The organism is Achromobacter spanius, from assembly GCF_039673305.1.
Taxonomy (GTDB): domain Bacteria; phylum Pseudomonadota; class Gammaproteobacteria; order Burkholderiales; family Burkholderiaceae_B; genus Achromobacter; species Achromobacter spanius_F.
In genome coordinates, this window is sequence record NZ_JBDJLJ010000040.1 from 1 (window position 1) to 49,092 (window position 49,092).

Genomic DNA, 49,092 nt, shown 5'->3' on the forward strand with positions numbered 1-49,092 from the left:
GGCTGATACGCGGGAGATCTGTCGCGTATCAGCCCGGCGCGGCTGGTCTTACCACTGCGATCCGGAGAAGCGCGAGCTGGCGGCGCGTGCCTTGTTCATCGATTCGTTCACTTCGTCGATGAAGGCAAACACGGCGGCTACGGCTGCGGCCACGGATTGTCCGGCCTTCTTCAGGCTGGTCAGCGGGTGGGAATTCGGTTGGTTCTCGAGAGCGCCGCGGAGCAGGTCACGCTCCAGCGCGTCGGTCAGGCGGGCAGTGTTGTTCAGGGTCAGTTCGCTCATGGTTTGCTCCAGTCCGTTTCGTCTTGGGGTAAACCATTATAGGGATAACCCTAGATCAAAAGCAACGGCCTTTTTAGGGAAAACCCTAGTATGTTGTAAAAATGTTTACGCGGCGGGGACTTAGCGGCCATTTCGCAGTCCTCGCGCGGCATCCGCGAGTTCTCCGGCGGTCAGGCCGATGGGGCCGATCCCCTGGGCGGCCAGGGCGTCGGCCGCGGCGCCGTGGAGCCAGACGGCGCCATGGAGGGCCTGGTCCAGCGGCAGTTTTTGGGCGATCAGCGAGCCCAGCATGCCCGCCAATACGTCCCCCGTTCCCGCCGTTGCCAGGCCGGGATTGCCGCTGGTGTTGACGTGCAGGCCGCCGTCGGGCGCGCAGACAAGGGTGCCCGCGCCCTTGAGCACGATCCAGCACTGGTAGCGCCGGGCCAGCTCCCGGGCGGCGGCGGGGCGGTCGCGCTGGACCGCGTCCGTGCCGATGTTCAACAGCCGGCCGGCCTCGGCGGGATGCGGCGTCAGCACCACCGGGCCGGGGCCCCAGTTCGGCCGGACTTCTTGCCGGGCCAGCAGGTTCAGCCCGTCGGCGTCCAGGACGAGGGGGGCTTCGCGCCGCAGCACGAACAGTTCAGAGAGCGCGTTCGCGGCCAGCGCGCTGGTGCCGATTCCGCAGCCGGCGATCCAGGCGGTGACGCCCCAGTCCTCTTCGAGCAGCGAGCGGAAGTCGCGCAGCATCAGCTCGGGCTGCAGCGGGTCGCAGGGCAGGGGCTGGGCGTCCTGGACGAAGCCGACCAGCACCTTGCCGGCCCCGGTCTTCAGGGCGGCTCGGGCGGCAAGCAGGGCGGCGCCCGTCATGCCGGGGCCGCCGCCCACCACCCCCACGGTGCCGAAACTGCCCTTGTGGGAGTCCTGGGCGCGGGGGGCGAACAGGGCGGGCACGGCGGCGCGGTCGATCGGGGCGACGGCGGACGGGGCGGGGGTGTTCATTGGCTGAGGCTCCTGGGGGAATCGTCATGGCGAGGGCGGGCGTATCCACTATAGTGCGCAAAAATGCGCCGGCCTTCGGCCAGCCCCGCCTATAACTAATAGACCCCTCGGAGCAGACAATGACTGACATCACGCTGGAACACTATTCGGCCTATGAATCCCTGAAGCTGCGCCGCCATCCCGGCGGCGTGCTCGAGCTGGTCATGGGGGCCAAGGGCGGCCAGCCGGGCAAGCTGTCCACGGCCGACGACCGGATGCACCGCGAGCTCGCCGACATCTGGCGCGACATCGACACCGACCCGGATACGCGGGTGGTGGTGATCCGCGGCGAGGGCAAGGGCTTTTCCGGGGGCGGCGACCTGGACCTGGTGCAGCAGATGGCCGACGATTTCGATGTGCGCACCCGCGTCTGGCGCGAGGCCCGCGACCTGGTCTACAACATCATCAATTGCAGCAAGCCCATTGTGTCGGCCATGCACGGCGCGGCGGTGGGGGCGGGGCTGGTGGCGGGCCTGCTGGCCGACATCTCGATCGCGGCGCGCGATGCGCGGATCATCGACGGCCATACCCGGCTGGGCGTCACGGCGGGCGACCATGCCGCCATCGTCTGGCCGCTGTTGTGCGGCATGGCCAAGGCCAAGTACTACCTGATGCTGTGCGAGTCGGTGTCGGGCGAAGAAGCCGAGCGCATCGGCCTGGTGTCCCTGTGCGTGGACGAAGCCGAGCTGATTTCCAAGGCGTTCGAGGTGGCCAACAAGCTGGCGGCCGGCTCGCAGACCGCCATCCGCTGGACCAAGTATTCGCTGAACAACTGGCTGCGCATGGCGGGCCCGACCTTCGATACGTCGCTGGCGCTGGAATTCATGGGTTTTGGCGGCCCGGACGTGCGCGAAGGGATCCAGTCCCTGCGCGAACGCCGGGCGCCGAACTTCCGGCCCGACTCGCCGTTCTGAGGCGCTACTTCTTGAAGAACTTCGCGAACGCCGCCTGCGCCTCTTCGGTCTGCAGGCGGGCGCGGAACTGCTGGGCTTCGTAGTCCAGCGTTTCCTGGATGGCCTGGCGGTCGGCCCGCTTCATCATGGCCTTGGTCAGGCGCAGCGCGGCGGGCGGCTGGTTCGCGAGGTCCGCGGCGGTGGCCTGGGCCGCGGCAAGCGCCTGGCCCTTGGGAGCGACCGACGTGGCCAGCCCGGCCTCGTGCGCGTCCGCGGCGGAAAACGCCTTGCCCTGCAGCAGCCATTGCGCCGCCCGGCGCCCCGCCAGGCGCGGCATCAGCAGGCTGGACGCGCCTTCCGGGCACAGGCCCAGCGCGACAAAGGGCATGCGCAGGGTGGCGCCTTCTCCGATGTGGACGAAATCGCAATGCTGGAGCAGCGTGACGCCGATCCCGATGGCATAGCCTTCCACGGCCGCGATGACGGGCACGTCGGCGGTGGTCAGCGCCCGCAGGAAGGTCAGGCCGGCGCTGTCGCCCGCGCCGCGTTCGGCCTGGAAGTCGCGCAGGTCGTTGCCCGCCGTGAAATGTTCGCCGGCGCCGGTCAGGATGACGGCGCAAACCGCCTGGTCGGCGCTGGCCAGCGAGAGCTGTTCAGTCAGTGCGGCGTAGGTGGCGGTGTCCAGGGCATTGCGGCGGTCCGGGCGGTTGATGGTCAGCGTCAGGACCGCGCCGTCCCGGGAAACCTTCAGGCCCGCGCTCATGCGTGGGGGCCCGCGGCCAGGCGGGCCTTGGCTTCGGCGTATTCGCGCCGCAGCGTGTCGACAATCTGGCGGGTCGGTTCCACGCTGGCGATGCCGCCCACGCCCTGGCCCGCGCCCCAGATGTCCTTCCAGGGCTTGACGCGCGTCGAGCCGAAATTGGACGCGCCGCTGTCGGGCGCCGGCAGGTTGGCCGGATCCAGGCCGGCGGCCGCGATGCTGGCCTTCAGGTAGTTGCCCGGGATGCCGGTGAAGAAGGGCGTGTACAGGATGTCCGACGCGCTGGCCTGGACGATGGCGGACTTGTAATCGTCGCTGGCGTTGGCTTCCTCGCTGGCGATGAAGCGCGTGCCCATGTAGGCGAAGTCGGCGCCCATGGCCTGGGCCGCCAGGACGTGGGCGCCCGAGGTGATGGCTCCGGACAGGATCAGCGGGCCGTCATAGAAGCGGCGCACCTCGGAGATCAGCGCGAACGGGCTGAGGGTGCCGGCATGGCCGCCCGCGCCCGCGCAGACCAGGATCAGCCCGTCCACGCCCGCTTCCAGCGCCTTTTCCGCGTGGCGGATGGTGGTCACGTCGTGGAAGACCTTGCCGCCCCAGTCGTGCACGCCCTTGACCAGGTCGCCGGGCGCCCGCAGGCTGGTGATGATCAGCGGCACCCGGTGGCTGGCGCACACCGCCAGGTCCTGCTCCAGGCGGTCGTTGGACTGGTGGATGATCTGGTTGACGGCGAACGGCGCGACGGTGGCGCCCGGATTGGCCTCGCGGTGCGAGGCGAGGCCGGCCTGGACCTCGTCCAGCCAGTCGGCGAGCAGCGTCTGCGGACGCGCATTCAGGGCGGGAAACGATCCCACGATGCCGCTCGTGCACTGGGCAATTACCAGCTTCGGATTGGAGACGATGAACATCGGGGCGCTGATGACCGGCAGGGTCATCTGGCCATACAAATCGGTCACGAGGGAATGGGGCATGTCGTCGTCTCGTTGTTGGTGTTTTGGGGTATATTAATTACCTACCGACCGTCCGGTAATTAATTAATCTTTATTTAACGGCATGCGCGGAACGGCTGTCAATGGAGGTTCGCCAGAACTCCGCCAGCGTCCCGCGCGGCCTCACGCAAAGGCTGTCATGGCGACCTCCGCCCCTCCCGTCCAGAAACGCGCCCGCGCCGGGCGGCCGCCCACCCTGGCCGCGCCGCGCGAACGCATCCTGGAAGAAGCCGCCAAGCTCTTTGCCCGCAGCGGCTACGACGGCAGCTCGGTCTCGGACCTGGCCGCGGCCATCGGCGCGTCCAAGGCGGCCATCTATCACTACTACCCCACCAAGCAGGACATCTACGACGCGATCATCCTCGAGGTGCTGAACGGCCTGACGCAGGCGGTCGGCCGCGAGGTCGCCGCCGCCGAGGGCGGCGTCGACCGGCTGCGCGCGTTCATGGTGGGGCATGCCCGCTATTTCGAGCAGCATCACGCCGAATTCGTGACCATGCTGATCGGCTATTCCGGCATGGCGCTGTCCGAACGCGAAGACGCCGCCCGGCTGCGCGACGGCTACGAGAAGCGCCTGCGCGAGGTCATCGCCCAAGGCGTGGCCGAGGGCGCGTTCCGCGCGCTGGACGTGGCCGCCACGGGCCGCGCAGTGCTGTCGATGCTGAACTGGATGGTGCGCTGGTACAAGCCGGGCCAGGGCGACAGCGCGCAAGCCATCGCCGCAGGCTATTTCGATTTGCTGGTGGGCGGCATGCGCCCCTGAACACGCGGTTCTTCCGAATCCTTTTCCGTATCTGCATAGTGAGACTCCGATCATGGCCCTCGACACCGAAACCCTGAACCTGCTGCTGGACGCCGTGCGCCGCTTCGTGCATGAACGCCTGATCCCCGCCGAGGACGAACTGGCCGCCAGCGGCCAGGTGCCGCCCGGCATCGTCAATGAAATGCGCGACCTGGGCCTGTTCGGCCTGTCGATCTCGCCCGATTTCGGCGGCCTGGGGCTGACGATGGAAGAAGAGGTCCGCGTCGTGTTCGAACTGGGCCAGACCTCGCCCGCGTTCCGCTCGCTGGCCGGCACCAACATCGGCATCGGCTCGCAGGCCATCGTCCTGGCCGGCACCGACGAGCAGCGCTCCAACTACCTGCCCAAGCTGGCCAGCGGCGAACTCATCGGCTCCTTCGCGCTGACCGAGCCCGACGCCGGCTCCGACGCCATGGCGCTGCGCCTGTCCGCGGTGCGCGACGGCGACAGCTACGTGCTGAACGGCACCAAGCGCTACATCACCAACGCGCCGATCGCCGGCCTGTTCTCGGTCATGGCGCGCACCGCGCCGGAGCGCCGGGCCAATTCCATCTCGTGCTTCCTGGTGGAAGCGGGCACGCCCGGCCTGACGATCGGCAAGCCGGACAAGAAGATGGGCCAGGCCGGCGCGCTGACCAGCGACGTCGTGTTCGACAACTGCCGCGTGCCGGCCAGCGCCCTGCTGGGCGGCGAAGAAGGCAACGGCTTCCGCACATCCATGAGGGTGCTGGACAAGGGCCGCCTGCATATTTCGGCGCTGTGCGTGGGCATCGCCGAACGCCTCCTGAGCGACGCGGTGAAGTACGCGACGGAGCGCAAGCAGTTCGGCCAGCCCATCGCCGAGTTCCAGCTCATCCAGGCCATGATCGCCGACAGCCAGGCCGAACTCTATGCGGCCCGCTGCATGGTGCTGGACGCCGCCCGCATGCGCGACCGCGGTGAAAACACCACCATGCAGGCCGCCTGCTGCAAGCTCTTCTCCACCGAAATGGTGGGCCGCGTCGCCGACCGCGCGGTCCAGATCCACGGCGGCGCGGGCTACATGTCCGAGTATGCGGTGGAGCGCTTCTACCGCGACGTGCGCCTGTTCCGCATCTTCGAAGGCACCTCGCAGATCCAGCAGCTGGTGATCGCGCGCGAGACCATCAAGGCATATTCCTGATATTGCCGGGCCGGGAAGCCGGCCAGGGCGTTCGAAAGGCTAATATCCAGTCTGACGAATGCAGATCGGGAGGCGGCCCGCAGGGGCCGCCTCGTGGCATGACGGAATTCCAGGCCGGCCCGCGCGCCGCCGCGGGCCGGAAGTTCTCATTTCCCTTCTAGCGAAAAGATTACAGATGTCGCAACGTCCCGCTCCCCTCACCGGCATACGCGTGCTGGACCTGACCCGCGTGCTGGCGGGCCCCTGGTGCACCCAGAACCTGGCCGACCTCGGCGCCGAGGTGATCAAGATCGAACGGCCCGGCGCGGGCGACGACACGCGCGCCTGGGGTCCCCCCTACCTGAAGGACGAAGCAGGCCACGACACCACCGAGGCCGCCTACTACCTGTCGGCCAACCGCAACAAGATGTCGGTGGCGCTGGACATCGCATCGCCGCGCGGCGCCCAACTGGTGCGCGAGCTGGCGCTGCAAAGCGACATCCTGGTGGAAAACTTCAAGGTCGGCGGGCTCTCCAAGTACGGCCTGGACTACGACAGCCTGAAGGAACTCAATCCGCGCCTGATCTATTGCTCGATCACCGGTTTCGGCCAGACGGGCCCGTACGCCAGCCGCCCCGGCTACGATTTCATGATCCAGGGCATGGGCGGCCTGATGAGCATCACCGGCGAACGCGACGACCTGCCCGGCGGCGGTCCGCAGAAGGCGGGCGTGGCCGTGGCCGACCTGATGACCGGCATGTATTCCACCGTCGGCATCCTGGCCGCGCTGCACGAACGCGCGCGCAGCGGCCAGGGCCAGCACATCGACATGGCGCTGCTGGACTGCCAGGTCGCCATGCTGGCCAACCAGAACCTGAACTTCATGACTTCCGGCACGGCGCCGCGCCGCGCCGGCAACGCGCACCAGAACCTGGTGCCGTACCAGGTGTTCGCGGCCAGCGACGGCCACCTGATCGTCGCGGTGGGCAACGACAGCCAGTTCCGCAACTATTGCGGCGCGATCGGCCTGCCCGAACTGTCGGCCGATCCGCGCTTTTCGACCAACCCGCAGCGCGTGAAGAACCGCGAGGAACTGGTGCCGCTGCTGGCCGAGCGCATGGCCACCGGCGAGCGCGACCACTGGCTGGCCGCGCTGGAAGGCGTGGGCGTGCCGGCGGGCCCGATCAACACGCTGGACCAGGTCTACGAAGATCCGCACGTGCTGGCCCGCGGCATGAAGCGCGAACTGCCGCATCCGGCGGCCGGCACCGTGCCCATGGCGGCCAGCCCGCTGAAGTTCTCCGGCAGCCCGGTCGAGTACCGCCGTCCGCCGCCCATGCTGGGCGAGCACACCGAACAGGTCCTGTCCGAAAAGCTGGGGCTGTCGGCCGAAGAAATCCAGGCGCTGGCGCAAAGCCGGGGCTGAGTCCAATTCCAATACAGGCAGGAGATAGTTGATGACGGAGATTCAAACCATCGGCGTCGTGGGCGCCGGGGCAATGGGGCGCGGCATCGCGCAGATCGCGGCGCAGGCCGGCCTGCGGGTGCGCCTGTACGACACCAGCGCCGACGCCGTGGCGGCCGCGCGCGAGTCGCTGCGCCAGACCTGGGAAAAGCTGGCCCAGAAGGGCAAGCTGACCGCCGCCGACGCGCAGGCCGCGCTGGCGCGCGTCGAATCAGCCACCGCGCTGACCGACATGTCGAACTGCCAGTTGGTGGTCGAAGCCATCGTCGAGCGGCTGGACGTCAAGCGCGACCTGTTCGCGGCGCTGGAAGGCGTGGTCTCGGAAGACTGCATCCTGGCGTCCAATACGTCGTCGCTGTCCATCACCGCCATCGCGGCCGCCTGCAAGCGCCCGCAGCGCGTGGCCGGCTACCACTTCTTCAATCCGGTTGCGCTGATGAAGGTGGTCGAGGTCATCGACGGCCTGCGCAGCGCGCCGGAAGTCGGCGACGCGCTGGCCGAACTGGCCCGCCGCATGGGCCACACGCCCGTGCGCGCCAAGGACATGCCCGGCTTCATCGTCAACCATGCCGGCCGCGGCATGAATACCGAAGGCCTGCGCGTGGCGCAGGAGGCCGTGGCCACCTTCGCCCAGGTCGACGCCGTCATGCGCGAGCAGGCGGGTTTCCGCATGGGCCCGTTCGAACTGCTGGACCTGACCGCGCTGGACGTCTCGCACCCGGTGATGGAATCCATCTACCGCCAGTTCTTCGACGAACCGCGTTTCCGCCCGTCGCCCATCACGACAGTGCGCCTGGCCGGCGGGCTGATCGGCCGCAAGGCCGGTGAAGGCTTCTACGTCTATGCCGACGGCCAGAAGCAGGTGCCGGCCGAAGCGCCAGTGCCGGCATTGCCCGCAGGCCTGAAGGTCTGGGTCAGCCCCAAGCATGGCGAAGGCTACGCGCGCGCATCCGCCCTGATCGAAAAACTGGGCGGCACGCTGGTCACGGGTTCGACGCCCGACGCCGACGCGCTGATCCTCGTCACGCCGTTCGGCGAAGACGTGTCCACCACGGTGTCCGCGCAGGGCCTGAACGCGGCCCGCACGGTGGGCCTGGACACGCTCCACGCGTTCGACAGCGCCAAGCGCCGCACCATCATGGTCTCGCCCGCCACCGAAGCCAAGTGGCGCGACGCCGCGCATGCGCTGCTGGCTTCTGACGGCGTGCCGGTGACGGTGGCCGACGATTCGCCGGGCTTCATCGCGCAGCGCATCGTGGCGCACATCGTGAACATCGCCTGCGACATCGCGCAGCAGCAGATCGCCACGCCGGAAGACATCGACCTGGCGGTGACGCTGGGCCTGGGCTATCCGGTGGGTCCGCTGGCCCTGGGCGACAAGCTGGGCGCCGACCGCATCCTGGAAATCCTCAAGAGCATGCAGCGCGTGACGGGAGACACCCGCTATCGTCCCAGCCTGTGGCTGCAGCGCCGCGTGCAGCTGGGCATGTCGCTCTTGAAGTCGACGGCGGACTGAAGCGCCCGCCGCTGCGATGCAAGGCAAAATGCCACAAAAAAGCCCCTTGATGATTCAAGGGGCTTTTTCTTGCCTGCGGCGGGGCGGGCCAGTGCTTACTTGGCGGCGTTCACCATGAATTGCACGGCTGCTCGGATGTCGTCTTCCGAGGCGTTGGCCGCGCCGCCCTTGGGAGGCATCGCTCCCTTGCCGGTCATGGCGACCTTCACCATGGCGTCGATGCCGGTGCTGATGTAGGGATCCCAGGCGGCCTTGTCGCCGAACTTGGGCGCGTTGGCCACGCCCGTGGCGTGGCACGCGAAACAGGCCGTCTTGTAGAGCTGTTCGCCGGCCGGATTGACGGCGGCGGCCTGCGGGGCGGGCGCGGCCGGAGCGGCTGCGGCCGGCGCCGGGGCTGCGGGAGCCGGGGCTGCGGCGGCCGGGGCAGCAGCAGCGGGGGCAGCGGCAGCGGGGGCAGCGGCAGCGGGGGCTGCGGCTTCCTTGTTGGCGCCTTCCGCGGCGGGTTCAGCGGGTTCGGGCAGCGAGCCGCCGGACTTGTTGGCCATGTAGACCACGGCGCGCGCGACTTCAAAGTCGGACAGCGTGGGGTTGCCGCCCTTGGCGGGCATGCCGCCCTTGCCGTGCAGCGCGACATTCAGCATGGCGTCGTAGCCGGCCTTGATGAAGGGCGCCCAGGCCGCGTTGTCGCCCATCTTGGGTGCGCCAGCCACGCCGGCGGTGTGACAGGCCGTACAGACCGAGGCGAAGACCTGTTCACCGGTCTTGAAGACCTTGGGTGCGTTGGCGTCGACCAGTTCGAATCCGGCAACGGGGGCGATGCGCCGGGCGATGGCTTCGCCGGACAGGGCGTCCGAACCGGCGTTGGTCTTGGTGCCGGTGACCACCATGTTCACCAGTAGGATGATGATGGCGATGGGAACCACGAAAGCCAGGACGATCGTGACGATCAGTTGCTTCGGGGTCTTGATGGGGGAGGAGTGCTCTTCTATGTGTTCCTGCTCGTTGCTCATGACCAAATCCTGCTAACGGGTGGGGCGCCTGGCGGCGGCAACAGAAAATCAGTACTGCACAAGTCGGCGGCAAACCATGCCCGCCTGCAAGCAAACGCTGGATTATATAACGGTGTCATGGACGCTCGTCCAATGAGACCGGGCGGGTTTTCGATGAGTTTGCCGGAAGATTTGATCCACTTCATGCAGATCGCGGAAAACTGGGTACAATACCGCCTCCTTGCGCTGCGCCCGTAGTTCAATGGATAGAATGAGAGTTTCCGAAGCTCTTGATACAGGTTCGATTCCTGTCGGGCGCGCCATTGCATCAATGGCTTAGGCGTGGTTTGGCCCCGGCGGCCGATGCCGCGCAACACGCCGCCACATGAGCCCATACCCAGTTTGCCTATGCAGGCCTCCTTGCGCCTGATTTATGGCGCGCCTGCCTTCGGCGCCTCTGGCGCGCATTGCATTTCCCTCCCCCAACGTATCCAATTTGTGCCGCACTGGACGCCAGACGGCGCCTTTCGCATGATCGGCCGCGAAGCGGCGTAAGCCAAAAGAAGGGTTCCCGCGCCGCGCCATTTGCTGTGGAATGGACACGCGCAACGTTGCTTCGCTGGATGCGCTTGGGAAACTGCTTCGTGGCAGAGAAAAATGTGATTTCTCCCGCTGCATTCAGAAGGAGCAACGAGCATGAAATTCTTGATCGGCAAGGCGGCGTTTGTTCTGCTCGTATTTTTGGCGGGAATTACCGGGCCAGTCCACGCGCAAGAGTACACGCTTGAGCAGGTGCGGCAGATTTATGTTGAGAGCCTGACCAAGGATGGATACCGGCCGGAAGTGACAAAAGCCGGGAACATTCTGTTTCGCCGGGAAGGCCGGAACTATATGGTGAGCCTGAGTCCCGACGATCTGAAGTTCTTTCGGATGCGTACCGCTTATCTGGTGGAAGACAAGTCCGGGCCGACGCGGATCAAGCGTCTTGAAGCCATCAATTACGCGAACACGAGTACCAAGGTGTCTAAGGCGTCCATCGACAGCGATGGCGATGTGGAATGCGCCATTGAGATCTACCTTGCCGATCCCAACGATATGGGCAAGCATTTGAATCGCATGCTGGTATCGCTCGGCGTGCTCTACAAGAACTACCAGAAAAAAATGAGCGAGTGATTGCCGGCTGCGCCCGGTATGACCGAATGCACCAGGCTCCCCCCGTTCGAATGAGGGAGAGCAAGGCGTTGCCGAGCAAGCGGGGCTTTTCTTTGCCCCGCCTGATTCAATCGTCCAGCGAAGGCACGGTGCCGATCTGCATCAGGATGCGCGGCGATTCCATGTCGCCGGTTTCCTTGTCGATCATTACTTCATAGGCCGCCACGCCGGCGAACTTGGAGGCCATGGAATTCGCGATCCGGATGGCTCCGAATTCGCTGCTGGCCGGACGGATTTCCCCGGGGGCGACGCCATTGGCGGCGGCGCGGTAGGGAACGACGATGTACTGAACGAGATGAGCAGCTTCTGACACAGGAATTCTCCCCTGGACGACAGTTTTTCGGGCGAGCGCAATGTATCACGTCGCACTGTGTTTTTGTACAGTATTTTCAACTGCACGCCAACAATTTCTTGCCTGGCATCGCCACTGCAGGAAAACCCCTAGCGCCGCGCCATTGCACGCCGTCCACGCCATCTCTTAATATTTTCGAAAATCCTCAGTGTTTTATAAAACCAGGGGCAAGGGATGGAAGCGAACCGCTACGACGCCTACCGCGAGAACACCGCGGGCCGCGCCAATGTGGCCGACTCGCCGGAGCGGGTGGCCTACTACCAGGAACTTGCGCGGCTGGACACGGGCGCGCTGTGGACCGTGGCGAACAAGATCGAGCCCTGGGCGCCCAGGTCCGCGTCGGTGCCCGTGGTCTGGCGCTACCAGGACCTGCGCGGCCATGTGCTGCGCTCGGCCGAACTGGTGTCGCCCGAGGAGGCGGGCCGGCGCGTGATCTACCTGAACAATCCCGGGCGGCGCGATGTGGCGGCGGCGGTGGGCTGGCTGTATTCCGGACTGCAGGTCATGCAGCCGGGCGAGCTGGCCTCGGCGCACGCCCATTCCCATTCCGCGCTGCGCTTCATCATGGAAGGCCGGGGCGCGTACACGGTGGTCGACGGCCACAAGATGACGCTGGGCGCCAATGATTTCGTGCTGACGCCCAACGGCACCTGGCACGAGCACGGGGTGGCCGAAGACGGCACCACCTGCATCTGGCAGGACGGCCTGGATATCCCGCTGGTCAATGCGCTGGAGGCGGGCTTCTACGCCGTGCACCCCGACCTGAACCAGACGGTCACCCATCCGGTGGACGACACCAGCGGCGCCTGGGGCGGCGTGGCGCTGCGGCCGCAGGTGTCGGGCTGGACCAAGCCGTACTCGCCGCTGTTCAAGTACGAATGGGAACCCACCTACGACGCGCTGCGCCGCTACGCGCGCACCACCGCCGGCAGTCCCTACGACGGCGTCCTGCTCGAATACGTCAATCCGGCCACGGGCGGCGCGGTCATGCCCACCATCGGCGCCAGCATGCAATTGCTGCGTCCCGGCGAGCACACCCAGGCGCACCGGCACACCGGCAGCTTCATCTACCAGGTCGCCAAGGGCAGCGGCTTTTCCATCATCGACGGCAGGCGCTACGACTGGACCGAGCGCGACATCTTCTGCGTGCCGTCGTGGGCCATCCACGAGCACGCCAACCTGTCCTCCAACGACGACGCCTGCCTGTTCTGTTTCAACGACCTGCCCGTCATGCGGTCGCTGTCGCTCTACCGCGAGGAAGCGGTGCAAGGCAACGGCGGCCATCAGATCCTGTCCAACCCCTGACTACCTGGAGTTCCGAATGCGCCTGGTGACCTTCCGCGCTCATCCCACCGCCGCCGCCCGCCTGGGCGCGCTGGTCGACGGCTATGTGATCGACCTTTTCCTGCTTGGGCAGGAGGGCGGGGTGGACCTGCCCGGCGACATGCTGGAATTCATCGACCTGGGACCGGTCGCGGTCACACAGGCGACGCGCCTGCTGGATACGTTCCGCGGCAACTGGCCGGTGGGCACGGCCCTGCCGCAGGACAACGTGAAGCTGCTGGCGCCCATCCCGCGTCCGCGCAAGAACATCTTCGGCATCGGCCTGAACTACGTCGAGCACGTCGCGGAATCGAGCCGCACGCTGGACACGTCGGCCGACCTGCCCAAGCAGCCGGTGATCTTCTCCAAGCCGCCCACCACGGTGATCGGGCCAGGCGACGCCATCGAGCACAACGCGAAGATCACGCAGCAACTCGACTGGGAAGTGGAACTGGCCGTGGTCATCGGCCGGCGCGCCTCGCGCGTGGCCGAAGCCGATGCGCTGTCCTACGTGTTCGGCTACAGCGTGATGCTGGACATGAGCGCGCGCGACTGCCGCCGCGCCGGCCAGTGGATCTATTCCAAGGGGCAGGATACGTACGCGCCTTTCGGCCCCTGCATCGTGACCGCCGACGAAATCCCCGATCCGCAGGTGCTGGACCTGTGGCTGACGGTCAACGGCGAAAAGAAGCAGGGCTCGAACACGCGCCACATGCTGTTCAAGGTGCCGTTCCTGATCTCGGACATCAGCGCCGGCATCACGCTGGAGCCGGGCGACATCATCGCCACGGGCACGCCGGAGGGCGTGGGCGCGGGCCGCAAACCGCAGGAATTCCTGTGGCCGGGCGACGTGGTGGTTGCGTGCGTCGAAGGGATCGGCACGCTGCGCCATCCGGTGGTGGCGGTGTAGGAGGGCGGCGCTTGAAACCCAGGATCAAGGCCCCGCGCGAGGACGCGGCCGCGGACGGCGGCCCCGAGGTCGAAGACATCACGCTGTCCGAGCTGATCTACCGGCAGCTGCGGCGCGACATCATGCGCGGCGCCTTCGCGCCCGGGCAGTCGCTGCGCCTGGAGCTGCTCAAGCAGCGCTATGGCGGCAGCTTTTCGCCCATCCGCGAAGCCCTGAACCGGCTGCGCAGCGAACGCATGGTGCTGACCACCACGTCGCGCGGCTTCCGGATTGCGCCGCTGTCCGTGGAAGAGATGCGCGACGCCTGCGAAACCCGCATCCTGATCGACTGCGACGCGCTGCGGCGCTCGCTGGCCAATGCCGACGACGCCTGGGAGGCGCGCGTGGTGGGGGCGTTCCACGCCCTGTCGCTGGCCGCCAGGCGCGCGGACGACGCGCCCGCCCTGGACGAAGACCGCGAGGATGCCCTGGAGGCGCGCCACCAGGACTTCCACCAGGCGCTGATCGGCGCCTGCCGCTCGCCCTGGCTGCTGGACCTGTCCGCGCAGCTGTACGCGCAGACCGAACGCTACCGCCGGCCGGCGCGCGCCCGCGCCCTGGCCTACGGGCCCGAACGCAACGTCGACGACGAGCACCGCCTGCTGCTGGACGCCGCGATTTCGCGCGACGCGGAGCGCGCCACCGCGCTGCTGGCCGCGCACTACCGCAGGACGGCACAGGTGATCGAACGGATCCTGGACGCGTCCGGGGAGCAGGCGGCGGCCTGAACCGCGCGGCGCGCCTGATGCCGTAAGCTTGTCGTCCATGGCTGACCTGAAACTCCTCGAAGACCTGATTGCGCTGGCGCAGACCGGCAGCTTCGTGCGCGCGGCCGAACTGCGCCACGTGACGCACCCCGCCTTCGGGCGGCGTATCCGCGCGCTGGAGGCATGGGCCGGCGTGCCGCTGGTGGAGCGCCAGCGCCTGCCCGTGACGCTGACGCCCGAAGGCGAGGCGCTGCTCAAGACGGCGACGCAGGTGATCGAACAAATGGGCCTGGTGCGCCATCGCATCCGCAGTTCCGGCGCCGGCGGCGAAGCGGTGCTGCGCATCGCCACCGGCCGCAGCCTGGCGCGCACGCTGGTGGCCGACTGGATTGCGCGGCTGCGGCACCGCGCGCCCAAGGTGCTGACCGACGGCACGCAGGTGGAACTGTCCACCGGCAAGGCGCAGGATCTGGTGATCCGGCTGGAGCAGGGCAAGGTGGACCTGCTGTGCTGCTACGAGCATCCGGCCCTGTCCGTGCCCCTCAGTCCCTCGCGCTACCGCTACATGACCCTGGCCACCGACAAGCTGGTGCCGGTCAGCCAGATGGACGCGCGCGGCCGGCCGCGCTATCTGCTGGACGAGGGCGGCGCGGCGGTGCCGCTGATCACCTACACGGGCGGCCTGGCGATGGAGCGCATCGTCGGCGACCGGCTGGAGGCCACGCCGTATGCCCTGACGCCCTTTGTGCGCAGCGACTCGCTGGATGCGGCGCACGGCGCGGTCGCCAAGGGCGTCGGCGTCGCCTGGCTGCCCTGGTCCATGGTGGCCGCGGACTGCCGGCGCGGCGCGCTGGCGGCACTGGGCGGGCGCAGCGATGAGATCGCGTTCGAGGTCCGCCTTTACCGTCCGCGCGCCAGATTGACGGATCTGGCGGAAGCCGCCTGGGAAGCCACCGCCAACCGCAAGGCCTGATTTCAGGGCGCAAAACCCGATAAGCACAGCGATGTGCCGTTTTGGCACGGCCTGCGCCTGGGCGGCGCTCGAAAATACTTCCCGACATTCAAACGAGACGGCTACGCCGTCCATCCACAGCACCCCAAGGAAGAAAACCATGAAGTCCATCCTGCACCCGATGCGCGCAGCGCTCGTTTCGCTCTGTGCCGCCTCGGCCCTTGCCGCCGCGCCCGCCGCCAGCGCGGCCGACTATCCCGCCCGCAGTATTTCGCTGATCGTGGGCTATCCGGCCGGCGGCAGCCTGGACCTGACCGCGCGCCTCTTGGGCGAGGAACTGGGCAAACGCCTGGGCCAGACCGTCGTGGTCGAGAACGTCGGCGGCGCCGGCGGCACGATCGGCGCGCAGCGCGTGGCGCGCGCCGCGCCCGACGGCTACACGATCTTCCTGGGCTCCACCAATGAAATGGTGATCGCCCGCATGATCAACACCGCCGTGAAATACGACAGCGCCAAGGACTTCACGGCGCTGGGCATTGTCGCGTCGCAGCCGATGCTGCTGGCGGCCAGCAAGAACTCGGGCGTGAAGACCGCCGCCGACTATCTGCAGAAGCTCAAGGGCGCCGCGCCCGGCACGTTCAACTACGGTTCGTCGGGCGTGGGCACGACGCTGCACCTGGCCGGCGAAATGATCAACCAGGCCACCGGCACGCGCGCCGAGCACGTGCCTTACCGCGGCGTATCGCCCCTGGTCACCGACCTGATGAGCGGCCAGCTGGACTACGGCATGCTGGTGCTGTCCTCGGGCCTGCCGCAGGTGCGCAGCGGCAACATCGTGGCGCTGGGCCTGACCGAGAACAAGCGCTCGCCCGCCGCGCCCGAGATCGCGCCGCTGGCGGCGACGCCGGGCTTCGAATCCGTCGACATCAACCTGTGGTTCGCGCTCTACGGCCCCGCCGGCCTGCCCGAGCCGGTGGTCGCCAAGCTGCGCGGCGTGCTGGACGAAACGCTGAAGTCCGACCAGTTCCGCGCCAAGATGCAGGACGCCGGCGGCGAAGTGGCCAAGCCGGGCGTCGACCCCGTGGCCTTCCAGGCTGAAGAGACCAAGAAGTACGGCGCGTTGGTCAAGGCCGCCAAGATCGAAGCGCAATAAGGCTGCGCGCGCCGCATCACGACATCGCAAGACCAGGCATCAATCGGACATCACCATGCAATTCAAGCTTCCCGTTCCCGACCTCGCCGCCGAGCGCGCCGGCAATACCGATACACCCGGCGTGTGGCATTTTGATTCGGGCGTGCCGGGGCGGGCGCTCATGGTGTCCGCGCTGGTGCACGGCAACGAGTTGTGCGGCGCGTGGGCGCTGAAGGATCTGCTCGCGTCGGGCCTGCGCCCGCGCCGCGGCAGCCTGACGCTGGCGTTCTGCAACCTGGATGCGTTCGACCGCTTCGACCTGGCGAACCACGATGCCTCGCGTTTCGTGCAGGAAGACATGAACCGTGTCTGGAGCGCCGAGCGCCTGGACAATCCCACGACGCCGGACCGCCAGCGCGGCGCCGCGCTGCGCCCCTGGGTGCGGCGCGCCGACTGGCTGCTGGACCTGCATTCCATGCACGAGCCGGGCGCGCCGCTGCTGCTGACGGGCGTCCTGCCGCGCAACATCGCGCTGGCGCGCCGCCTGAAGGCGCCGCAGCACGTGATCGTGGACGCGGGCCACAAGGACGGCGTGCGCATGCGCGACTTCGAGCATTTCGGCGATCCCGCGCGCGAAGACGCCTGCGCCCTGCTGATCGAATGCGGCTTCCATGGCGACCTGTCCTCGCGCGCCGTCGCGCGCGACATGGTGGCCCGGATGCTGGTGGAGTCCGGCGTGGCGGACGCGTCGGACCTGCCCGACGGCTGGCTGCTGCCCGAGCCGGCCGCGCAGCGCGTGCTGGAAGTGACGGACGCCGTGGTGGCGCCGTCCATGGACGTGCGCTTTGCCGGGGAATGGACGGGGCTGGAGACCTTCGAGAAGGCGGGTTCGGCGATCGGCTGGGCCGACGGGCAGCCCGTGGTGACGCCCTATGACAACTGCACGCTGATCATGCCGTCGCTGCGGCAGTTGAAGCCCGGCGTGACGGTGGTGCGGCTGGCCCGCGACTACGCGGGCTGACGACAGCGCCGCGCGGGCGCGGCGCTGATTACTTCTGCGGCGTGTAGCGCAGCTCGTCGAGCTGGTAGCCCTGCGCCGTGGCGGCGGCCAGCGCCTTGTCGAGTTCTTCCTTGGGCAGTTGCGGCGAGCGCGACAGGATCCACAGGTACTTGCGGTCGGGCGTGCCCACGACGGCCCAGCGGTACTCCGGGTCCAGCCCGATCACCCAATAGTCGCCCTTGAAGGGCTTGGCGAACGAGACTTCGAGCTTGGCGTTGTTGCTGCCTTCGACGACCGTGGCGGTGCCCGACGCCGAATCGATATCCCCATCCTTGGTGCGGCAGCGGTTGTTCACCCCGATCGTGCCGTCCGCGTGCGCGGTGTATTCGGCGGTGGTGTCGCCCACGCAGTTGCGCTGGAAGAACATGGGGAAATTCGCGATTTCGTACCACATCCCTGCATAGCGCTTCAGGTCGACGGATTCGACGGTCTGCATGGGTGGCGGCGCGGCATGGGCAAGGCCCGTCATGCTGGCCGCCAGGGCCAGCAGGATTGTTGCGGTGCGGCGCATGGGAAAAACCTCCTTGTGACTGGTAAGGTCCGCGCCGTCCGGCAGATGGGCCGCGCGAACCGAACCTCAACGATACGCCTTATTTGATCGGGGCTTTCAGCGCCGCGTGGTAGCGGGTCACGTAGGTGTCGAAATCCTCGGTGTCGGACTGCTCCAGGCGCAGCTGTTCGGCGGCCGATTGGCGTGCCGCTTCCTGGTAGGCCGCGGCCGTCGCCGCGGGCAGCGGCTGCGCGCGCAGCGTATCCGCGTGGCGGCGGCTCAGGTCCAGCGAGTAGTCATGGAACGAGAGGCCGCTGTCTTTCAGCGAGGCCAGCAGGCGGGCCGACGGCGTGGAATCCGGCAGGTCGAGCTTGGCGCGCTGCGCGGCCAGCGCTTCGGCGTAGGCGCTGCCGCCCAGGGCGGCGTCGTACAGGGCGGCGTAGGGCGCGATCTGGTCCAGCAGTTCATGGCCCCACTGCGTCAAGCCGATGGCCTGGCCTTCGCGGTCGAGCATCAGGCCCGGCTTGCGGCCTTCTTTCACGACGACCGAGAAATTGTCCGCGCTGCGCTGACAGTAGCCGTTGGCGGGGAAGAACGGGCTGTCGGATGCGGTGCAGAACAGCAGGAAGGCGTCGACGAAGCGCGAGGTGACCGCGTCGATGCCCACGGGCGAGAACGGATCGATGTCCAGGCAGCGCACTTCCACGTACTGCACGCCGCGCTCGGCCAGCGCCGTGATAGGGCGTTCGCAGCGGCCGGTGGCGCGCTTGGGGCGGATGCTCGAGTAGTACTCGTTTTCGATCTGCAGCACGTTGGTGTTGAGCTGGATCCATTCGCCGTTGCGGTGCGTGCCGATCTTCTGGTAATCGGGCCAGGGCTGCGTCACGGCGCCGTACAGGCGGCCCAGGAAGGTGTCCAGGTCGTTGTAGCAAAGCTTGAGCTGCGACTGCGCCTTGTTCTGGTAGCCCAGGTCGCTCATGCGCAGGCTGGTGGCGTAGGGCAGGTAGAGGGTGTGGTCGCCCAGCTTGTCCAGCGCGTGGTCCTGGCCGCGCAGGAAATCGCTGGCCAGCGCGGGGGCCGCGCCGAACAGGTACATCAGCAGCCAGGAATAGCGCGTGAAGTTGCGGATCAGGCCGATGTAGCCGCGCGAACGGCGGTCCTGCGACGTGCCCGGATGCGTATCCAGCACGGACCACAGGTCTTCGGCCAGCGAGAAGTTGTAGTGCACGCCCGCGATGCACTGCATCGTCTTGCCGTAGCGTTCGGCCAGGCCGCGGCGGTACACGTGCTTGAGCATGCCGGTGTTGGACGTGCCGTACCAGGCGATGGGGATGTCCGCCTCGGAAGGCAGCGTGGCGGGCATGGACTGGTTCCAGATCAGCTCGTGGTCCAGCACGCCGTAGACATGGCGGTGGGTGTCGGTGAGCTCGGCCAGCAGCGCGTCCGCGTCGGTATGCGTGCCCGTGATGAGTTCGAGCAGGGATTCGGAGTAGTCGGTGGTGACGTGTTCGTTTGTCAGCGCCGAGCCGAGCCCGGCGGGGTGCGGGGCGCGGGACAGGACGCCTTGTTCGTCCACGCGCAGGCCTTCTTTTTCGATGCCCCGCAAGGTCTGGGTGAGCAGCGAGCGGTTGGCCTCCAGGCGGGAGAGGCGGTTGGCGGCGGTATCAGTCACGGATTCTTCTCGTTTGGGGCTGTCGCCGGATTTTACGGGGTGCCGGCCTCCTGTGCTGAGGGAACCAGTACTGGGGACAGGGACAATGCCTGGGCGGTGCGCGCCAGCCATTCGTCCAGGTCAGCATAGACCGGATCGGCGATAGGCGCGGTTTCGTTGAAAATCTCGTGCCACGCGGTGTCGTACCAGCGCAGGGTCAGCAGTTCGGCCGGGGCCCTTTGGGCGAACTGGCGGCTGCCTTCGGCGGCCACGATGGAGTCGTCGCCGGCCACCATCAGCAGGGTGCGACAGGGCAGCAGGCCGGCTTCGCGCAGCGCCTGGCTGCCGTTTTCGTCCACGAAGCGGGCGAGGCGCCCCGTCATGCGGCGCCGCACCAGGGGATCGGCGCGGTAGGCCTTCACGACCGCCCGGTCGTGGGAGATCCGGGCAGCCGCCAGCCCGTGCGGCACCCGCAGGTCAGGCGCGTGCAGCGACATCCACGACAGGGTGCGGCGCACCCACAGTGGCACATTGACCACAAAGGGCGGGGAACTGAGCACCAGCCCGTCCAGGGCGGACAGGCGGCGCTGGGCGATGCGCACGGCGACCAGGGCGCCCAGGCTGTGGCCCAGCAGGATGGGCGGCCGGCCCTGAGCCTGGGTCCAGTCCCGCAGCCGGTCGACCGCGTCGGTGACCAGGTCTTCCTGGTGCCGCAGGGTGGCGGGGCGTCCGGCCGAGCGGCCATGGCCCCGGTGATCGTGCGCGCCCACGGTCCAGCCGCGCGCGGTCAGCCAGCGCGCCAGCCGGTCGTAGCGCCCGGCATGCTCGCTGAGCCCGTGCAGGAGATAGATGCTGGGGCAGCCCGGGGTGGGGTTGCCCGAGCTGGGACAGCCCATGCTGGGGCGGCCCGTCCCGGCGATCGGCGGGGCCACATTGGGCGCCGCCGGCCAGGAATAATTGGCCAGCAGCGTGCCGTCGGGCGCGGGGGTCATCGAAATCGGCGACAATTTCTGCATTCCTCGAATTGACTAGACCCTGCGGGTCCTCGGGTAATGACGATTTCATCGCTGTTTCGTTTCATGTTCAAGAAAGCCGGCCTTTTTCTGGGGCTGGCGCTGGTATTGGCCGCGTGCTCGCCCAGTTACAACTGGCGCGAAATGGACGTGGCGGACGGCCACGTGCGCGCGGCGTTTCCTGCGCGCGTGTCCACGGAAACCCGCGACCTGAAGCTGGACACCCATACCCTGCATTTCACGCTGGCCACCGCCACCGTGGGCGAAGCGGTCTTTGCCGTGGGTTCGGCGCCGCTGCCGCCGGAGATCGCGGCCAGCCCCGTGGCCCGGCAGGCGCTGGGCGTGGCGCTGATGCGCTCGCTCTACGCCAACATGCAGGCCCCGCCACTGGCGGATTGGCCGCCCTACGGCCAGGAAATCGAAGTGCGCGGCAAGGCGATGGGCAAGCCCGGCTGGCTGCAGGCCAAGGTCTGGATCACCGACACGATGATGATCCAGGCCGTGGCCGCCGGCACCGAGGAAAGCCTGCCGGCCGAACGGGCGCGGGAATTCCTGCGGCAGGTCGTCGTCAAGCCTTGACGGGGTCCAGCAGCCCCAGCCGCAGGGCCGCGATCACCGCGGCGCGCCGGCCGCGCACGCCAAGCCGGGTGCAGGCGTTGCGCAGGTGGAAGTTGACCGTGCTTTCGCTCACGCCCAGGATGCGGGACGTTTCCCAGCTGGTCTTGCCGGCGGCGGACCAATGCAGGCAGGCGGCCTGGCGCTCGGACAGGCGCCGGGCGGACGGCGGTGTTGCGCCGGCCGCGGACAACGGGGCTGGCGAAATGAGCTTGGGCATGGCGGACATGGCGGCGGGGCGGGGCGCCCGTTTGTGGACAATGGCCTCATGCTGCGGTCCGCGCCGTCAGCCAGGCAAGCAATGATGCAGCAAAGCATCAATCTTCTTATCTCGTACGGAATTACCTGATGTTGGCCATCGCGCAGTTTTACCTTTCAGCCATCGTGCTGATGTTGCCCCTGCTTTCCTGCGTGGGAATCGGGCTGTTCTGGGGCAAGCGCGATCTGCCCTTCGGCGGCAGCTTCATCACCACGCTGGTGACGTCGGTGACCACGCCCGCCCTGGTGTTCCACACGTTCGTCACGACCCACCTGGATGACCGCGCGCTGGCCGACGTGGCCGCCGCGACCCTGATCGCCCTGTTGCTGTGCGCGTTGGTGTGCGCGGCGCTGCTCAAGGCCTGGAAGCTGCCCGTGCGCAGCCTGCTGCCCACCGCCTTCCTGCCCAACGCGGGCAATCTCGGGCTGCCGATTTCGCAACTGGCCTTCGGCGATGCCGGCCTGTCCGTGGCCGTGGCGTTCTTCGCCGTCAACTCGTTCGTCATGCACACCATCGCGGTGCGGCTGCTGCCGGGCGTGAACACCAAGGGCAGCTGGAAGAGTCCGATCCTGCTGGCGTCGGTGGTGGCCGTGGCGATGCGCGTGCTGCACATCCCGGTGCCCGACTGGATCATCGAGACGGCGCGCATGCTGGGGGCGGTCACCGTGCCGCTGATGCTGCTGAGCCTGGGCCATGCCCTGGCGCTGATTCCGTCCAATGGCGTGCGCGACGGCGCGAAGGTCGGCGCGATCCGCCTGGTCGTGGGCCTTGCCACGGGGCTGGCCGTGGTGTGGGCGCTGGACCTGGAACCAGTGCTGGCGGGAGCGCTGACCCTGCAGATGGCCATGCCCTGCGCCGTGGTCAGCTACATGTATACGCGGCGCTACACGCCGCTGGGAGACACCGCGGCGGGCGCCGTGCTGGTGTCCACCGTGGTGTTCCTGCTGCTGGCGCCCCTGGCGCTGTGGTTCACCCACGGGCCGTAGGGCGCGCGGGCCGTTTCAGCCTGCACCCGCCATGGCGCGCAGCTGCGCCATCAGCGCGTCGGGCAGGTCCAGTCCGTGCTTGATGGCTTCGTCGCGCAGCTTGCGGCGGCGGTCGCCGGGCAGGCGCACGCCCTCGTCCTCGAGCATGGCTTCCACCAGCGTTTCGACGCGCTCAAGGTAGGCGTCGTTGCCCGCCAGCGCGTTGGGATCGATCGCCATGAACGCCTGGCCCAGCCGCGCCGGGCCGCCTTCGTCCACGAAGAACGACTCCGTTTCGAAGCCGAAGCGCGCGCCGGTCAATGCGCAGGCCAGGAGCTCGACGATGAGCGCCAGCATGGCGCCCTTGACGCCGCCCGCGGGCAGCATGCGGCCCGCCAGCCCGGCCTTCGGGTCGGTGGTGGGCTGGCCGTCGGCGTCCAGCGCCCAGCCCAGCGGGATCGGCTGGTTGTCGCGGGCGGCGATCATGAGCTTGCCCCGCGCCACCTGCGACAGCGACAGGTCGATGACCAGGCGGCCGCCGCCGCGGCGGGGGAAGATCGCGGCGATGGGATTGGTGCCGAAGAGGGGACGCTTGCCGCCCCACGCGGGCATCGCGGCGGGCGAGTTGCTCAGCGCCAGCGCCACCATGCCGGCGTCGGCCAGGGCGTCCAGGTGATAGGCCGCTTCGCCGAAGTGATGGCTGTTCGACACGCCGACGAAAGCGACCCCGTGTTCGCGGGCGCGCGCCGCGGCTTCGCTGGTGGCCAGGGCGCAGGCGGGGAACGCCAGGCCGGAGCCGGCGTCGATCAGGGCCGCGCCGCCGCGCTGGTGCACGATGCGGGGCACGGCCGATCCGATGGCGCGGCCCGTGCGCAGGTGCCCGGCATAGAACGGCACGCGCGACAGGCCATGGGAGCTGAGTCCCTGGCTTTCCGCGTAGACCAGCGCGCGCGCGGTGCTGTCGGCCATGTCGGGGTTGGCGCCGGCGGCGGCCAGGCCGGCCGCGGCCAGGTGTTGAAGTTCGTCCAGATAGATGTGAGCCATATCCTTCCTGTCGTGGGAGGCGCGCCGCGCCTCGTCAGCGTGCGCGGGCGTCAAGCGCTATTGTCACCCCGGCGGCCACCATGTCGGAAACGCGCGTGTTGGCCTCTTGCGTCAGGCCGGCGATGTGCGGGGTGAGGATCAGGTTGGGGGCGTCCGCAAGCGGGCTGCCGGCGGGCAGCGGTTCCTCTTCGAAAACGTCCAGCGCAGCGCCGCGCAGGTGGCCGGCGCGCAAGGCCGCCGCAAGGGCGGCCTCGTCCACGATCCCGCCGCGCGAGGTGTTGATGAGGATGGCGCCCGGGCGCATGCGCGCGATGCGGCCGGCGTCCAGCAGGTGCCGGGTGTCGGCGGTAAGCGGCACGTGCAGCGTCACGACGTCGGCCTGCGCAAGCAGTTCGTCCAGCGCCAGCGGCGCAGCGCCCGTTTCCTGCCAGGCGGGATGGCTGGCGGGCAGCGCCGCGTCGCTGCCCACGACGCGCATGCCCAGTCCTTGCGCAAGCCGCGCCGCCAATCGGCCGATGCCGCCAAAGCCCACCACGCCCAGCGTCCGCCCGTGCGCCTCCAGGCCCTGCGACAGCGCGGTTCGCGGCCACTTTCCCGCCGCGACGTCGGGCGTGGCCGCGTAGGCCCCGCGCAGGAGCGCCAGCATCGTGCCGATGACGTACTCGGCCACCGCCCGCGCATTGGCGCCCGTTGCGGGAATGACCTGGATGCCGCGCGCCTCGCAGCCGGGCAGGTCGATATTGTCCAGCCCCACCCCCAGCCGGCCCACCACGCGCAGGCGCGGGGCGGCCGCCAGCAGTTCGGCGTTCACCTGGCTGCGGTTGCGCACGATCAACGCGTCGGCGTCGCCGGCGGCCTCGAGCAGCGCGCCGCGCTGTTCGACCAGGTCCGGGGCGTAGCGCACGTCGAACCGCTGCCGCAAGGCATCGACGGCGGGCGCGTCCATGAACTCCGAAATCAGTACTCGCATCTGCCGGGCTCCTCTTCGTGGTTGGCAGGGTGGCCGCTTCAGGCGACCTGGATGTTGGCGTCGCGGATGATCTTGGCCCAGCGCTCCACCTCGGATTTCAGGTAGGCGCCGAACTCCTGCGGGCCCCGCGGCTGGGGCACGAAGCCCAGTTGCAGCAGCGCCTGCTGCATGGCGGGCTGAGAGATCTGCTTGACGATGGCGCCGCCGATGCGCTGGACCAGTTCGGGCGGCGTGCCGGCAGGCGCGAGCACGCCGGTGAAGTTCTCGACGATCAGGTCCGGCAGGCCGGCTTCGGCCGTGGTGGGCAGGTCCGGCAGGTCCTTGCTGCGCGCGCGCGTGGTGATGGCCAGGGCGCGCAGCGAGCCATTCTTCACGTGCGCCAGCGATTCGGGATAGTTGGAGAACACTACGTCCAGGTGCCCGCCGATCAGGTCCGTGAGCGACGGCGCGCCGCCCTTGTAGGGCACATGCATCAGCGGCACGCCGGTGAGTTTCTGATAGAGCGCGAGCGTCAGGTGCGGCGGCGTGCCATTGCCGCTGGATCCCGCGGACAGGGCCTTGGCCTTGGCCGCGCGCGCCAGGTCGTCCATGCTTTTGATATTGCTCTTGGCGTTGACCACCACCATGATGGGCGAGGACGCCAGCCCCGCCAGCGGCGTCAGGTCGCGGGTCAGGTCATAGCCCGCCTTGCCCGCGAACAGCGTGGCGTTGGCGGCGTGTGACAGGGTGATGGCCAGCCAGGTGTAGCCGTCCGGCGCGGCGTGCGAAACATGGGCCGCGCCGATGTTGGCGCTGCCGCCCGGCTTGTTCTCCACTACGACGTTCCAGCGTTCGGCGTCGCTCAGCGCCTTGCCCACCTGCCTTGCGGCGACGTCGGTCAGCCCGCCGGGCGGAAATGGCACGACGTAATTGATGGGGCGTTCCGGCCAGGCGCCTTTCTGCGCCAGCGCGCGCTCCCACGGCGCCAGCGCACAGAGGCCGGCGGCGCCCAGCGCGCCGAGCAGGCGCCTGCGTTGCGAGTCCTGCAGGGGGTATTGCGGTTCGCTACTCATCTGTCTTCCTCCTTGGGGTTGCGCCCGGGTAGGAATGCACACGCCTTTGCTGCCGCGGTCTGCGCCCGGGTCTGCTGATTCTTGTCGGTGATGCCGAGATGGTGCTGCGGGAATGGCCGGCGCGGTCTCCTTGCCGCGCCGGCCGGGCGCTATGCGCTTTCGAAGATCCGCGTCAGGACAAATTCACGGTGGCCCAGGGCCTCGGCCGCGGTCCAGCGGCCATTGGCGGTGGCCAGCATGCATTCCAGCAGCTTGTCGCCGGCCTGGTTCAGGTCGATCTCGCGCTGCAGCAGGCCGCTGGTGTCCACGTCGATGTGCTCGGACATGGTGCGCACGGTGCGCGGATTGGCGCAGATCTTGATGACCGGCAGGATCGGGTTGCCGATGACGTTGCCCTGGCCGGTGGGAAAGAAGTGCACTGCATAGCCCGACGCCGCGCACAGGGTCACCATTTCGGCCGCGGCCGAGGACGAGTCCATGAACCACAGCCCGGGGCCGTCGGGGATTTCGGCCTTGTCGATCACGCCGTCCACGCGGCACTTCTTGCCGATCTTCTGGATGTTGCCCAGCGCCTTTTCCTCGATGGTGGTCAGTCCGCCGGCGATGTTGCCCTTGGTCGGCTGGGATTCCGACAGGTCGCTGGTCTTCCAGCGGTCGATCATGGCCTGGTAGCGGTCGAACATGAACATGAATTTTTCGCGCACGGCATCGTTGGCGCAGCGCTCGGCCACGATGTGCTCGCCGCCGGTCAGCTCGGAGGTTTCACCGAACACCAGGGTGGAGCCCAGCGCATAGAGCTTGTCGAAGGCGTTGCCGACGGTGGGATTGGCGCCGCAGCCGGACGTGGTGTCGGATTCGCCGCACTTGGTGGACACCCACAGGTCCGCGATCGGGCATTCGCTGCGCGTGAGCGCCGTGGCGTAGTGCACGTATTCCTTGGCGCAGCGCGAGGCGCGCATGATGGTGTCGTGATCGCCGTGCAGTTCGATGGAAAAGCCCATGACTGGCTTGCCGGTGGCGGCGATGCCGTCCACCACGCGCTTGGTCCAGCCTTCCTCGATGCCGATCACGACAACGGCCGCGACGTTCGGGTTACAGCCCGTGCCGATCAGGGTGCGGAAGTGCAGTTCCAGGTCTTCGCCGAACTGAAGGCGGCCGTAGGGGTGGGGCAGGGCCAGGGTGCCCTTGATGTTGTTGGCGACGGCTTCGGCCGCGGCGTTGGAGATGTCGTCCACGGGCAGGACGATGACGTGGTTGCGCACGCCGACGCGGCCATTGTCGCGGCGGTAGCCTTGGAAGGTGGTCTGGGCAGTGATGATGGACATGGTGGATTCCTGGGCGATGGGGGGACGCTTACCAGCGCTTGGTCTTGATGTTGTGCACATGGGCGTGCTGGCCGGCCTTGATGGGCGCCACCACGCGGCCGATGTCGACGCCATACTTGAAGACCGTGTCGCCGACGTCCATGTCCTTCATCGCCACCTTGTGGCCGATGGGGATGTCCTGGGAGGCGCGCACATGGATGATCTTGTCCTCATCCATGATCCAGGCGTTCAGCTCCGTTCCGGCGGTCAGGCCTTCCACCACGGCGACCGCCACCGTGTCCTTCGCATCGTGCAATACGGCGTGAATCATTGTCTTCCTCTCTTGGTCAGAAGCGCCGCCGGGGTGTTGCACGCGGCGCGGATCACAACGGCCAGGAAATCTTAGGGCGGCCTTTTTCCAAAGTCAACTACATCATATATATGAATTGGATGACTTGAGCGAAAAGCGCGGCCGCCGCTACACTGGGGGTCCGTGAATATTGCGATGCACCCATGAACACCAGCCTGTCACCGACTGTGCCCCTGGGCAGTCCCTTGTATGAACAGGTCAAGCAGGCCGTGCTTGCCGCGCTGGCGCAAGGCGAGTGGAAGCAGGGCGAGGCGATACCGCCGGAAAAGAACCTGGCCGAGCGTTTCGGCGTGTCGATCGGCACCTTGCGCAAGGCCATCGACGACCTGGCCGCCGAGAACATCCTGGTGCGTCACCAGGGGCGCGGCACCTACGTCGCCGTGCACACGCGCAACCACCACTTCTTCAAGTTCTTCCGCATCGTCGGACAGGACGGCAGCAAGTCGTACCCCACCACCGAACTGCAACGCTTTCGCCGCGTCAAGGCGTCGGCGGTGGCGCGCGAGAAGCTCGCCTTGCCTGCCGGCGCCCAGGTGTACGAATTCCTGAACGTGCTGTCGCTCAACGGCGATGTGGTCATGGCGGACGACGTCTGCCTGCCGGAGTCGCGCTTTCCCGGGCTGACCGAAGCGCATCTGCGCGAACGCGCCAGCACGCTGTATGCCCTGTACCAGGACCTGTTCGGCGTGAATGTCATCGCCACCGACGAGCGCCTGCGGACCTGCCTGGCCGAACGCACGCATGCGCGCTGCCTGGGTGTGCCCGAAGGCAGCGCCCTGCTGGAGATCCGCCGCATCGCGTTTTCGTACAACCGCCAGCCGGTGGAATGGCGCGTGTCGCGCGTGAACACCGAGCGCTACGAGTACCTGGGCCAGGAGCCCTGGGAAGCCGGCGCCTGAGACGCCGTCACGGCGCCGGGGCGGGAACGCCCCGCGATGCGCTGCCCGGCCGCGTTGCGGAACGCCGCGGCAAGCAGTGCTAGAATTCCTGCCGCACTATCCAATTTTCGGCGCCGATTTGCCTGATCCGCTTGCGGGCGCCTTCCAATAAATCCAGCTAAAGAGGTCCGTATGACCACTCCTGCCCAGAATTCGGCCGGTGATTCGGCCAGCGGGTTCGTCCCCGCAACCGTCACGACTTCCGCAACCGTTGATCCCGGTTCGGTCGGCCTCGTCGCTCCCACCTTCATCCGTTTCGATGAGCCGCTGCCTTTGCTCAGCGGCCAGTCGCTGGCTTCGTACGAGCTTGCCGTCGAAACCTACGGCACGCTCAATGCCCAGCGCACCAACGCGGTCCTGATCTGTCATGCGCTCAATGCTTCGCACCACGTGGCGGGGCAGGCGGCGGACAACCCCACCGACGTGGGCTGGTGGGACAACATGGTCGGCCCCGGCAAGCCGGTGGACACCAATCTTTTCTTCGTGATCGGCGTCAACAACCTGGGCTCGTGCTTCGGTTCGACCGGACCCGCCAGCATCAATCCCGAGACCGGCACGCCCTGGGGCGCGGCGTTCCCGGTGCTGACGGTCGAGGACTGGGTGCGTGCGCAAGCCCGGGTGGCGGACCATTTCGGCATCGAACGCTTCGCCGCGGTGATGGGCGGATCGCTGGGGGGCATGCAGGCCCTGAGCTGGTCCATCACCTTGCCGGAGCGCGTCGCCAATTGCATCGTGATCGCCAGCACGCCGCGCCTGTCGGCGCAGAACATCGGCTTTAACGAAGTGGCGCGCCGCGCCATCATCACCGATCCGGACTTCCACGGCGGCGACTACTACGCGCAGGACACCGTGCCGCGGCGCGGGCTGTCGGTGGCGCGCATGATCGGCCACATCACCTACCTGTCCGACGACGACATGGCCGAGAAATTCGGCCGCGCGCAGCGCGCGCCCGCCGAGAACGGCGCCTACCACTATGGTTACGACGTCGAGTTCGAGGTCGAATCCTACCTGCGCTACCAGGGCGAGAAGTTCACCCGCTATTTCGACGCCAACACCTACCTGCTGATCACGCGCGCGCTGGACTACTTCGACCCGGCCCGCATGACCGGCGGCGACCTGGCCCGTGCGCTGGCGCCGGCCAAATCCAACTTCCTGCTGGTGTCGTTCTCGACCGACTGGCGCTTCCCGCCGGAGCGATCGCGCGAAATCGTGCGCGCGCTGCTCAAGAACGCCAGCCCCGTCACCTACGCCGAAATCGATGCGCCGCACGGCCACGACGCCTTCCTGCTGGAAGACGCGCGCTACCACGCGGTGGTCCGCGGCTATTACGAGCGCATCGCCCGCGAACTGGGCCTGGTCGACGCCGCCTTGACCGAAGGATCATCCGAATGACCCCCGTTACTCCCCGCTATGCCCACAGCGCGTTGCGGCCAGACCTGGCGCGCATCGCCGGCTGGATCGAACCCGGCAGCCGCGTCCTGGACCTGGGCTGCGGCGACGGCGCCTTGCTGGCCCACCTGCGCGACCATCGCCAGGTCCGGGGCGCCGGCGTCGAGCTCGACGACACCTGCGTGATCGCCTGCGTGCGCCGCGGGGTCGAAGTCATCCAGCAGAACCTGGAGGACGGCCTGGCGCTGTTCGACGACAAGCAGTTCGACACGGTGGTGCTGTCGCAGACCCTGCAGTCCATGCACCGCACCGAACACATCCTGCGCGAGATGGCGCGCGTGGCGCGCTACGGCATCGTGTCGTTTCCCAACTTCGGCTACTGGCCGCACGGCTGGGCGATCCTGCGCGGACGCATGCCGGTGACGGGCCAGATGCCCTACCAGTGGTACAACACGCCCAACATCCACCTCTGCACGCTGCGCGACTTCGAGCAGCTGGCGGACGAGGTGAGCCTGCGCATCCTGGAACGCGCCACCTTCAATGAAGGCAAGGAAGTGCGGCTGTTCCCCAGCTGGCGCAGCACGCTGGCGGTGTACCGCTTCGCGTCGCCCTGACATTCCGACACGCATCCTCCTGACGGGACGGGCGGACAGGCCCTAAAATGCCCAAGCCCGCGGCCGGCGCCTGCCGCGCCGCGGCCAAGTTTCAGGAGAGACCGTCATCACCGCTGCTTCCAACGTCTACACCAGCCCCCGCGTCGCGCCCCTGCTGGTCCTGGGCTTTGCCAGCGGGTTGCCGCTGGCGCTGACCAGCGGCACCTTGCAGGCCTGGGCCACCGTCGAAGGCGTCCCGCTTCAGGAAATCGGTTTCCTCACCCTGGTAGGCACGGCCTACACCATCAAATTCCTCTGGGCCCCCCTGGTCGACCGCTATGCGCCGCCGCTGCTGGGCAGGCGCCGCGGCTGGATGCTCGTGACCCAGCTGCTGCTGGCGGTGGCCATCCTGGCGATGGGCGCGCTGTCGCCGTCGTCCGCGCTGATGCCCCTGGCGCTGCTGGCCGTGCTGGTGGCCTTCCTGTCCGCCACGCAGGACATCGCGTTCGACGCCTATTGCACGGACGTGCTGCGCAAGGACGAACGGGGGGCGGGGGCGGCCATCAAGGTCATGGGCTACCGGCTGGCCATGATCGTCTCGGGCGGCCTGGCCCTGATCATGGCCGACCAGTGGATCGGCTGGGGCAACACGTACATGCTGATGGGCGGGTTGATGCTGCTGTGCGCGCTGGCCACGCTGTGGGCGCCCGAGCCCGAGCACGTCGCGCGTGCGCCGCGCACGCTGCGCGAGGCCGTGGCCGAGCCCCTGCACGAATTCTTTACGCGCCGCGGCGCGCTGGCGGTCCTGCTGCTGATCGTGCTGTACAAGCTGGGCGATGCGTTTGCCGGCGCCCTGTCCACCACCTTCCTCATCCGCGGCGCGGGCTTCACGCCCACCGAGGTCGGCACCGTGAACAAGGTGCTGGGGCTGGCGGCCACGATCATCGGCGCGCTGGCCGGCGGATCGGTGATGGCACGCTGGGGGCTGTACCGGTCGCTGATGGCGTTCGGCCTGTTGCAGGCCGTGTCCAACCTGGCCTACTGGCTGATCGCAGTCAGTCCCAAGAACATCTGGCTGATGGCCACGGGGGTGGGCATCGAGAACCTGTGCGGCGGTCTGGGCACGGCGTCGTTCGTCGGCCTGCTGATGGCGCTGTGCCGCCAGCGGTTTTCCGCCACGCAGTTCGCGCTGTTGTCCGCGTTGTCGGCCGTGGGGCGCACCTATCTGGCGGGGCCGCTGACCCCGCCCCTGGTCAACTGGATGGGCTGGCCGGGCTTTTTCCTGCTGACGGTCGTGATCGCCCTGCCGGGCCTGGTGCTGCTGAAGATCCTGCGCGGCACGATCGACGACATGGAAAAACAGGGCGAGGCGTAGCCCGGTCCTGGCGCCTGGGGGCGCCCGGCGACGCGCCGACGTCCGGGAGGCCCCGGGGCGCCGGCGCCTGGCTTCGCGGTTATTCGTCGCCGCTGAGGCGCACGATCAGCACGTCGCTGGGCAGGGATTCCAGCAGGCGCTCGGCCACGCTTCCGATGGCGGTGCGCAGGATGCCCGTGCGGCCATGGGTGCCGGTGACGACCAGGTCGGAACGATGGTTGAAGGAGTATTCGGACAGCACGGTTTCGGGCTGTCCGGCTTCCAGCACGACCTTGGGCGGCACGCCCTTGGGCAGTTCCGGTGTTTCGGCGATGAACCGCGCGGCGGCCTGTTCCGAGGTCTTGAAGAAGCTGCTGACCACGGCGTCGTCAGGCGTGTTCACGCCCTGGAAGGGCACGTCGTAGGCATGGAACAGCGTCAGGTCGGCATTTGGCACAAGCTGCAGCGCGGCGCGCAGGGCCTGGCGGGAGCCGTCCGAGAAGTCGGTGGCGACCAGGACATCGCGGTAGGGCTTGCGCGGACGGTTCTTCACGACCAGCACCGGCTGGCGGGCCTGGCGGGCCAGTTTTTCCACCGTGGTGCCCAGCAGCAGGCGGCCAAGCGTTTCCTGGCGCGCGATACCGGCGACGATCAGCGAGCAGCCGTAGGTGTCGGCCGTTTCCATGATGCTGGCGACGGGGTCGCCCTTGGCGACCACGACTTCCGTGGGGACGTTGGCCGCCGCCACGTCTTCGGCGAGCTCGCGTTCGACCAGGGCCTTGTGGTCGGACGACAGGCGCCGCCAGACCGGCGTGGTCAGGCGCGCGGGCGTGGCATGGGATTCCATGACATGCAGCACGATCAGCTTGGTGTTCAGTTCCTTGGTCAGCTGCAAGGCGCGATCCAGGGCGCGGTCGCCGCGTGCACTCAAGTCGGTGGCCAGCAGGATGGGGCCAATTTGCTGTGTCATACGTTATCTCCCGGTTGTGGCCAGAGGGGCGGCTCCCGCGTCCGCGCTGCCTGGCCCATTAGCGCCCGGTCGGGCACGTCTACATTGTCTCGCCGCGAAACGAGACGGTGCTTGATCGATATCAACGCAAGGACGAGCGTACGGGATGATGCGCCGCCAGGCAATGGCGCCGGCGCGGGCAAGGCTCAATACAATGTGGCCTCCTCCAGTCCCCGCCCGAGCCATGTTTACGGATATTTCGCCTGTTCTGCTGCATACGCTGTACCTGGTGGCCATCGTGGCCGAAGCGATGACCGCGGCGCTGTCGGCCGGGCGGCGGGACATGGACTGGATGGGCGTCTGCATCATCGCCTGCGTGACCGCCCTGGGCGGCGGCTCGCTGCGCGACGTGCTGCTGGGGCACTATCCCCTTACCTGGGTCGTGCATCCCGAGTACCTGTGGATGACGGGCGGCGCGGCCATCCTGACCGCGCTGATCGCGCCGGTCATGCGGCGGCTGCGCAGCGTTTTCCTGCTGGCCGACGCCCTGGGCCTGGTGGCCTTCACGGTCATCGGCTGCCAGGTGGCGCAGATGATGCAGTTGCCGATCACGGTGGTGCTGATCAGCGGCATGATCACCGGCTGCGCCGGCGGGGTGCTGCGCGATGTCCTCTGCAACGAGGTGCCGCTGCTGTTCCGCAAGGAGCTCTACGCCAGCGTGTCGCTGGTGACGGGCGCCCTGTATCTGGGATCCCAGGCCCTGGGCCTGTCCGCCAATGCCTCCGTGCCCATCGCGCTGGCCGCGGGGCTGGCGATGCGCCTGCTGGCGCTGCGCTTCAACTGGCAGATGCCCAAATTCGTCTATCGGGACGACTGGGACTGAGCCCGGCGCGCGCGCTCCCAAGACGGCTTTTTCGGTATGAAACAGTAATGCTATTTGTGTTTCAATAGATTTCTAGTATCTTGTCACTGTCTCATACCATGCATTGCGCAGTAAAAGGGGAGCCGATTGGACGTCAAAGCGCCCGCCACGATTCCATATTTCCTACAGGAACAGATTCGTGAGTTGATAGTGAACGGCACTATCCGGCCCGGGCAGCCGTTGCGGGAACAGGAACTGGAACAACGTTTCGGCACGAGCCGCAGCCCTATCCGGGAGGCCCTGCGCCTGCTGGAACTGAGCGGGCTGGTGACGCACATCCAGCGCAAGGGCTTTCGGGTCACGCTCTATACCGAAACCCAGATCCGTCACCTGTACATGCTGCGCGCCGAACTCGAGGCCTATTGCATCCGGCAGGTCGCCGAAATGCCCGACGTGGGGCCGCTGGTGGCCGAGCTGGGCCGCTTCCACGAGGCCATCGTGGCCGCGATCGGCCGCAGCGATGCGCGCGATTTCATCGCGGCCTCGCGCGAGTTCTATCTGGCCGCGGCGCGCTACACGGGCAATGCGCCGCTGACCAGCATGCTCAGCAAGCTGTACGAACAGATCGAGCCGCTGGGCTACCTGCTGGCCCGGCAGTCGCTGGAGGGCAACACGATCCCGGCGTACACCCAGGGCATCATCCAGGCGCTGGGCAATCGCGATTTCGAACGCGCGGCCGGACTGACGCGCCGCTACGTGCTGGAAGTGCTGCCGGAAATCCTGCAGGCCTACCGCGACGCGGCGCTGCAGGACGCATAACAGCGCGCCGCGACGGGCGCGAGCCCGGCTGTCAGGCCCGGGCCGGCGTGCGCACTTCGATGCCGGCCTTTTCCAGGGCCTGGCGGATGCCGTTGGCGAAGATCAGCGCGTTGGGCTGATCGCCATGGATACAGAGCGTGTCGGCCTGCACCGGCACATCTTTGCCGTCGACTGACCGCACCACGCCTTCGCGCACCATGCGCACCACCTGCGCCACGGCCTGTTCCACGTCTTCGATCATGGCGCCGGCGCGCGTGCGCGGCGTGAGCGAACCGTCGTCCTGGTAGGAGCGGTCGGCGAAGACTTCGTTGGCGGCCGCCAGACCGATGGCGCGCGCGGCGTCGATCAGCTTGCTGCCTGCCAGGCCGTACAGGATCAGCGAGGCGTCCACGTCCTTCACCGCCTGGCAGATGGCCCGCGCCAGGTTTTCGTCCTTGGCCGCCATGTTGTAGAGCGCGCCGTGCGCCTTCACATGATGCAGGCGCGCGCCTTGCGAGGCCGCCACGCCGGCCAGGGCGCCGATCTGGTAGACGACGATGTCGTAGGCCTCGTCGGGACTGATCTGGATGACGCGGCGGCCAAAGCCGGCCAGGTCCTGCAGGCTGGGATGGGCGCCCAGCGCCACGCCCTGCTTGAGCGCCGCCGCCACGGTCTTGCGCATGGTGGCGGGGTCGCCGCCGTGGAAGCCGCAGGCGATGTTGGCGGAGCTGACGTACTGCAGCACCGCGGCGTCGTTGCCCATGGTCCAGGCGCCATAGCTTTCGCCCATGTCGCAGTTCATATCGATGCGGGTGGTCATAGCGGTTTCCTTTCTAGGCCAGGAGCGCGCGCAGCGGCGCCAGCGCTTCCTGCAATTGGGCAAAGGCGCGCTCGCGCTCGCCGTCCAGGCGTTGCGCTTCGTCGAGTTCGATCTGCTGGAAGCGCAGGACCTGTCCGGGCGCGCACTGCGCCAGGGGGGGCAGGTCCACGGTGGCGATCTGCGCGATCTTGGGATAGCCGCCGGTGGTCTGCCGGTCGGCCATGAGGATGATGGCCTCGCCGCCCGACGGCACCTGCACGGTGCCGAAGCAGGCGGCCTCGGACAGCATCTGGCGCGGCTGGTGCATGGTCAGCGGCCGGCCCTGCAGGCGGTAGCCCATGCGGTCCGATTGCGGGCTGATGCGGAATTCGGCTTGGCCGAAGGCGCGGCGGCTCGATTGCGAGAACTCCGGCCAGTGCACGCCGGGCAGGAAGCGGATGAATTCGCGCGGCTTGTTGCCCAGCACGGCGGGCAGGTAGACGCGCACATTCGACAGGTCTTTTTGCAGCGCATCGGCATCGCGGTCTTGCGCAAGCGGCCGGCTCAGGGGAACGACGTCGCCCTTGGCCAGCGCGCGCCCCTGGAAGCCGCCGAAGCCGCTGCGCAGGTAGGTGGTCTGGCTGCCCATGACGGGCGGGAGCGCAAAGCCCCCGTGCACGGCCAGATAGGCGCGCACGCCGGCCGCCGGACGGGCGCCGAAGGCCAGCACGTCGCCTGCCCGGGCCACCAGCGGGCGCAGCAGGGGGATGTCCTGGCCGTTCAGCGTGGCGCCCAGGTCGGCGCCGGCCAGGGCGAAACAGGCCGGGGCGTCAAAGCGCAGCGTGGGGCCCGTCAGGGTGATTTCCAGGGTGGCGGGGTCGTCGTCGTTGCCGGCCAGCGCATTGGCCAGCCGGTGCGCGCGTTCGTCCATGGCGCCCGCCACAGGGATGCCCTGGTGCTGGTAGCCCTCGCGCCCGCGGTCCTGGAAGCTGGACAGCATGCCCGGCTTGATCACGGTGACGCTCATGGCCGGGCTCCCCGGATGCGGTCGAACTCGTCGGGGCCGATGGGCACGAAACGCACCGAGTCCCCGGGCTGCAGCAGGGCCGCGGGTTCCCGGGTCGGATCGAACATGACGAGCGGGGTGGCGCCGATGATGTTCCAGCCGCCCGGCAGCCGGTTCGGGTAGATCACGGTCTGGCGGTTGGCGATCGCCACGGCGCCCGGGGGCACCGCGGTGCGCGGCGAGGGGCGCCGCGGAATGTTCAGTTTTTCGTCGTGCACGCCCAGGTAGGCATGGCCGGGCGCGAAACCCAGCATGAACACCATGCTGCGGGGCTGGCTGTGCAACTGGATGACGCCATCGGGCGTCAGGCGGGCCGCGCGGGCCACGTCGGCCAGGTCGGGGCCGTGTTCGCCGCCGTAGCAGACGGGGATGTCGACTTCGCGTCCGCCGGCATCGCCGGCAGGAATGCCGTCGGCCAGCAAGGCCTGGATGTGTTCGGAGAGCGTGGCGTAGGTGGGGCCTTCGCCGTGGCCTCCGGGCCGGTAGTGCACGGCCACCGCGACAAACGAAGGCACGACGTCGGTCACGCCGGGCAGCCGCGCGTCGCGCAGCTTGCGGGCGGCGGCAAGACAGGTTCGGCCGACCGCCGCGTCGATCTTCTCGCCAAACGAAATGATCAGGCAGCGGTCACCCTGGGGCAGGATGCGCCAGCGGGTTTCGGCCGGAGAATGGGAGTCGGGTATTGCGTTCAACGGCACGAAACCTGTAGTGACGGATTACTTGGCGAACAAAGAATCCATGTTCTTGAACGCCTTGAATTCAAGCGCATTGCCCGACGGATCCAGGAAGAACATCGTGGCTTGTTCGCCCACTTCGCCCTTGAAGCGGATGTAGGGTTCGATGACGAACTCGGTGCCGACGTCGGTCAGGCGCTTGGCCATGTCCTGCCATTGTTCCATGGAAAGGACGGCGCCGAAATGGCGGACGGGCACATTGTGCGAATCCACGGCGCTGGTGGCCTTGTGGCCGCATTCGCTGGGCGCCAGGTGCGCCACGATCTGGTGGCCGTAGAAGTTGAAGTCGATCCATTCGGGCGAGCTGCGGCCCTCCGGACAGCCCAGTTTTTCGCCATAGAAGGCGCGGGCTTCGGCCAGGTCGCGGACGGGGAAGGCCAGGTGGAACGGCGGCAGGTTGGTTTGAGCGGACATGCAAGGCTCCGGGTCAGGCAAAGAAAAAATGATCGGTCAGAATGCGGGCCCGCCGCAATAAAGGCGGGCCTTAGCATCTGCCGATAGTTTAGGTATTGTTTTTTTTATTGAAAAACGATATTTTTTGTGCCTTACCATCGAAATTATTGATAGTGATCAAGGAATTCAAGACCTTTCTCGCCGTGGCGCGCGATGGCACCTTCACGGGGGCGGGCGCCCAGCTGGGGCTGACCCAGTCCGCGGTCAGCGCCCAGATCAAGCGCCTGGAGGAATACCTGGGGGTCGATCTCTTCGACCGAGGGCCTCGCGCGGCGGTGCTGAACGCCCATGGCCGCGAGATGCTGCCGCAGGCCGAAGAGCTGGTCGCCATGGCCGAGCGCATGGCGGCCTCGGCGGGCGCGGGCCACGTCAGCGGATCGCTGCGCATCGGCGCCATCGCCTCGGTGCAACAGGATCTGCTGGTGCATGCGGTGGGCGAGTTCCGCGCCGCCTATCCGGACGTGCGGGTGCGGATCGTGCCGGGGGTTTCGCTGTCGCTGCTGGGGCAGGTGGACGCCGGCGAAGTGGACCTGGCCGTGCTGATCCGTCCGCCGTTCGCGCTGCCGCCCGAACTGGGCTGGCAGCCGCTGATGAGCGAGCCGGTGATGCTGGCCATGCCCGAGTCCATGCCGCTTGCCCCCTGGCGTGAACTGCTCGCGACCCAGCCCTTTATCCGCTACGACCGCGCGTCGTTCGGCGGGCGGGTGGTGGACGTCTTCCTGAAGAAGCACCGCATCAACGTGCACGAGGCCGTGGAGCTCGACGAGATCGAGGCCATCGCGGGCATGGTGCGGCATGGCCTGGGCGTGGCGCTGCTGCCCAGGCTGCGGCGGCTGGACATGACGGGCCTGCGCCTTCTGCCGCTGGACGGACTGGCCTTCCATCGCGAGATCGGCATCATCGGCCGACTACCCTTCGATGCGGGCAGCGTGCGCGAGAAGATCGCGGAATGCCTGCTGCGCGCCGCGCGCGATTCCGCGGGCGCCTGACGTCCCCGGATCGTCCGGGCGCGTTGAAGGGCGCCGCTTGCGGGCCTGCGCTGCGTAGTGGGCCGCGGCCCAAAACAGAAGAGCCCCCGAAGGGGCTCTTGTCTTTTACAGCCGGTCGCAGCGCACGGTGATGGGGTGGTTGCGCAGGTCGGTCATCACGATGTCGTCGACCTCGCCCTCGACATCGGTGATCACGTAGCCGATCTGTCCGCGGGTCTGCAGGGTCTGGCTGACGATGTTCAGGCCGTGCTGCGCCATCAGGTTGTCCAGGGCGCCCAGCGCGCCTGGCGCGTTGCGGTGGACGTGCAGGATGCGCGTGCCGCCGGCCTGCTCCAGGAACGGCAGTTCGGGGAAGTTGACCGCGCCCTTGGTGGTGCCGGCCTGCAGGAAGCGCACCAGCTTCTCGGCCACTTCGCGGCCGATGTTCTCTTGCGATTCCTGCGTGCTGCCGCCGATGTGCGGGGTCAGGATGACGTTGGACATGCCGATCAGCGGGCTGGCGAGCGGTTCGTCCGCGCCCTTGGGCTCGGTGGGGAACACGTCTAGCGCGGCGCCGGCCAGGTGGCCGGACTTCAGCGCCGCGTGCAGCGCGGCGATATCCACCACCGTGCCGCGCGAGGCGTTGATCAGGATGGCGCCGCGGCGCATGCGCCCGATCGTCTCGGCGTTCATGATGTTTTCGGTGGACTTGCCGCCGGGCACATGCAGCGTGACGACGTCGGCCTGTTCCAGCAGGTCGTTCAGCGTGCCGGCGGGACGGGCGTTGCCCAGCGGCAGCTTGGCTTCGACGTCGTGGTAGATCACGCGCATGCCCAGGCTTTCGGCCAGGGTGCTGATCTGCGAGCCGATATTGCCGTAGCCCACGATGCCCAGCGTCTTGCCGCGGGTCTCGAAGGCGCCCGCGGCGCTCTTGTCCCAGTGGCCCAGGTGGACGCGGGCGTTCTTTTCGGGGATCCGGCGCAAGAGCAGGATGGCTTCGCCCAGCACCAGCTCGGCGACCGAGCGGGTGTTGGAGAACGGCGCGTTGAAGACCGGGATGCCGCGCTGCATGGCGGTGTCCAGATCCACCTGGTTGGTGCCGATGCAGAAGCAGCCCACGACGCGCAGGTCGGGGTTGCCGGACAGCAGGGCGGCATCCAGGTGGGTGCGAGAACGTATCCCCGCCACTTGCACGCCGCGCAGGGCGTCGTGCAATTGCGCCGGAGGCAGGGCCGCGGCATGCGTGACGATGTCGGTGTAGCCGGCGGCCTCGAAGACGGCGCGGGCGCTCGGGTGGATGTTCTCGAACAGGACGATTTGTGCCATGACAGCCAAGGGGTGGGTGAGAAACGCGTTTTTATTTATTGTGGACCATTTTTGCTGCAGTGCAAGGAGTAGCCATTGAGCCGGTGTGGATGAATTGTTTCAGTGAGGCGGTAAGTAGAGCGGCTAGTGCGGCGGCTAGTGCGGCGGCTAGTGCGGCGGCCAGCGCGCCGGCCAGCGCACCGGCCAGTGCGCCGGCCGGCGCCGTCGGCTAGCGGTACGCCTGGTAGACCTTGGCCTGGCCCCGCTTGTCCACCAGCACGACGTCGTGCGGCGTCTTGCGGCCGCCATATTCGGGGCCGTCCATGCCGGGCGATCCCAGCGGCATGCCCGGCGCGGCCAGGCCCGCCGCGTCGGGCTTTTCCAGCAGCAGCCGGCGCACGTCGCTCGCCGGCACATGTCCTTCGACGGCGTAGCCGTCCACCATGGCGGTGTGGCAGGAGCCGTAGTCCGCCATGCCCGCGTTGCGGCGGATGGGGCCGGTGTCCTGGACGTCGTGCGTGGTCACCTCGAAGCCGTTGTCGCGCATGTGCTTCACCCAGTCCTCGCAGCAGCCGCAGGTGGGCGTCTTCCAGACCTGCACCTTGACGGGCGTTTGCGCGGCGGCGAGCGCGGGGGCGGCCAGGGCCGCGGCAAGAACCAGGCGGCGCGTGAGACGGCGCGTAAGGCGGGAAACGTTCATGATGCTCCGTGCAGAGAATTAGGGGGCCTGTCGGGCGGGCGCAGGCGGTCAGAACCAGAAGCGCACGCCCGCGATGATGGCGGCCTGCGACCGGCTTTCGCCGGCGTCGGCCGCGTAGCTTGCGGTCTGGCCGAACTTGCGTTCAAAGGATACGCCAACATAGGGGGCGAACTCGCGGCTGACCTCGTAGCGCAGGCGCAGCGAAAACGCGCCCTGCGACAGGCCGGAACCGATGCCTCGCGCTGGGTCGTCCTTGCCGTAGAGGCTGGCCTGCAGCTCGGGCGTGAGGATCAGCCGCTGGGTCAGCAGCAGGTCGTATTCGGCCTTCAGCGCCAGGGCCGTGCGGCCGGACGAACCCACGTAGGCGGTGGTCTCCAATTCGATGTTGTACGGCAGCACGCCTTCGATGCCGATCGCGGCCCAGTTGCGCTTGGGCCCCGTGCCGATGTCGCGGCGCGCGCCCAGCTGCAGGTCCCAGAACGGCGACACGGCGTGGCTCCAGAATGCTTCGACCTTGCCGTCCGAACCGCCGCCGTTCTCGCGCTCGCCCTCGCTCTTGACCAGCAGCCTGTCCGTGGCGGTGCCGGCCCAGAAGCGGCCGTCCCACTCCAGCGCATTTTGGCCGTCCCGGTTGCGCGCGACGCCGAACTTGTCGAACAGCACTTGCCACGTGGGCGCGTTGTCCATCATGTGCGGGTGGATGCCGTAGCTGTCGTAGCCGCGCTCGCCCGTGCCGTCGCTGGCGGGCAGGCTGCCGACGGGCGGCGCGGCGGATGCTGCGGCGGGTGGCACGGTGGGCGCGGCGCCGTGGCCGGCCGGTCCATGGTCCATGCCCGAGTGGTCCATGCCGGCGTGGTCCGTCGGCGTCGGGGCGGGCGGCGTTCCGTGGTTCATCGCGCCGTGATCCATGCCCGGCATGCTGGAATGATCCACGTCCTGCGCCCAGGCAGGCTGGGCCGCCAGGGTGAAGACAAGGGCGCACGCGCCGAGCAGGGGATGTTGCGATTTGATCGTTTTCATCGTTACTCCACCACGACCGCCCTGAACATGCCGGCCTCCATGTGATACAGCAGATGGCAGTGGTAGGCCCAGTGCCCGCGCGCATCGGCGCTGACGCGGTAGCTCAGGCGCTGCGCCGGATTGAGGGTGATCGTGTGCTTGCGGACCTGGAACGCGCCGTCGGGCGATTCCAGGTCGCTCCACAGTCCGTGCAGGTGGATCGGATGCGTCATCATCGTGTCGTTGACCAGCACGAAGCGCACGCGTTCGCCGTAGCGCAGCACGATGGGCTTGGCGTCCGAAAACCTCACGCCGTTGAACGACCACATGTAGCGCTCCATGTTGCCCGTCAGGTGCAGCTCGATCTCGCGCGAGGGGGCGCGGTTGTCGTCGGGCTCGCGCACCGAGTGCAGGTCGGCGTAGGTCAGCACGCGTCGGCCGTTGTCGCGCAGGCCCACGCCGGGATCGTCCAGCCGCGTCGACACCACGTCCGGCAGCATGGAATTGCCCACGCCACGTTCGGCGGGGTAGGGGTGCCTGACCTCCACCATGCCGCCCTGGTTCGCGCCGGAACCGTGGACGCCGGCATGGTTCATGCCGGCAGCAGCGCCGCCGTCCTGCATGCCGCCCATGTCGTGTCCGCCCGCGCCTTGCCCGCCCATGTCGTGCGCCATGCCCATGTCCATCATGCCCAGCAGCTGCACGCGGTCCAGTTCCGGCACCTCGGCCTGCATGCCGGGCCGCGGGGCCAGCGTGGCGCGCGCGTAGCCGGAACGGTCCATGGCCTGCGAGAAGATGGTGTAGGCGCGGTCTTCCCGCGGCTCGACGATGACGTCATAGGTTTCCGCCACGCCAATGCGGAATTCCTCGATCTCGACCGGGCGCACGTCCTGCCCGTCCGCGGCCACGACGGTCATCTTCAACCCCGGGATGCGCACGTCGAAGTACGTCATCGCCGAACCGTTGATGAAGCGCAGACGCACGCGCTCGCCCGGCGTGAACAGCCCCGTCCAGTTGCCTGCCGGCGTGGCGCCGTTCGTGAGAAAGGTGTACGTGGAGCCGGACACGTCCGCCAGGTCCGACGGGTTCATGCGCATCTGTTCCCACATCAGGCGTTCGGCCAGCGCCCCGCGCCAGCCCTTGTCCCGCGCCTCGGCCGCCAGGCTCTGGACGCTGGGCTGGATGCGGTTGTAGTAGTCGGGCATCACCTTCAGCTTGTTGAACAGGCGCATCGGATCTTCGTCCGTCCAGTCCGACAGCAGCACCGTGTAGTCGCGGTCGGACGCGATGGGGTCGCGCCGCCGCGGATCGATCACGATGGCGCCGTACAGACCGGTCTGTTCCTGGAAGCCCGAATGGCTGTGGTACCAGTAGGTGCCGCTCTGGCGCACCTTGAAGCGGTAGGTGAAGGTCTGGCCGGGATCGATGCCCGGGAAGCTCAGGCCCGGCACGCCGTCCATCTCCGTGGGCAGGAGGATGCCGTGCCAATGGATGGACGTCTGCTCGCGCAGGCGGTTGGCCACGTGCAGCGTGACCGTGTCGCCTTCGCGCCAGCGCAGCAGCGGCGCGGGCAACTGTCCGTTTACCGTGGTGGCGATGCGCGCGGCGCCCGTGAAGTTCACGGGGGTTTCGCCGATCTCCAGGTGGAACTCGGTGCCGCGCAGCTCGGCGGCTGGCGCCGCGGGCCGCTGCGCCAGCGCGGCGCGCCAGCCGCCGATAGCGGCCAGGGCGCCGCCGCTGGCCAGGCCCTGCACGAAACGCCGGCGGGAAGAGGGAGGGAGCGCCTTCATGTCACAGCACCGAGACCGAACCCTTCATGCCCGCCGCATAATGGCCGGGCTCCAGGCAGCCGAACGACACCGTGCCCGCCTTGTCGAATCGCCACACGATCTGGCCGCTCTTGCCGGCTTCGAGCGACACGGCATTGGGTTCCTCGTGCCGCATGCCGGGATCTTTCATCATCATGTCGTAGTGCGATTTCAGGTCCGCATCGGTGCCCAGCACCAGTTCATGCCGGATCATGCCGCTGTTGCGCACGTTCAGGCGCACGGTCTCGCCGGCCTTGACGTCGATGCTGGCGGGCGTGAAGCGCATGGCGTCCGACATGTCGATATCGATGGTGCGCGTCACGCGGGCGGCATCGCCCGGCTTGCCGATGGGGGCGGAGGCCGCCGGCATGGCGTGGCCCGCATGGCTGCCGGCGGCGTAAGCGGCGCCGGCGGAAAGCGACAGGGCCAGGACGGCGGCTTGGGTGGTGCGGAGCAGGGTGCCTTTCACGAGGATCCTTTCAGGAGTGACCGTGATGGCACTTTAGGCAAGCCGGGGTGACCCGATCCTGTCGCGCAGATTACGTTTTTGTAATGTTGGCGGGGCCGGCCGGGATGTCTGGCCCCCTCAGGGTGATGGCGACGACCGTGCCGTTCGCGTCCGACGCGGCATCCACGTCGCCGCCGTGCATGCGCGCGATGGCGCGGACGATGGCCAGGCCCAGCCCGTGGCCCTCGCTGCGCGGGGCGCGCGCCTGGCCGGAACGGAAAAATCGGTCGAAGATGCGGGGCAGGTCGGCGGGCGGGATGGGCGGGCCGGGATTGCGCACCTCGACCCGCGCGCCGGCGGCGGATGCCGAACAGGCGAGCACGATCTCGCCGCCGCGCGGCGTGGCCTTGATCGCGTTGGAAATCAGGTTGGCCAGCGCGCGGCGCACCAGCCCGGCGTTGACGGCGACGCTGGCGTCCCCGGTGCAGCGCAGCCGGACAGCGTGTTCCTCCAGCGTCGCTTCGTAGTATTCCGCCACGCGCCGGGCCTCGGCGGCCAGCGATACCGTGGCCAGGTCGGCGGCGCGTTCGCCGCGGTCCGCGCGGGCCAGGAACAGCATGTCGTTGACCAGGGTCTTCAGATCTTCCAGCTCTTCCAGGTTGGACTCCAGAGCGTCGCGCAGTTCCTGCGCGTCGCGCGGCGAAGACAGCATGACCTGCGTGCCGTTGATCAGCGTCGCCAGCGGGGTGCGCAGTTCGTGCGCGACGTCGGCGTTGAAGCCTTCCATCTGCTGGTAGGCGGACTGCAGCCGGTCCAGCGTGCGGTTGAAGGAACGCACCAGTTCGTGGAGTTCGCGGTCGGTGTCTTCCAGCGGCAGGCGCCGCGCCAGATTGTCGGGCTGGATGCGCGCCGCCTGTCCGGACAGCCTGCGGGCGGGCGCCATGCTGCGCCGCACCGCCCACGCCGCCAGCACGACGGTGGCGCCCACCCACAGCGCGCAGATCAGCAGCAGCGCGGTGCCGTAGGCGTACAGGAACTGCGAACTGGTGCGCGTGCTGACCGCCACCGTCAGCTGCGCGCCCGGCAGGATGCGGTCGTTCATGGCAACCCGCAAGCCGCGCATGCGCCCGCCGTCCGGCGCCTGCAGCACGACCTGCCGGCCGTCCGTGGTTTCCAGCGTTTCGGGGGCGGGGCCGCCGTAGACGACGTTGCCCTGGGCGTCCTCGATCCAGATGCCCAGCTGGCCCTGCCCGGCGCGCATCTCGTCGAAGGTGGCGGCCAGGTCGTGCAGGCCGCTGGCGCTGTTCTGCATGTCGATCAGGTGGTCGATGAGTTCCAGCTTGCCGCTGACCTCGGTGATCTCCTGGCGTTCAACTTCGCGCTTGAGCGCCCAGAACAGCGTCGCGCCGGCCAGGCTGGACACCAGCAGGGCGATGGCGCCCAGCAGCAGGGTCAGCCGCGCCTGCATCGAGCGCATGCGGGGGCGCTTCACGCGGAGCGTTCCCCCGCCGGACGCGATTCCAGCACGTAGCCCATGCCGCGCACGGTGTGCAGCAATTTGGTGTCGTAGGGATCGTCCAGCTTGCCGCGCAGCCGCCGCACCGCCACGTCGATGACGTTGGTGTCGCTGTCGAAGTTCATGTCCCAGACCTGTTCGGCCAGGGTCGTGCGCGACAGCACCTGGCCCTGGCGGCGCAACAGCAGCGCGAGCAGGCTGAATTCCTTGGCGGTCAGGTCCAGCCGCTGTCCGGCGCGCCGGGCCCGGCGGCGCGCCAGGTCCAGCTCCAGGTCGGCCAGCCGCAGCAGCGTGGGCTCCTGCGAGCGTCCGCGGCGCAGCAGCGCCTGCACGCGGGCCAGCAGTTCGGAGAACGCGAAGGGCTTGACCAGATAGTCGTCGGCGCCGCCTTCCAGGCCGCGCACGCGGTCTTCCACGGCGTCGCGGGCCGTCAGCATCAGGATGGGGGTGTCCTTGCGCGCGCGCGCCGACGCCAGGACTTCGAAGCCGTCGATCCCCGGCAGCATGACGTCCAGCACGATCAGGTCGTAGGCGCCTTCCAGCGCCAGGTGGCGGCCGTCCGGGCCATCGCGCGCCACGTCCACGACATGGCTTTGCTCCGACAGTCCCTTCTTGAGGTAGTCGGCCAGTTTGGGTTCGTCTTCGATGACCAGGATGCGCATGGCCAAAAATTTACCATCCGCGGCGCGGCTGCGGCGCCGCGCGCGGACGGCCGGGTCAGGCGGCTTCAGCCAGGGCGATGCGGTCGGGCGGGAAGCGCAACGCGAAGACGCTGCCCTTGCCGGGCTCGCTGGTGATCAGCAGTTCGGCGTCGTGGCGCATCGCGATGTGCTTGGTGATCGCCAGCCCCAGGCCGGTGCCGCCGACGGCGCGCGACCGGCCGCGGTCCACGCGGTAGAAGCGTTCCGTCAGCCGCGGCAGGTGCCGGGCGGGGATGCCGATGCCGGTGTCCTGGACGCTGTAGCGCGCGCCGCCGTCGGACTCGCGTTCCCAGCGCACGGTGATCGTGCCGCCGTCGGGCGTGTAGCGCACGGCATTGGTCAGCAGGTTGGACAGGGCGGACGTCAGTTCGGTTTCGGCGCCCAGCACGTCCAGGCTTTCATCGATATGCCATTCCAGCACGTGGCGGCCGCCCGACAGGGCCTCGATCTGCTGGCGCGCCTTCTGCAGCAGCGCGCCCATGTTGACGGCGCGCGGGTCGCTGCCCGGCGACGATTCCAGCGTGGACAGGGTCAGCAGGTCTTCCACGATGGCCTGCATGCGATGGGCCTGCTCGTGCATCATGTCGATGTACTGGGCGCGTTGTTCCTGGGGCAGCATGTCCTCGGGCATGTCGCGCAGCGTCTCCAGAAACCCGGCCAGCACCGTCAGCGGCGTGCGCAGTTCATGGGACACGTTGGCGACGAAGTCGCGGCGCGTGGTCTCCAGGCGCTCGATCTGCGTGACGTCGCGGGTGATGAGCAGGCGCTGGTTGCTGGCATAGGCCGTCAGCTGCATCATCATCAGCCGTTCCTGGCCCTGCTGGCCCAGGCGGACCAGGATGGGCTCGGGCCACGCGGCGCGGTGCGCATATTCCACGAACTCCGGCGCGCGCAGCAGGTTCAGCAGGTTGTGGCCGCGGTCGGCCGGCAGGCGCAGGCCCAGGTGCTGGCGCGCCATGCGGTTGCACCAGTCGATCTGGAAGTCTTCGTTCAGGGTGACCGCGCCGTCAGGCAGCGCCTGGGCGGCCGCCAGCATGCCCTGCATGGTGTCGCGGGTTTCGGAGAGTTCGCGGGCGCGGGCCCGGGTGTAGCGGTACAGCGGGGCGAGGATGTCGTCCCAGGGGCCGACCGAGGCCGGCGGGGCGGAGTCGGGGTGGTTGGCCCAGCGGGAAACCAGGGTCAGCCGCCAGCTGCGCCAGAGCAGCATGGCGGCCAGCGCCGCCGAGAACACCAGCCAGCCCGCGGGGTCGCCAATGAGCCATTGCGCGAGCAAGGCAAGCACCGCCCACAGGGCGACCAGGAAAAGTGTGCGCAGCCAGATCATCGTGCGGGAGTTTTACCGCGTCGGGAGCTGGGCAGTAAACCGGTAGCCGCTGCCGCGGACAGTTTCCACGTGCGCGTCGTGGCCGCTGGGTTCCAGCGCCTTGCGCAGGCGGCGGATATGGACGTCGACGGTGCGTTCTTCCACGAACACGTGGTCGCCCCAGACCTGGTCCAGGAGCTGCGAGCGGGAGAACACCCGCTCGGGGTGCGTCATGAAGAAGTGGAGCAGGCGGAATTCGGTGGGGCCGATCTGCAGCGACTGGCTGTTGCCCGACAGCCGGTGCGTCACGGGGTCGAGCTTCAGGCCGCCCACGTCGATCACGTCATCGGTCAGCTGGGGCGCGCGGCGGCGCAGCACGGCCTTGATGCGGGCCATCAGCTCCTTCGGCGAGAAGGGCTTGGTGATGTAGTCGTCGGCGCCGGCTTCCAGGCCGTCCACCTTGTCCTGTTCCGACCCCTTGGCGGTCAGCATGATGACGGGGACGGCGCGGGTGCGCTCGTCGTTGCGCAGCTTGCGCGCCATGGCCAGTCCGGACGTGCCGGGCAGCATCCAATCCAGCAGGATCAGATCGGGAAGCTCGGCGCGGATCAGGGTCTGGGCCTGGTCGGCGTCGAAGGCGCGCAGCACCTTGTGCCCGGCGAAGGACAGGTTGACGGCGATCAGTTCCTGGATTGCGGGTTCGTCTTCGACGACGAGGATGGTGCTGGACATGAGGGATTTGGCACACTTCGGAGCGCCGGCGCGGCGCGAACATTGCGATAGTATGGCCGCAATATTTCAGGTATGTGACCGCGGCGCGTCATCTGGCGGGCCCGTCCGCCGCAGGCGTGCGCCCGATAGGCTACCATTGAACGATATATCGGGAATTCACCATGCAAAACCCCTCCGAATCGCAACAATCCGCGGATTCCGCCTCGCAATCCACGCACTTCGGCTTCCAGTCGGTGCCGGAAAGCGAAAAAGCCCGCAAGGTCGCCGAAGTCTTCCATTCGGTGGCGCAGCGCTACGACGTCATGAACGACTTCATGTCCGCCGGCCTGCACCGCGTCTGGAAGGCCTTTACCATCGGCCGCGCGGCCATCCGGCCCGGCATGAAGGTGCTGGACATCGCCGGCGGCACGGGCGATCTGGCCCGCGCCTTCGCCAAGCGCGCCGGCCCCACGGGCGAAGTCTGGCTGACCGACATCAATGATTCCATGCTGCGCGTGGGCCGCGACCGCCTGACGGATGCCGGGCTGCTGGTGCCCGCCGCCGTGTGCGACGCCGAGCGCCTGCCGTTCCCGTCCGGTTACTTCGATCGCGTCAGCGTGGCGTTCGGCCTGCGTAACATGACCCACAAGGACCGCGCGCTGGCCGAGATGACCCGGGTGCTCAAGCCGGGCGGCAAGCTGCTGGTGCTGGAGTTCTCGCGCGTGGCCAAGCCCCTGTCGCCGGCCTACGACTGGTATTCCTTCAATGTGCTGCCCTGGCTGGGCAAGAAGATCGCCAACGACGAGGCCAGCTACCGCTACCTGGCGGAATCCATCCGCATGCATCCCGACCAGGAAACCCTGGCCGACATGCTGCGTACCGCCGGACTGGAGCGGGTGCAGTACTTCAACCTGACCGCCGGCATCGCCGCCCTGCACGAAGGGGTACGCCTGGGCTGACCGCGGGGCCGTCCACGGCATGTTTCGCTCTCCCTCGGGGAACTTGTGGGGAGGCGTCTTGTCCGTTATTCTTACACCATTCAGATTACTGTAAGAAAAGTCGCGCAGATGGTTCCGTGTTTCGCGGAACCCTCCCGTTGCTCGGGGCAGCGGGGGCGCGAGTACGAGGGAGCAAACCTATGTCCAAATTCTGTCTTTCGCGGTTTGTCGCCGCGGCGCTCATCGCTGTTTCCGGCGCGGCGCTGGTGACGGCGTCGTTTGACGCCGAAGCCCGCCGTGCGGGTGGCGGCAGCAGCGTCGGCCGTCAATCCTCCAATGTGACCACGCAGCGCCAGGCCACCACGCCGCCGGCCGCCACCAACAACACGGCAGGCGCCACCGCCGCCCCGGCAGCCGCCGGCGCGGCCACGGCGGGCGCCGCGGGCGCCGCCGCCCAGAGCGGCGCCTCGCGCTGGCTGGGCC

The 49,092-nt window shown here is 68.1% G+C and carries 52 protein-coding genes, 1 tRNA gene, 1 pseudogene and 1 riboswitch; of the genes and pseudogenes, 25 read left to right on the top strand and 29 right to left on the bottom strand.

Annotation, left to right across the window (positions count from 1 at the left end; genetic code table 11):
- Positions 1-48 precede the first annotated feature (48 nt).
- Both ABE485_RS22975 and ABE485_RS22980 read right to left on the bottom strand, forming a co-directional pair.
- Complete coding sequence (locus ABE485_RS22975; RefSeq protein ID WP_008161006.1) at positions 49-282, bottom strand: hypothetical protein; 234 nt, start codon at positions 280-282, stop codon at positions 49-51.
- Positions 283-402: 120 nt separating this feature from the next.
- The gene (locus ABE485_RS22980; RefSeq protein WP_346517561.1) at positions 403-1,263 is read right to left on the bottom strand and encodes an NAD(P)H-hydrate dehydratase; all 861 of its coding nucleotides are present in this window, start codon (positions 1,261-1,263) and stop codon (positions 403-405) included.
- Positions 1,264-1,382: 119 nt separating this feature from the next.
- On the opposite strand from ABE485_RS22980, the gene ABE485_RS22985 reads away from it, so the two are divergent.
- Positions 1,383-2,216: an enoyl-CoA hydratase/isomerase family protein gene (locus ABE485_RS22985; RefSeq protein ID WP_346517562.1), complete on the top strand. Its 834-nt coding sequence runs from the start codon at positions 1,383-1,385 to the stop codon at positions 2,214-2,216.
- Positions 2,217-2,220: 4 nt separating this feature from the next.
- Here ABE485_RS22985 and ABE485_RS22990 read toward each other — a convergent pair whose 3' ends face one another.
- Together ABE485_RS22990 and ABE485_RS22995 are read right to left on the bottom strand one after the other, a co-directional pair.
- Entirely contained in the window at positions 2,221-2,958 is a 738-nt protein-coding gene (locus ABE485_RS22990; RefSeq protein ID WP_346517563.1) for an enoyl-CoA hydratase-related protein, read from the bottom strand.
- The gene (locus tag ABE485_RS22995) at positions 2,955-3,926 is read right to left on the bottom strand and encodes an NAD(P)H-dependent flavin oxidoreductase (protein WP_346517564.1); all 972 of its coding nucleotides are present in this window, start codon (positions 3,924-3,926) and stop codon (positions 2,955-2,957) included. The genes ABE485_RS22990 and ABE485_RS22995 overlap by 4 nt, the downstream gene beginning before the upstream one ends.
- 157 nt (positions 3,927-4,083) lie before the next feature.
- Between ABE485_RS22995 and ABE485_RS23000 the strand changes: the two genes are divergently transcribed.
- From ABE485_RS23000 to ABE485_RS23015, 4 genes are all read left to right on the top strand, one after another.
- A complete protein-coding gene (locus ABE485_RS23000; RefSeq protein ID WP_346517565.1) occupies positions 4,084-4,707 on the top strand; it encodes a TetR/AcrR family transcriptional regulator in 624 nt (207 codons plus the stop codon).
- A gap of 52 nt (positions 4,708-4,759) precedes the next feature.
- Complete coding sequence (locus ABE485_RS23005) at positions 4,760-5,908, top strand: acyl-CoA dehydrogenase family protein (RefSeq protein ID WP_346517566.1); 1,149 nt, start codon at positions 4,760-4,762, stop codon at positions 5,906-5,908.
- Between the two features lie 175 nt (positions 5,909-6,083).
- Positions 6,084-7,313, top strand: coding sequence for a CaiB/BaiF CoA transferase family protein (locus ABE485_RS23010; protein ID WP_346517567.1), 1,230 nt, complete (start codon positions 6,084-6,086; stop codon positions 7,311-7,313).
- A gap of 31 nt (positions 7,314-7,344) precedes the next feature.
- Complete coding sequence (locus ABE485_RS23015; protein ID WP_346517568.1) at positions 7,345-8,868, top strand: 3-hydroxyacyl-CoA dehydrogenase; 1,524 nt, start codon at positions 7,345-7,347, stop codon at positions 8,866-8,868.
- 95 nt (positions 8,869-8,963) lie between these two features.
- Here ABE485_RS23015 and ABE485_RS23020 read toward each other — a convergent pair whose 3' ends face one another.
- Positions 8,964-9,878 carry a c-type cytochrome gene (locus tag ABE485_RS23020; RefSeq protein WP_346517569.1) on the bottom strand — a complete coding sequence of 305 codons (915 nt, stop codon included), beginning with the start codon at positions 9,876-9,878 and terminating at the stop codon, positions 8,964-8,966.
- Here ABE485_RS23020 and ABE485_RS23025 point away from each other — a divergent pair.
- The 3 genes from ABE485_RS23025 to ABE485_RS23035 all read left to right on the top strand — a co-directional run bounded on the left by ABE485_RS23025 (position 9,858) and on the right by ABE485_RS23035 (position 11,030).
- On the top strand, positions 9,858-10,115 hold the full coding sequence (locus ABE485_RS23025) for a hypothetical protein (RefSeq protein WP_346517570.1): 258 nt from the start codon (positions 9,858-9,860) through the stop codon (positions 10,113-10,115). The genes ABE485_RS23020 and ABE485_RS23025 overlap by 21 nt on opposite strands.
- Positions 10,106-10,180: transfer RNA gene (locus ABE485_RS23030), tRNA-Arg, on the top strand. Before ABE485_RS23025 ends, ABE485_RS23030 begins: the two co-directional genes overlap by 10 nt.
- A 373-nt stretch (positions 10,181-10,553) precedes the next feature.
- Entirely contained in the window at positions 10,554-11,030 is a 477-nt protein-coding gene (locus ABE485_RS23035) for a hypothetical protein (RefSeq protein ID WP_346517571.1), read from the top strand.
- 106 nt (positions 11,031-11,136) lie between these two features.
- On the opposite strand, the gene ABE485_RS23040 is transcribed toward ABE485_RS23035, so the two are convergent.
- Positions 11,137-11,382, bottom strand: a complete 246-nt coding sequence (locus ABE485_RS23040; RefSeq protein WP_056327580.1) for a hypothetical protein — start codon at positions 11,380-11,382, stop codon at positions 11,137-11,139.
- Positions 11,383-11,595: 213 nt separating this feature from the next.
- Between ABE485_RS23040 and ABE485_RS23045 the strand changes: the two genes are divergently transcribed.
- The 6 genes from ABE485_RS23045 to ABE485_RS23070 all read left to right on the top strand — a co-directional run bounded on the left by ABE485_RS23045 (position 11,596) and on the right by ABE485_RS23070 (position 17,505).
- Positions 11,596-12,726, top strand: a complete 1,131-nt coding sequence (locus ABE485_RS23045; RefSeq protein WP_346517572.1) for a cupin domain-containing protein — start codon at positions 11,596-11,598, stop codon at positions 12,724-12,726.
- A gap of 16 nt (positions 12,727-12,742) precedes the next feature.
- Positions 12,743-13,654, top strand: a complete 912-nt coding sequence (locus ABE485_RS23050; RefSeq protein WP_346517573.1) for a fumarylacetoacetate hydrolase family protein — start codon at positions 12,743-12,745, stop codon at positions 13,652-13,654.
- A gap of 11 nt (positions 13,655-13,665) precedes the next feature.
- A complete protein-coding gene (locus tag ABE485_RS23055; protein WP_346517574.1) occupies positions 13,666-14,421 on the top strand; it encodes a GntR family transcriptional regulator in 756 nt (251 codons plus the stop codon).
- A gap of 37 nt (positions 14,422-14,458) precedes the next feature.
- The gene (locus ABE485_RS23060) at positions 14,459-15,373 is read left to right on the top strand and encodes a LysR family transcriptional regulator (protein ID WP_346517575.1); all 915 of its coding nucleotides are present in this window, start codon (positions 14,459-14,461) and stop codon (positions 15,371-15,373) included.
- A gap of 139 nt (positions 15,374-15,512) precedes the next feature.
- A complete protein-coding gene (locus tag ABE485_RS23065) occupies positions 15,513-16,505 on the top strand; it encodes a Bug family tripartite tricarboxylate transporter substrate binding protein (protein WP_346517576.1) in 993 nt (330 codons plus the stop codon).
- Between the two features lie 55 nt (positions 16,506-16,560).
- A complete protein-coding gene (locus ABE485_RS23070) occupies positions 16,561-17,505 on the top strand; it encodes a succinylglutamate desuccinylase/aspartoacylase domain-containing protein (RefSeq protein WP_346517577.1) in 945 nt (314 codons plus the stop codon).
- Between the two features lie 28 nt (positions 17,506-17,533).
- Here the strand turns inward: ABE485_RS23070 and ABE485_RS23075 are convergent, their stop codons facing one another.
- From ABE485_RS23075 to ABE485_RS23085, 3 genes are all read right to left on the bottom strand, one after another.
- Positions 17,534-18,055: a lipocalin family protein gene (locus tag ABE485_RS23075; RefSeq protein ID WP_346517578.1), complete on the bottom strand. Its 522-nt coding sequence runs from the start codon at positions 18,053-18,055 to the stop codon at positions 17,534-17,536.
- 79 nt (positions 18,056-18,134) lie between these two features.
- Complete coding sequence (gene gshA, locus ABE485_RS23080) at positions 18,135-19,706, bottom strand: glutamate--cysteine ligase (RefSeq protein ID WP_346517579.1); 1,572 nt, start codon at positions 19,704-19,706, stop codon at positions 18,135-18,137.
- 32 nt (positions 19,707-19,738) lie between these two features.
- Positions 19,739-20,692: an alpha/beta hydrolase gene (locus ABE485_RS23085; RefSeq protein ID WP_346517580.1), complete on the bottom strand. Its 954-nt coding sequence runs from the start codon at positions 20,690-20,692 to the stop codon at positions 19,739-19,741.
- A gap of 45 nt (positions 20,693-20,737) precedes the next feature.
- Here ABE485_RS23085 and ABE485_RS23090 point away from each other — a divergent pair, with 45 nt between their 5' ends.
- Entirely contained in the window at positions 20,738-21,277 is a 540-nt protein-coding gene (locus ABE485_RS23090; protein ID WP_346517581.1) for a hypothetical protein, read from the top strand.
- Here the strand turns inward: ABE485_RS23090 and ABE485_RS23095 are convergent.
- Positions 21,267-21,542, bottom strand: a complete 276-nt coding sequence (locus ABE485_RS23095) for a helix-turn-helix domain-containing protein (protein WP_346517582.1) — start codon at positions 21,540-21,542, stop codon at positions 21,267-21,269. The genes ABE485_RS23090 and ABE485_RS23095 overlap by 11 nt on opposite strands.
- A gap of 119 nt (positions 21,543-21,661) precedes the next feature.
- Between ABE485_RS23095 and ABE485_RS23100 the strand changes: the two genes are divergently transcribed.
- A complete protein-coding gene (locus ABE485_RS23100) occupies positions 21,662-22,558 on the top strand; it encodes an AEC family transporter (protein WP_346517583.1) in 897 nt (298 codons plus the stop codon).
- A gap of 15 nt (positions 22,559-22,573) precedes the next feature.
- Here the strand turns inward: ABE485_RS23100 and ABE485_RS23105 are convergent, their stop codons facing one another.
- The 5 genes from ABE485_RS23105 to ABE485_RS23125 form a co-directional block, all read right to left on the bottom strand.
- Positions 22,574-23,581: an Ldh family oxidoreductase gene (locus tag ABE485_RS23105; RefSeq protein WP_346517584.1), complete on the bottom strand. Its 1,008-nt coding sequence runs from the start codon at positions 23,579-23,581 to the stop codon at positions 22,574-22,576.
- Between the two features lie 34 nt (positions 23,582-23,615).
- A complete protein-coding gene (locus ABE485_RS23110) occupies positions 23,616-24,551 on the bottom strand; it encodes a hydroxyacid dehydrogenase (protein WP_346517585.1) in 936 nt (311 codons plus the stop codon).
- A 38-nt stretch (positions 24,552-24,589) separates the two neighbouring features.
- A complete protein-coding gene (locus ABE485_RS23115) occupies positions 24,590-25,603 on the bottom strand; it encodes a Bug family tripartite tricarboxylate transporter substrate binding protein (protein ID WP_346517586.1) in 1,014 nt (337 codons plus the stop codon).
- 149 nt (positions 25,604-25,752) lie between these two features.
- Complete coding sequence (locus tag ABE485_RS23120; RefSeq protein WP_346517587.1) at positions 25,753-26,928, bottom strand: UxaA family hydrolase; 1,176 nt, start codon at positions 26,926-26,928, stop codon at positions 25,753-25,755.
- 28 nt (positions 26,929-26,956) lie between these two features.
- The gene (locus ABE485_RS23125; RefSeq protein ID WP_076518627.1) at positions 26,957-27,238 is read right to left on the bottom strand and encodes a UxaA family hydrolase; all 282 of its coding nucleotides are present in this window, start codon (positions 27,236-27,238) and stop codon (positions 26,957-26,959) included.
- 182 nt (positions 27,239-27,420) lie between these two features.
- On the opposite strand from ABE485_RS23125, the gene ABE485_RS23130 reads away from it, so the two are divergent.
- The 4 genes from ABE485_RS23130 (at position 27,421) to ABE485_RS23145 (ending at position 31,572) form a co-directional block, all read left to right on the top strand.
- Entirely contained in the window at positions 27,421-28,176 is a 756-nt protein-coding gene (locus ABE485_RS23130) for a GntR family transcriptional regulator (protein WP_346517588.1), read from the top strand.
- A 100-nt stretch (positions 28,177-28,276) separates the two neighbouring features.
- Positions 28,277-28,358: riboswitch (SAM riboswitch) on the top strand.
- On the top strand, positions 28,348-29,607 hold the full coding sequence (gene metX / locus ABE485_RS23135) for a homoserine O-succinyltransferase MetX (RefSeq protein ID WP_346517589.1): 1,260 nt from the start codon (positions 28,348-28,350) through the stop codon (positions 29,605-29,607). (Overlaps the previous riboswitch by 11 nt.)
- Positions 29,604-30,218 carry a methionine biosynthesis protein MetW gene (gene metW / locus ABE485_RS23140; protein ID WP_346517590.1) on the top strand — a complete coding sequence of 205 codons (615 nt, stop codon included), beginning with the start codon at positions 29,604-29,606 and terminating at the stop codon, positions 30,216-30,218. Before metX ends, metW begins: the two co-directional genes overlap by 4 nt.
- Before the next feature lie 106 nt (positions 30,219-30,324).
- Positions 30,325-31,572, top strand: a complete 1,248-nt coding sequence (locus tag ABE485_RS23145) for a muropeptide transporter (RefSeq protein WP_346517607.1) — start codon at positions 30,325-30,327, stop codon at positions 31,570-31,572.
- Between the two features lie 79 nt (positions 31,573-31,651).
- Here the strand turns inward: ABE485_RS23145 and ABE485_RS23150 are convergent, their stop codons facing one another.
- On the bottom strand, positions 31,652-32,521 hold the full coding sequence (locus tag ABE485_RS23150; protein WP_346517591.1) for a universal stress protein: 870 nt from the start codon (positions 32,519-32,521) through the stop codon (positions 31,652-31,654).
- A 223-nt stretch (positions 32,522-32,744) separates the two neighbouring features.
- Between ABE485_RS23150 and ABE485_RS23155 the strand changes: the two genes are divergently transcribed.
- Positions 32,745-33,383, top strand: coding sequence for a trimeric intracellular cation channel family protein (locus tag ABE485_RS23155; RefSeq protein ID WP_346517592.1), 639 nt, complete (start codon positions 32,745-32,747; stop codon positions 33,381-33,383).
- Between the two features lie 126 nt (positions 33,384-33,509).
- Positions 33,510-34,181: a GntR family transcriptional regulator gene (locus ABE485_RS23160; RefSeq protein WP_346517593.1), complete on the top strand. Its 672-nt coding sequence runs from the start codon at positions 33,510-33,512 to the stop codon at positions 34,179-34,181.
- Between the two features lie 31 nt (positions 34,182-34,212).
- Here ABE485_RS23160 and ABE485_RS23165 read toward each other — a convergent pair whose 3' ends face one another.
- From ABE485_RS23165 to ABE485_RS23180, 4 genes are read right to left on the bottom strand one after another with little or no spacing between them, the layout of a single operon-like run.
- Positions 34,213-34,980 (bottom strand): LamB/YcsF family protein, encoded by a 768-nt coding sequence (locus ABE485_RS23165; RefSeq protein WP_346517594.1) that lies wholly within the window; start codon positions 34,978-34,980, stop codon positions 34,213-34,215.
- Between the two features lie 13 nt (positions 34,981-34,993).
- Entirely contained in the window at positions 34,994-35,986 is a 993-nt protein-coding gene (locus ABE485_RS23170) for a biotin-dependent carboxyltransferase family protein (protein WP_346517595.1), read from the bottom strand.
- Positions 35,983-36,723 carry a 5-oxoprolinase subunit PxpB gene (gene pxpB, locus ABE485_RS23175; RefSeq protein ID WP_430795461.1) on the bottom strand — a complete coding sequence of 247 codons (741 nt, stop codon included), beginning with the start codon at positions 36,721-36,723 and terminating at the stop codon, positions 35,983-35,985. The genes ABE485_RS23170 and pxpB overlap by 4 nt, the downstream gene beginning before the upstream one ends.
- 18 nt (positions 36,724-36,741) lie before the next feature.
- Positions 36,742-37,173 carry a VOC family protein gene (locus ABE485_RS23180; RefSeq protein ID WP_346517597.1) on the bottom strand — a complete coding sequence of 144 codons (432 nt, stop codon included), beginning with the start codon at positions 37,171-37,173 and terminating at the stop codon, positions 36,742-36,744.
- A 152-nt stretch (positions 37,174-37,325) separates the two neighbouring features.
- On the opposite strand from ABE485_RS23180, the gene ABE485_RS23185 reads away from it, so the two are divergent.
- Positions 37,326-38,201 (top strand): LysR family transcriptional regulator, encoded by an 876-nt coding sequence (locus ABE485_RS23185; protein WP_346517598.1) that lies wholly within the window; start codon positions 37,326-37,328, stop codon positions 38,199-38,201.
- A gap of 105 nt (positions 38,202-38,306) precedes the next feature.
- Here ABE485_RS23185 and serA read toward each other — a convergent pair whose 3' ends face one another.
- The 9 genes from serA to phoB all read right to left on the bottom strand — a co-directional run bounded on the left by serA (position 38,307) and on the right by phoB (position 47,692).
- Complete coding sequence (gene serA / locus ABE485_RS23190) at positions 38,307-39,506, bottom strand: phosphoglycerate dehydrogenase (RefSeq protein WP_346517599.1); 1,200 nt, start codon at positions 39,504-39,506, stop codon at positions 38,307-38,309.
- A gap of 208 nt (positions 39,507-39,714) precedes the next feature.
- Complete coding sequence (locus ABE485_RS23195) at positions 39,715-40,185, bottom strand: DUF411 domain-containing protein (protein WP_346517600.1); 471 nt, start codon at positions 40,183-40,185, stop codon at positions 39,715-39,717.
- Between the two features lie 48 nt (positions 40,186-40,233).
- Complete coding sequence (locus ABE485_RS23200) at positions 40,234-41,205, bottom strand: copper resistance protein B (protein WP_346517601.1); 972 nt, start codon at positions 41,203-41,205, stop codon at positions 40,234-40,236.
- 2 nt (positions 41,206-41,207) lie between these two features.
- Positions 41,208-42,974, bottom strand: coding sequence for a copper resistance system multicopper oxidase (locus tag ABE485_RS23205; protein WP_346517602.1), 1,767 nt, complete (start codon positions 42,972-42,974; stop codon positions 41,208-41,210).
- Between the two features lies 1 nt (position 42,975).
- Positions 42,976-43,461, bottom strand: a complete 486-nt coding sequence (locus ABE485_RS23210) for a cupredoxin family protein (protein WP_346517603.1) — start codon at positions 43,459-43,461, stop codon at positions 42,976-42,978.
- A gap of 70 nt (positions 43,462-43,531) precedes the next feature.
- Complete coding sequence (locus ABE485_RS23215; RefSeq protein ID WP_430795462.1) at positions 43,532-44,932, bottom strand: heavy metal sensor histidine kinase; 1,401 nt, start codon at positions 44,930-44,932, stop codon at positions 43,532-43,534.
- A complete protein-coding gene (locus tag ABE485_RS23220) occupies positions 44,929-45,618 on the bottom strand; it encodes a heavy metal response regulator transcription factor (protein ID WP_346517604.1) in 690 nt (229 codons plus the stop codon). The genes ABE485_RS23215 and ABE485_RS23220 overlap by 4 nt, the downstream gene beginning before the upstream one ends.
- A gap of 55 nt (positions 45,619-45,673) precedes the next feature.
- Complete coding sequence (gene phoR / locus ABE485_RS23225) at positions 45,674-46,981, bottom strand: phosphate regulon sensor histidine kinase PhoR (protein WP_346517605.1); 1,308 nt, start codon at positions 46,979-46,981, stop codon at positions 45,674-45,676.
- A 12-nt stretch (positions 46,982-46,993) separates the two neighbouring features.
- On the bottom strand, positions 46,994-47,692 hold the full coding sequence (phoB, locus tag ABE485_RS23230; protein WP_006227196.1) for a phosphate regulon transcriptional regulator PhoB: 699 nt from the start codon (positions 47,690-47,692) through the stop codon (positions 46,994-46,996).
- 161 nt (positions 47,693-47,853) lie between these two features.
- Here phoB and ubiE point away from each other — a divergent pair, with 161 nt between their 5' ends.
- The gene (ubiE, locus tag ABE485_RS23235) at positions 47,854-48,630 is read left to right on the top strand and encodes a bifunctional demethylmenaquinone methyltransferase/2-methoxy-6-polyprenyl-1,4-benzoquinol methylase UbiE (RefSeq protein ID WP_346517606.1); all 777 of its coding nucleotides are present in this window, start codon (positions 47,854-47,856) and stop codon (positions 48,628-48,630) included.
- A gap of 179 nt (positions 48,631-48,809) precedes the next feature.
- A pseudogene (locus ABE485_RS23240) lies at positions 48,810-49,092 on the top strand (Tim44 domain-containing protein); the annotation flags it as partial.

Excerpts from the sequence above, each read along its gene's own strand:
- ABE485_RS23155 (WP_346517592.1), top strand. The coding sequence starts at position 32,745 with ATGTTTACGGATATTTCGCCTGTTCTGCTGCATACGCTGTACCTGGTG.
- ABE485_RS23100 (WP_346517583.1), top strand. The coding sequence starts at position 21,662 with ATGTTGGCCATCGCGCAGTTTTACCTTTCAGCCATCGTGCTGATGTTG.
- ABE485_RS23010 (WP_346517567.1), top strand. The coding sequence starts at position 6,084 with ATGTCGCAACGTCCCGCTCCCCTCACCGGCATACGCGTGCTGGACCTG.
- ubiE (WP_346517606.1), top strand. The coding sequence starts at position 47,854 with ATGCAAAACCCCTCCGAATCGCAACAATCCGCGGATTCCGCCTCGCAA.
- ABE485_RS23125 (WP_076518627.1), bottom strand. The coding sequence starts at position 27,238 with ATGATTCACGCCGTATTGCACGATGCGAAGGACACGGTGGCGGTCGCC.
- ABE485_RS22990 (WP_346517563.1), bottom strand. The coding sequence starts at position 2,958 with ATGAGCGCGGGCCTGAAGGTTTCCCGGGACGGCGCGGTCCTGACGCTG.
- ABE485_RS23070 (WP_346517577.1), top strand. The coding sequence starts at position 16,561 with ATGCAATTCAAGCTTCCCGTTCCCGACCTCGCCGCCGAGCGCGCCGGC.
- ABE485_RS23105 (WP_346517584.1), bottom strand. The coding sequence starts at position 23,581 with ATGGCTCACATCTATCTGGACGAACTTCAACACCTGGCCGCGGCCGGC.
- ABE485_RS23195 (WP_346517600.1), bottom strand. The coding sequence starts at position 40,185 with ATGAACGTTTCCCGCCTTACGCGCCGTCTCACGCGCCGCCTGGTTCTT.
- ABE485_RS23065 (WP_346517576.1), top strand. The coding sequence starts at position 15,513 with ATGAAGTCCATCCTGCACCCGATGCGCGCAGCGCTCGTTTCGCTCTGT.
- phoR (WP_346517605.1), bottom strand. The coding sequence starts at position 46,981 with ATGATCTGGCTGCGCACACTTTTCCTGGTCGCCCTGTGGGCGGTGCTT.
- ABE485_RS23150 (WP_346517591.1), bottom strand. The coding sequence starts at position 32,521 with ATGACACAGCAAATTGGCCCCATCCTGCTGGCCACCGACTTGAGTGCA.
- ABE485_RS22980 (WP_346517561.1), bottom strand. The coding sequence starts at position 1,263 with ATGAACACCCCCGCCCCGTCCGCCGTCGCCCCGATCGACCGCGCCGCC.
- ABE485_RS23015 (WP_346517568.1), top strand. The coding sequence starts at position 7,345 with ATGACGGAGATTCAAACCATCGGCGTCGTGGGCGCCGGGGCAATGGGG.
- ABE485_RS23110 (WP_346517585.1), bottom strand. The coding sequence starts at position 24,551 with ATGCGAGTACTGATTTCGGAGTTCATGGACGCGCCCGCCGTCGATGCC.
- ABE485_RS23200 (WP_346517601.1), bottom strand. The coding sequence starts at position 41,205 with ATGAAAACGATCAAATCGCAACATCCCCTGCTCGGCGCGTGCGCCCTT.
- ABE485_RS23005 (WP_346517566.1), top strand. The coding sequence starts at position 4,760 with ATGGCCCTCGACACCGAAACCCTGAACCTGCTGCTGGACGCCGTGCGC.
- ABE485_RS23050 (WP_346517573.1), top strand. The coding sequence starts at position 12,743 with ATGCGCCTGGTGACCTTCCGCGCTCATCCCACCGCCGCCGCCCGCCTG.
- ABE485_RS22995 (WP_346517564.1), bottom strand. The coding sequence starts at position 3,926 with ATGCCCCATTCCCTCGTGACCGATTTGTATGGCCAGATGACCCTGCCG.
- ABE485_RS23170 (WP_346517595.1), bottom strand. The coding sequence starts at position 35,986 with ATGAGCGTCACCGTGATCAAGCCGGGCATGCTGTCCAGCTTCCAGGAC.
- ABE485_RS23060 (WP_346517575.1), top strand. The coding sequence starts at position 14,459 with ATGGCTGACCTGAAACTCCTCGAAGACCTGATTGCGCTGGCGCAGACC.
- ABE485_RS23180 (WP_346517597.1), bottom strand. The coding sequence starts at position 37,173 with ATGTCCGCTCAAACCAACCTGCCGCCGTTCCACCTGGCCTTCCCCGTC.
- ABE485_RS22985 (WP_346517562.1), top strand. The coding sequence starts at position 1,383 with ATGACTGACATCACGCTGGAACACTATTCGGCCTATGAATCCCTGAAG.
- serA (WP_346517599.1), bottom strand. The coding sequence starts at position 39,506 with ATGGCACAAATCGTCCTGTTCGAGAACATCCACCCGAGCGCCCGCGCC.
- ABE485_RS23115 (WP_346517586.1), bottom strand. The coding sequence starts at position 25,603 with ATGAGTAGCGAACCGCAATACCCCCTGCAGGACTCGCAACGCAGGCGC.
- ABE485_RS23045 (WP_346517572.1), top strand. The coding sequence starts at position 11,596 with ATGGAAGCGAACCGCTACGACGCCTACCGCGAGAACACCGCGGGCCGC.
- ABE485_RS23120 (WP_346517587.1), bottom strand. The coding sequence starts at position 26,928 with ATGTCCATCATCACTGCCCAGACCACCTTCCAAGGCTACCGCCGCGAC.
- ABE485_RS23165 (WP_346517594.1), bottom strand. The coding sequence starts at position 34,980 with ATGACCACCCGCATCGATATGAACTGCGACATGGGCGAAAGCTATGGC.
- ABE485_RS23075 (WP_346517578.1), bottom strand. The coding sequence starts at position 18,055 with ATGCGCCGCACCGCAACAATCCTGCTGGCCCTGGCGGCCAGCATGACG.
- ABE485_RS23095 (WP_346517582.1), bottom strand. The coding sequence starts at position 21,542 with ATGTCCGCCATGCCCAAGCTCATTTCGCCAGCCCCGTTGTCCGCGGCC.
- ABE485_RS22975 (WP_008161006.1), bottom strand. The coding sequence starts at position 282 with ATGAGCGAACTGACCCTGAACAACACTGCCCGCCTGACCGACGCGCTG.
- ABE485_RS23090 (WP_346517581.1), top strand. The coding sequence starts at position 20,738 with ATGACGATTTCATCGCTGTTTCGTTTCATGTTCAAGAAAGCCGGCCTT.
- metX (WP_346517589.1), top strand. The coding sequence starts at position 28,348 with ATGACCACTCCTGCCCAGAATTCGGCCGGTGATTCGGCCAGCGGGTTC.
- ABE485_RS23220 (WP_346517604.1), bottom strand. The coding sequence starts at position 45,618 with ATGCGCATCCTGGTCATCGAAGACGAACCCAAACTGGCCGACTACCTC.
- ABE485_RS23130 (WP_346517588.1), top strand. The coding sequence starts at position 27,421 with ATGAACACCAGCCTGTCACCGACTGTGCCCCTGGGCAGTCCCTTGTAT.
- ABE485_RS23000 (WP_346517565.1), top strand. The coding sequence starts at position 4,084 with ATGGCGACCTCCGCCCCTCCCGTCCAGAAACGCGCCCGCGCCGGGCGG.
- ABE485_RS23020 (WP_346517569.1), bottom strand. The coding sequence starts at position 9,878 with ATGAGCAACGAGCAGGAACACATAGAAGAGCACTCCTCCCCCATCAAG.
- ABE485_RS23035 (WP_346517571.1), top strand. The coding sequence starts at position 10,554 with ATGAAATTCTTGATCGGCAAGGCGGCGTTTGTTCTGCTCGTATTTTTG.
- metW (WP_346517590.1), top strand. The coding sequence starts at position 29,604 with ATGACCCCCGTTACTCCCCGCTATGCCCACAGCGCGTTGCGGCCAGAC.
- phoB (WP_006227196.1), bottom strand. The coding sequence starts at position 47,692 with ATGTCCAGCACCATCCTCGTCGTCGAAGACGAACCCGCAATCCAGGAA.
- ABE485_RS23205 (WP_346517602.1), bottom strand. The coding sequence starts at position 42,974 with ATGAAGGCGCTCCCTCCCTCTTCCCGCCGGCGTTTCGTGCAGGGCCTG.